At 40.3% G+C, this 57,671-nt stretch carries 45 protein-coding genes (1 of these 45 running past the window's edge); 5 read left to right on the top strand and 40 right to left on the bottom strand.

Annotated features, from left to right (window positions below):
• From AAEY80_RS06360 to galE, 16 genes are all read right to left on the bottom strand, one after another.
• A protein-coding gene (locus AAEY80_RS06360; RefSeq protein WP_350588068.1) for a glycosyltransferase crosses the window boundary here: on the bottom strand, window positions 1-2,569 show its 5' portion. The gene continues 218 nt to the left of window position 1, outside the view; the window shows 2,569 of its 2,787 coding nt (coding positions 1-2,569); the start codon lies at window positions 2,567-2,569; the stop codon falls past the left edge of the window.
• A 282-nt stretch (window positions 2,570-2,851) separates the two neighbouring features.
• Complete coding sequence (locus tag AAEY80_RS06355) at window positions 2,852-3,517, bottom strand: HAD family hydrolase (RefSeq protein ID WP_350588067.1); 666 nt, start codon at window positions 3,515-3,517, stop codon at window positions 2,852-2,854.
• The gene (locus tag AAEY80_RS06350; protein ID WP_350588066.1) at window positions 3,504-4,253 is read right to left on the bottom strand and encodes a 3-deoxy-manno-octulosonate cytidylyltransferase; all 750 of its coding nucleotides are present in this window, start codon (window positions 4,251-4,253) and stop codon (window positions 3,504-3,506) included. The genes AAEY80_RS06355 and AAEY80_RS06350 overlap by 14 nt, the downstream gene beginning before the upstream one ends.
• A gap of 5 nt (window positions 4,254-4,258) precedes the next feature.
• Window positions 4,259-5,866 carry an aldolase catalytic domain-containing protein gene (locus AAEY80_RS06345; RefSeq protein WP_350588065.1) on the bottom strand — a complete coding sequence of 536 codons (1,608 nt, stop codon included), beginning with the start codon at window positions 5,864-5,866 and terminating at the stop codon, window positions 4,259-4,261.
• A gap of 51 nt (window positions 5,867-5,917) precedes the next feature.
• Complete coding sequence (locus AAEY80_RS06340) at window positions 5,918-6,877, bottom strand: hypothetical protein (protein WP_350588064.1); 960 nt, start codon at window positions 6,875-6,877, stop codon at window positions 5,918-5,920.
• A 153-nt stretch (window positions 6,878-7,030) separates the two neighbouring features.
• Window positions 7,031-8,425, bottom strand: coding sequence for a hypothetical protein (locus tag AAEY80_RS06335; RefSeq protein ID WP_350588063.1), 1,395 nt, complete (start codon window positions 8,423-8,425; stop codon window positions 7,031-7,033).
• 116 nt (window positions 8,426-8,541) lie between these two features.
• Window positions 8,542-10,995, bottom strand: coding sequence for a glycosyltransferase family 2 protein (locus AAEY80_RS06330; RefSeq protein ID WP_350588062.1), 2,454 nt, complete (start codon window positions 10,993-10,995; stop codon window positions 8,542-8,544).
• A gap of 21 nt (window positions 10,996-11,016) precedes the next feature.
• Window positions 11,017-12,825 (bottom strand): glycosyltransferase, encoded by a 1,809-nt coding sequence (locus tag AAEY80_RS06325; RefSeq protein ID WP_350588061.1) that lies wholly within the window; start codon window positions 12,823-12,825, stop codon window positions 11,017-11,019.
• 50 nt (window positions 12,826-12,875) lie between these two features.
• On the bottom strand, window positions 12,876-13,418 hold the full coding sequence (gene rfbC / locus AAEY80_RS06320; protein ID WP_201616712.1) for a dTDP-4-dehydrorhamnose 3,5-epimerase: 543 nt from the start codon (window positions 13,416-13,418) through the stop codon (window positions 12,876-12,878).
• Window positions 13,419-13,482: 64 nt separating this feature from the next.
• The gene (locus tag AAEY80_RS06315; RefSeq protein WP_201616710.1) at window positions 13,483-14,127 is read right to left on the bottom strand and encodes a DUF8374 domain-containing protein; all 645 of its coding nucleotides are present in this window, start codon (window positions 14,125-14,127) and stop codon (window positions 13,483-13,485) included.
• Window positions 14,128-14,181: 54 nt separating this feature from the next.
• Window positions 14,182-15,051 (bottom strand): glucose-1-phosphate thymidylyltransferase RfbA, encoded by an 870-nt coding sequence (gene rfbA, locus AAEY80_RS06310; protein WP_201616708.1) that lies wholly within the window; start codon window positions 15,049-15,051, stop codon window positions 14,182-14,184.
• Between the two features lie 85 nt (window positions 15,052-15,136).
• Window positions 15,137-16,045: a dTDP-4-dehydrorhamnose reductase gene (gene rfbD / locus AAEY80_RS06305; RefSeq protein ID WP_201616706.1), complete on the bottom strand. Its 909-nt coding sequence runs from the start codon at window positions 16,043-16,045 to the stop codon at window positions 15,137-15,139.
• Window positions 16,045-17,118 carry a dTDP-glucose 4,6-dehydratase gene (rfbB, locus tag AAEY80_RS06300; protein ID WP_350588060.1) on the bottom strand — a complete coding sequence of 358 codons (1,074 nt, stop codon included), beginning with the start codon at window positions 17,116-17,118 and terminating at the stop codon, window positions 16,045-16,047. The genes rfbD and rfbB overlap by 1 nt, the downstream gene beginning before the upstream one ends.
• 115 nt (window positions 17,119-17,233) lie before the next feature.
• On the bottom strand, window positions 17,234-18,484 hold the full coding sequence (gene sat / locus AAEY80_RS06295; protein WP_350588059.1) for a sulfate adenylyltransferase: 1,251 nt from the start codon (window positions 18,482-18,484) through the stop codon (window positions 17,234-17,236).
• A gap of 210 nt (window positions 18,485-18,694) precedes the next feature.
• Window positions 18,695-19,860 (bottom strand): IS3 family transposase gene (locus AAEY80_RS06290; protein WP_160021669.1). Its coding sequence is split into 2 segments (ribosomal slippage): window positions 18,695-19,602 and window positions 19,602-19,860, totalling 1,167 coding nucleotides; the frame shifts between segments, so codons are not numbered across the junction.
• 68 nt (window positions 19,861-19,928) lie between these two features.
• The gene (gene galE, locus AAEY80_RS06285) at window positions 19,929-20,987 is read right to left on the bottom strand and encodes a UDP-glucose 4-epimerase GalE (RefSeq protein ID WP_350588058.1); all 1,059 of its coding nucleotides are present in this window, start codon (window positions 20,985-20,987) and stop codon (window positions 19,929-19,931) included.
• Between the two features lie 185 nt (window positions 20,988-21,172).
• Here galE and AAEY80_RS06280 point away from each other — a divergent pair, with 185 nt between their 5' ends.
• Entirely contained in the window at window positions 21,173-22,123 is a 951-nt protein-coding gene (locus AAEY80_RS06280; protein WP_350588057.1) for a capsular polysaccharide export protein, LipB/KpsS family, read from the top strand.
• Window positions 22,124-22,171: 48 nt separating this feature from the next.
• Here the strand turns inward: AAEY80_RS06280 and AAEY80_RS06275 are convergent, their stop codons facing one another.
• The 15 genes from AAEY80_RS06275 to sdhC all read right to left on the bottom strand — a co-directional run bounded on the left by AAEY80_RS06275 (window position 22,172) and on the right by sdhC (window position 42,228).
• Entirely contained in the window at window positions 22,172-23,458 is a 1,287-nt protein-coding gene (locus AAEY80_RS06275) for an alpha-2,8-polysialyltransferase family protein (protein WP_350588056.1), read from the bottom strand.
• Window positions 23,459-23,508: 50 nt separating this feature from the next.
• The gene (locus AAEY80_RS06270; protein ID WP_350588055.1) at window positions 23,509-24,906 is read right to left on the bottom strand and encodes a tetratricopeptide repeat protein; all 1,398 of its coding nucleotides are present in this window, start codon (window positions 24,904-24,906) and stop codon (window positions 23,509-23,511) included.
• Between the two features lie 22 nt (window positions 24,907-24,928).
• Window positions 24,929-26,023: a DUF6716 putative glycosyltransferase gene (locus tag AAEY80_RS06265; protein WP_350588054.1), complete on the bottom strand. Its 1,095-nt coding sequence runs from the start codon at window positions 26,021-26,023 to the stop codon at window positions 24,929-24,931.
• Window positions 26,024-26,026: 3 nt separating this feature from the next.
• The gene (locus tag AAEY80_RS06260) at window positions 26,027-27,067 is read right to left on the bottom strand and encodes an N-acetylneuraminate synthase family protein (RefSeq protein WP_350588053.1); all 1,041 of its coding nucleotides are present in this window, start codon (window positions 27,065-27,067) and stop codon (window positions 26,027-26,029) included.
• Complete coding sequence (locus tag AAEY80_RS06255) at window positions 27,064-27,747, bottom strand: acylneuraminate cytidylyltransferase family protein (RefSeq protein ID WP_350588052.1); 684 nt, start codon at window positions 27,745-27,747, stop codon at window positions 27,064-27,066. Before AAEY80_RS06255 ends, AAEY80_RS06260 begins: the two co-directional genes overlap by 4 nt.
• A gap of 14 nt (window positions 27,748-27,761) precedes the next feature.
• The gene (neuC, locus tag AAEY80_RS06250; RefSeq protein WP_350588051.1) at window positions 27,762-28,880 is read right to left on the bottom strand and encodes a UDP-N-acetylglucosamine 2-epimerase; all 1,119 of its coding nucleotides are present in this window, start codon (window positions 28,878-28,880) and stop codon (window positions 27,762-27,764) included.
• Window positions 28,881-28,985: 105 nt separating this feature from the next.
• Window positions 28,986-29,861: a succinate--CoA ligase subunit alpha gene (gene sucD / locus AAEY80_RS06245; RefSeq protein ID WP_350588050.1), complete on the bottom strand. Its 876-nt coding sequence runs from the start codon at window positions 29,859-29,861 to the stop codon at window positions 28,986-28,988.
• 153 nt (window positions 29,862-30,014) lie between these two features.
• Complete coding sequence (gene sucC, locus AAEY80_RS06240) at window positions 30,015-31,181, bottom strand: ADP-forming succinate--CoA ligase subunit beta (RefSeq protein ID WP_350588049.1); 1,167 nt, start codon at window positions 31,179-31,181, stop codon at window positions 30,015-30,017.
• A gap of 186 nt (window positions 31,182-31,367) precedes the next feature.
• Complete coding sequence (gene lpdA / locus AAEY80_RS06235) at window positions 31,368-32,819, bottom strand: dihydrolipoyl dehydrogenase (RefSeq protein ID WP_173240238.1); 1,452 nt, start codon at window positions 32,817-32,819, stop codon at window positions 31,368-31,370.
• Between the two features lie 203 nt (window positions 32,820-33,022).
• Window positions 33,023-34,282 (bottom strand): 2-oxoglutarate dehydrogenase complex dihydrolipoyllysine-residue succinyltransferase, encoded by a 1,260-nt coding sequence (odhB, locus tag AAEY80_RS06230; protein ID WP_025652972.1) that lies wholly within the window; start codon window positions 34,280-34,282, stop codon window positions 33,023-33,025.
• 156 nt (window positions 34,283-34,438) lie between these two features.
• A complete protein-coding gene (locus AAEY80_RS06225) occupies window positions 34,439-37,318 on the bottom strand; it encodes a 2-oxoglutarate dehydrogenase E1 component (protein ID WP_350588048.1) in 2,880 nt (959 codons plus the stop codon).
• Window positions 37,319-38,255: 937 nt separating this feature from the next.
• Window positions 38,256-38,966 carry a succinate dehydrogenase iron-sulfur subunit gene (locus AAEY80_RS06220; protein WP_025652539.1) on the bottom strand — a complete coding sequence of 237 codons (711 nt, stop codon included), beginning with the start codon at window positions 38,964-38,966 and terminating at the stop codon, window positions 38,256-38,258.
• Window positions 38,967-39,155: 189 nt separating this feature from the next.
• Window positions 39,156-41,006 carry a succinate dehydrogenase flavoprotein subunit gene (sdhA, locus tag AAEY80_RS06215; RefSeq protein WP_025652540.1) on the bottom strand — a complete coding sequence of 617 codons (1,851 nt, stop codon included), beginning with the start codon at window positions 41,004-41,006 and terminating at the stop codon, window positions 39,156-39,158.
• Between the two features lie 428 nt (window positions 41,007-41,434).
• A complete protein-coding gene (sdhD, locus tag AAEY80_RS06210) occupies window positions 41,435-41,839 on the bottom strand; it encodes a succinate dehydrogenase, hydrophobic membrane anchor protein (RefSeq protein ID WP_173240263.1) in 405 nt (134 codons plus the stop codon).
• Between the two features lie 2 nt (window positions 41,840-41,841).
• Entirely contained in the window at window positions 41,842-42,228 is a 387-nt protein-coding gene (gene sdhC, locus AAEY80_RS06205) for a succinate dehydrogenase, cytochrome b556 subunit (protein WP_084212321.1), read from the bottom strand.
• 1,061 nt (window positions 42,229-43,289) lie between these two features.
• Here sdhC and gltA point away from each other — a divergent pair.
• Window positions 43,290-44,570 (top strand): citrate synthase, encoded by a 1,281-nt coding sequence (gltA, locus tag AAEY80_RS06200; RefSeq protein WP_350588047.1) that lies wholly within the window; start codon window positions 43,290-43,292, stop codon window positions 44,568-44,570.
• Window positions 44,571-44,658: 88 nt separating this feature from the next.
• Here gltA and AAEY80_RS06195 read toward each other — a convergent pair whose 3' ends face one another.
• On the bottom strand, window positions 44,659-45,636 hold the full coding sequence (locus AAEY80_RS06195; protein WP_350588046.1) for a hypothetical protein: 978 nt from the start codon (window positions 45,634-45,636) through the stop codon (window positions 44,659-44,661).
• A 257-nt stretch (window positions 45,637-45,893) separates the two neighbouring features.
• Window positions 45,894-46,394, bottom strand: coding sequence for a type IV secretion protein Rhs (locus AAEY80_RS06190; RefSeq protein WP_350588091.1), 501 nt, complete (start codon window positions 46,392-46,394; stop codon window positions 45,894-45,896).
• Between the two features lie 324 nt (window positions 46,395-46,718).
• Here AAEY80_RS06190 and AAEY80_RS06185 point away from each other — a divergent pair, with 324 nt between their 5' ends.
• Complete coding sequence (locus tag AAEY80_RS06185) at window positions 46,719-48,011, top strand: replication-associated recombination protein A (protein ID WP_350588045.1); 1,293 nt, start codon at window positions 46,719-46,721, stop codon at window positions 48,009-48,011.
• A 285-nt stretch (window positions 48,012-48,296) separates the two neighbouring features.
• Window positions 48,297-49,409, top strand: coding sequence for a bifunctional 3,4-dihydroxy-2-butanone-4-phosphate synthase/GTP cyclohydrolase II (gene ribBA, locus AAEY80_RS06180; protein ID WP_025652548.1), 1,113 nt, complete (start codon window positions 48,297-48,299; stop codon window positions 49,407-49,409).
• Window positions 49,410-49,503: 94 nt separating this feature from the next.
• On the opposite strand, the gene AAEY80_RS06175 is transcribed toward ribBA, so the two are convergent.
• The 6 genes from AAEY80_RS06175 to AAEY80_RS06150 all read right to left on the bottom strand — a co-directional run bounded on the left by AAEY80_RS06175 (window position 49,504) and on the right by AAEY80_RS06150 (window position 55,211).
• Window positions 49,504-49,995 (bottom strand): acyl-CoA thioesterase, encoded by a 492-nt coding sequence (locus tag AAEY80_RS06175; RefSeq protein ID WP_101211193.1) that lies wholly within the window; start codon window positions 49,993-49,995, stop codon window positions 49,504-49,506.
• Between the two features lie 64 nt (window positions 49,996-50,059).
• Entirely contained in the window at window positions 50,060-51,076 is a 1,017-nt protein-coding gene (locus AAEY80_RS06170) for a hypothetical protein (protein ID WP_350588043.1), read from the bottom strand.
• Window positions 51,077-51,173: 97 nt separating this feature from the next.
• Window positions 51,174-52,160, bottom strand: a complete 987-nt coding sequence (locus tag AAEY80_RS06165; RefSeq protein ID WP_201566248.1) for a uroporphyrinogen-III synthase — start codon at window positions 52,158-52,160, stop codon at window positions 51,174-51,176.
• 151 nt (window positions 52,161-52,311) lie between these two features.
• Window positions 52,312-53,346, bottom strand: a complete 1,035-nt coding sequence (gene hemC / locus AAEY80_RS06160) for a hydroxymethylbilane synthase (RefSeq protein ID WP_101211190.1) — start codon at window positions 53,344-53,346, stop codon at window positions 52,312-52,314.
• A gap of 195 nt (window positions 53,347-53,541) precedes the next feature.
• On the bottom strand, window positions 53,542-54,279 hold the full coding sequence (locus AAEY80_RS06155) for a LytR/AlgR family response regulator transcription factor (RefSeq protein ID WP_350588042.1): 738 nt from the start codon (window positions 54,277-54,279) through the stop codon (window positions 53,542-53,544).
• 176 nt (window positions 54,280-54,455) lie between these two features.
• Complete coding sequence (locus tag AAEY80_RS06150) at window positions 54,456-55,211, bottom strand: histidine kinase (protein ID WP_350588041.1); 756 nt, start codon at window positions 55,209-55,211, stop codon at window positions 54,456-54,458.
• Window positions 55,212-55,708: 497 nt separating this feature from the next.
• Between AAEY80_RS06150 and argH the strand changes: the two genes are divergently transcribed.
• Window positions 55,709-57,082: an argininosuccinate lyase gene (argH, locus tag AAEY80_RS06145; protein WP_101211188.1), complete on the top strand. Its 1,374-nt coding sequence runs from the start codon at window positions 55,709-55,711 to the stop codon at window positions 57,080-57,082.
• A gap of 145 nt (window positions 57,083-57,227) precedes the next feature.
• Here argH and AAEY80_RS06140 read toward each other — a convergent pair.
• Window positions 57,228-57,671, bottom strand: a 444-nt coding sequence (locus AAEY80_RS06140) for an IS256 family transposase, variant Zn-binding type (RefSeq protein WP_350588040.1), incomplete at its 5' end; no start/stop codon positions are given.

The following is a 57,671-nucleotide window of genomic DNA, read 5'->3' as shown; positions in this document are numbered from 1 at the left end:
ATTCAGAGAAAACATATTCTGAAATAAGTTGGCGCTCATAAAAATACTCTTTAGTACCTTCGATTTTCTTTACTTGTGATGCACTATGTCTTCTAAAATAATTTATTGCACCAACATCGTAGGCAAGCTTACCTTCTTTCAAGCACTCCAAATATATCAACCAGTCGCCACACATTTTAAAAGACTGTGCTCTAGCTAAAGTGCTACCAAACGATGATTTTCTTATTAGTAAACCACTTGCATTAATAAGTGTACATACTGCTCCTAGTTGTTCGTTAACTTCTTGAATCCCTTGAATTATATAAGAGTTCTCAAACTTGTTAGAGTGTGCTTGCTCAAAATATGAATCAAAAGCGTGTTTCTTTAACTCGCTCTTTTCATCTATCATTTCTGTTTTGGCAGAGGCTATATTTACTAATTCATTCTCAAAATAAGGTATTAAAGATTCTAGAAAATTCTTGCTACAGCTATCATCTCCTTCAGCGATCCAAACTATATCAGATTTTGCAAGCTTAATACCTTTTTCCCATTGTACAAATGGAGAACCAGAGTTTTTTCCATTACCAATCAACGTGAGACGAGGGTCATTCAAGTATTTTTCAGCTATTATTAATGAACCATCTGTAGAGCAGTCATCTAACGCTATGATTTCTATATCCTTCAAGGACTGATTTAAGATTGATTGAAATCGCTCATCTAGAAATTTTTCATGATTATAGAAAGGAATTATGACACTTACTGAAGGCTTATAGTCCGTATTTCCTCTAACAGCCTCAAAAACTTCGATCATCTTTATTTCAGTAGTATATGAAGATAACAGCCTATGCTGAGCATTTTTCCCCAAAATATTTATTAAGTCTCTATCTTTCATTAATTCATGTATTTTCTGTGCAGTTAGTGCAGCATTTTGATCATCCAAACAGATCCCAGCATCCGTTTTTATAAAATCATCTATTCCAGTATTGTTTTTAAAGCATATTGTAGGCACACAATGCTGTGCAGAAAGCAATACTACTAGTGGGAAAGGGTCTTCACGTGAAGATAGGAAAAAGATATCAGCTGCAGCAAGTAACAAGTCTGCGTTTTCCCGGTGCCCAACGAAACTAATATACTCCCTCTCTCTAGGTGTTAAACTTAGTTCTAACTCTTGCTTATCTTCGCCATCACCAATCCAAACAAAGTGAAAGCTTTCATTCGTTATTTGTCTCAGCTCTCTAGCTGTCTGCAGAAATATATCCGGTCCTTTTCGCCAATAAGCAGTTCCGCAGCCCATTACGACAAAATTACTACCCTCAATATTTAACTGCTTTCTTGCATATTTTTTTAATGAATTGCTACCATATTCATAATCAGCGACTGGAGTGATAAATGCTGGTATTGTTGTTATATCAGACTTATCAATATGATAAGTCTGATATAATGCATTAGTAACGTGTTTCGACCCTGATATCCAATGAGTTGTATGTTTTTTTAATTCACTCATCTCATCAGGAAAAATACTGAGAACTTTCTCCATCTCATGAATATTTGAAATTATTCGACTATTCACTGGTAAGTTATATTGTTTAAGCAACTGAATATATCTGCCTGAGACAACGGTACTTAAATATACAAATTCAAACTCATCTTCTATAAATGCAGAGAAGCTATCGAAGTCATCAACCTGTTTGTTATACAGTGTGTATACTTCACCGTATAAAGCGTAATCACGGACCATAGGACCCATGTTCAGTAGCAGGATTTTTACTACTCTATCTGTATGCTCAGAGAACCATCTTACAACATCTAATAGAACCTTTTGAGCTCCAGCAGTTATTCCATCATGACCAACAAATAGTAAGCTTTTTTTAAGTTTAGACTTGTTAATTCCCTCTGCTTTTCTCAAAGGCCTATATGCACGCCCTTCGTTGAAGCCAAACTCTCGATAATGCTTAAATGCTGATAACTTAGCCCCTCTTACATCAGCATTTAATTTATAATATAATTTCGGATCAAAATACTCATTAGGCATTCGACCTTCACTCTCACCAAATTCATAATAATGTTTTTCAGGATCCATATTTGCATCACTGACATCTGGATTTTCTTTAAAATAAAAATCTACATCAAAATCTATACTTGTCATTGATGAAGACACTTCAGATTCCTGCTCATCCACACCTTCAACTGACTCAATAAGGATGTCTTTTGCAGATTCTTTATTATTATGGGTCTGACATTCTATAAAACAGTTTAATTTATCTTCTAAACTTGTGGCACTAACTACCTTGTCTATTTCTGGTGTCGTAATAGATCCATTTGGTCTACGCTTCTCATGGATACCTCTTTTCAAATAATGAAAAAAAGGATTCACTCCTGCTGCTTTCACATCTTTATGCTCTTCTAAGTAAAAGTTGGTATCGAACCATACACAAGGATTTTTACCTTTAGACCAACCAGATGCAAAATAGTGCTCAATTAAATCCCCCTCGGGTGTATCACTCTCATCAAACTGAGAAAGATAATATCCATCATCAAAAGCATTTAGCGGTTTAATAAACTCAATTTGAATTTTTAGTTGTTTGTTCAAAACCTTCCACCTTAGTTATAAATTGATTTATATATCGAGCAGGCTCTGCAAAAGACGTGCTTGTTTCTACTTCTATTCATGTAAGTTAATTATCATACAAATAAGTAACATCGACCAATTATTCGAATATAAGGGAGCTTATATATTGTAACATTATTATATTGAAATGTTATTCGAAATACTACTCAACATTATAGTTTGCCAAGTTTACCTCTACGGTTTCTTCAGCATAGCTCATACCTTCCTTTTTACAGTATAATGTAAAGTTAAATTCAATAATTTTTACTGTAAATCGCTCAAGCTGTTAATAATCAGCAAGTCTTCTTTCTCTTCGAAGAACTGCTCATATTCATCAAACTCACTCCAATCAGTAACAAAGATAAAGTCAATCTCTCCAACGCTCTCGACAGCTGTATAGTCATACTGACTGTCTCCAATAAAGACAGCAGGTGACTTAATGTTACCCTGCTCGCGCTCACGACTCATAATGACTTCCTTGCTATCAGGACTACCGAATATACCACCGTCAAAAAACTGAGCGATATCACGCTCAGCAAATAGCTCACGAAGCTCAGCTTGATCCCCGCCAGATACAATTAGCCATATACTGTCTTTGGTTTTTTCTCGCAATTCAGTTAAGCCTTCTGCTATCTGACAGCTTCGCAGACCCTTATGTACTTCTGCTGCATAGCTTGACAATAGATTATCTAAATTTGGTTGATCCTTTGATTGCGCTAAATCCTCTTCATTGAGGTTATCGATAAACCACTGAAACTTCTTATAACGAGAGATACCACCACGCTCTACGTGATACTTGACCAAACGCTCTGCGGCAGCTGGGCCAAATGCTAAAGCCGTATTATAGAAAGCTTGAGTCTTGACTTTATTAGAGTTAAGCACCACCCCATCACAGTCGAAGATGATGGTTTTATAGTTATTGAGCTCCATAACCATCCTTTCTCATTGCGCTTTCTACTGCTAAAACATCTTCTACTTTATCAACGGCCAAACTACCAGGGTGTGTTTCATACATAAGAATCGACTTATCTGCTTCTAGAAAACGTAAAATCTCGATATCTTCACAGGCTTCTAACGTACTTTTTCGATCAAAATTAGAAAACCATAAAAGCTCTTCTTTAGTAAAGGCATAAATACAAACCTGTTTCTTGTAACCGGTAGGTGCGTCCTTAGCTGCTTTAAAGCCTGGGATAGCACTTCTTGACATATACACTAGCTGATCATTTTCTGTGGTAATTACCTTTGGAATATCGACACTGTTAGGGTCTTCCGTTTGGCTTAACCAGCAATAACCGTTAATAATAGAATCCATATTCTGTTTTTTTAACTCAACTGCTCGAATGATATCTTTAGGATTAATGATGGGCTCATCACCTTGCACATTAATATAGATATCTGCATCAACCTGTTGAGCGGCTTCTGCTAAACGGTCCGTACCTGTCAAGCAGCTATCTGATGTCATTACAGCCTGATAACCCGCGCTAATTACCACATCAGCGATACGATCATCATCTGTTGCAATATACACGTTATCATGACCTACTGCGTTTTCGGATAACTCTGCGACCCACAGAATCATAGGCTTACCCAAGATAGCGGTTAGCGGCTTCCCTGGAAAGCGACTTGAAGCGTATCTAGCAGGGATAATTACAACAGCTTTTGTCATTTCATTTACATCGCATAGATGGATTGAGTAGATAGATTGTAAGTAGTGGGCGTAATTGCAGTGATTGGTAAGTCTGAAGACTCTTTGTATAAACGTAATACTTTCTTCATCTCAATAGCTCTTGGATCATCAGCATTATAGCCATCAAAACCTGCAATCCAGATACGATTAGCTTGTCCCGAAGTGATCGCTGCTAAGGCATAGCAAACTACTAAAGAAGATGGAACCGTACAATAATCTTTCTGAAAAGCAAACTTGTCTTGTTCAACATGAATACCAAAATCTTTAATCTCTTTTTTAGAGAGTTGAGACTGTAAATCTTCCGGTAACATTGAAAATGGTGTGATAAGAGGCTGCGGCAATGATACATGCTCCTCTACATCTGCTAGAAGTCTAACTGGATGACAAGCGATACGATAGTCGATTAGCTCAGCATCAATACCTGTTTGAGTATTCATAGCGATCACAACAGGCTTATTCGCTTTAATATAGTTCTCTAAGGAATTTCTATGGCGTAAAACACCAGGACCCGCGCCTAATAGCAGCACATCACGATTAGCAAAAGCTTCTTGGGGAGACCAACTACCTTGTGGTTCGGTTGAATAGAACTCTCTTGCATTATTCAAAGTAGCAGTACTAAACTTCTTACCACCTTCATTACGCAAGTAATCAATAACGGCTAATAAGTCCTCTTCATCATAGCGACTATCTGCCATCATAGACTGGATATAAGAGGGATGAATGCCGTACTTTCCTGCTAAGAAATAGTATGGATTAGAGCCCCAACCATACTGGATTTGCATCGGCTTAAAGTACTTACGAATGATGGTCATCAATGGAACTAGGTTGGTTGGTTTACCACGTAGCTCTGCTACTTCTATAGCGAGCTCTTCAGTTCTTGCGTTACCTGGACCACGACCCATACCGGTCACAGTAGCATCGACCCAAGTGACACCTTCTGATATGGCACATAATGTATTCGATAGGGCTAGGTTTAAGTTATCATGGGTATGAATGCCAAGTGCTCCATCCCAATGCGTACGTAACCAACCAATAATCTTAGAGACATCATCAGGTTTCATGCTGCCCATGCTATCAGCAAAATAAAGCGCGTCTAGGGGATACTCTTTAGCAAGCTGTGCAAGCTTAATCACTTCTTCTTCGGTACGGTCAGCGATTTGCATGAGGTTAAAACCAACGCGGTAGCCCCTGTCTGTTAGCCAGCTCACAGCCTGCAATGCCCCCTCAAATTCATAGACATGACTGGCAATACGTACTAAATCTACTGGTGACTCGTCCGCTGATACAGGAAAAAGGGCTTCTAGAACTTCCAGCTGGGGGATGTCACCTACTAATTCAGAAGCATTAACCATAACACCAACCGTTAAGCTATCAGGAATAGGTAAGCTATTAATGAAGTCGTCTGTGGTAAAGGCTGAGGCTCCTTTAAAGCCACTATTTTTTAATGAACGCAGACCAAGCTCAACTATATTGACCCCTGCTGCTGCCATGGCCTCTAAATACTCTTCGATGACCTCCTGAGAGAAGTCCCATGAGTTATAATAACCACCATCTCGTAGCGTGCAGTCTAATAATTTAATTTTCTTTTCCATGAGATTATCCTTATTACTACATTATAAAAGAGTCGCTATGTAGTCCTTAGTCTATAATCCTAGAGATTTAAAATAGCTCTTATAGTATTTAAACGCTTTGTTAAAATGCTCGCTATTTTCAATATTCATATTAGCTATTGATTCCTTAGCGCAGATAGCGTTTAAAATAATCACACCAAATGTTTTTTTTAAAATAGGGGAATACTCTAATATTTCAATATTACGCGTCATAAACACATCATAAGCATCATCTGCTAATAAACGGTTAGATAACATACTCCCCCAATATGGAATTTGTTTACTCTCTTTTTTTTCTTTCAAAGGTACAAGTTTATATATAGCACGCACTGTTTGTGCAAAACGTTCTTGAAACATATAATTCGATATCGCAAGAGCACAGGTCTTTTCTAAAGGGTCACCAAAATCAGCAAAAGTATCCACAACTGACCATAAACTACGAACTGCTAAAACCTTACTTAGTTCTATAAAGTTTTTAGTATAAAATTCCTGAAAAAACACCCAGTCTTTATCCATAAAGGAATATTCATGCCCTTTGAAAACACCCCGCGAACTATAAGCACGTTTTCCGCGTCTTAGTCTGATCATCAGTATTTTAAATGCTATCAGGTCAGAATTGACTCTGAAGACATCTAATACGTCTTTATCTTGACAACTAAAGTCCCTTCTATCTGGAATTTGAAAGCTTTCAAATTTATTTCTCCAAATAATCGCATCGCCACAAAACTTAATAGTAGTCATCACTTTAGTGCTATTAGAGATAGTTATTAGATAAAAATTACCTTCTATATTCTTTGGTAGTATCTTCTCAAACGAGAAACCACAATAAAGGTTACTACAAATGCCTTTATCAACCACGCTTTTTCTATGCTTTCCTAATGTCGTAACATATTCTTTTCCCACACTATCCGTAATCTTTATCTGTGTACTGACATCATCAGTTGCCACCCAACCTGTTAGGTTGCCTTGGTGATAGTCTATACTGTATTTCATATTCAAACCTCGACCTCTTCTATTCTTCAATTTTTTAAATAATGCAGATTATCAGCTTTAAGTAAATATTTGCTAGTACAAATCATCTCCAAATCTTTACGCGAAGAAATACTACAACTCTTAAAGAAGTGGAGCAGTTTTTAAAAAAATATTTCATAAGTAATTATTAACAAGTTTATTTAATAGATTTTCTCTCTCACCTTTACACTCTACGTTTTCAAAATTACTCATCAAATACTTTATTTGCTTCCAGCCAATTTCTTCCAGTTGCTCAGCTGAGCTAACAATATTTTCATTATCTTCAGATAACAATATTAATTTTTGAATATTTATATTAGCTCTATGAGAAACCCATTTAACATCCTGAATATTTCTCTCTATTACTTCTCTAGTCAAATCCTTTGATATCTCAAACTTATTTTTAGCCAGTGGTTTTATTAAATTTATCAGATTTAGCAACTTATCATTTATATCCTGACTCATGACTTGATTTCTTATATAATAGTTATTAAATACATAACAAACAGATAGCTCCTCTAAAGACAATGATTGATTTGACGAAAGAGACTGTACACTTTCTTTTAACCCTATAGCACTTACGAAGTCTGTTACAATATCCCTACCTATCAAACTTTCCTTATCAAACAGCCTAACCATAACTTCAGACTGACCAAAAACCCGATCGAACTTGCCAATAATATTTTGGTAGTTTGGATATAGGTTTCCTGAACTTAGATTATCAAATTTATTACCACTGGCTCCATTTTTAATTATTTCTTGAAAGTGGCTAGATATGTATGAATGCGGAGGACGTATGTAAATTATAACTTTAATAACATCAAAGTAACCATTTAGAAAAATTTTTAGCTTTTCTAAACTATTATTCGGAAGTACTGAAATATCCTCACCTGATATTATTACATCGTTTGATGAACTACTAATAAAATCGTCTATGATAGTAATTGCCTCGTAATTAAATGCGAGACAATCATAATAGTTTCTACTACTTCTACGATGAATATGATAGTCAGTAGGGTTTTCAGTAAAAATTGAGTAAAAAGGAATACTATGGTTTTCAGAAACAGCTTTTAAATAGGACTTGCTACTATTAAACTGGTGGCGGCTAAGTGATGCTTGAATACTAGTGGAGCCTGTTTTATGCATACCTACGTGTAGATAGCACTTTTTAGACGAGTGCTTTGAGGATTTTTCTTGATTTACATAAGAATCAAGTAACAGCTTATTTAAAGATGCCTTTACTACTGGAGTAGGTTCAATAACTGTCGATGTCGATAGTTGTTCTACTCTCAAGTTAAATATATCTATACTTTCATCTATATTAAAATTTTCAAATACAAAACCACATTCCCCAGTAGGATGCAATCCTTTCTCTTTCAAATCTGGTCTTAGTAAATCAGCTACAGTTTTGGCTATTACTTTATCATTATGTTTAAGAACTAATTCAACACTTTCTTCATTACCTTTCTCAAATACCCAACCACTAATTCTATTAGATCTAAATACATCTACTTTTCCTAAAACCTGCATCTCTATCTCCTAATAAAATATAGTTCGTTTTCTTAGTATTTTTTTATATATCTTTGGCAAATAAAGACCTAAATAATATAAAATTCATATAATTAAAGCTGATTAATATTAAATATTTATATATTAATAGAAAAATCTTCTCTAGCTTTAGTTAAATTCGGGCTGTAGTGAGGATCTCTATTTAACAAACTTGGCCAAGTTGACTTCATATAATTCATTTCTTTGTTGAACCTAGCTACTTTTTCTGGATTGTCCTCCGCACCACGACTGATAGACTCATGGTGATAGAGCTCCGCATAAGGCGTCCATAAATTACGATAACCTGCGCTGTATACCCTCAAGCAAAAATCTACATCGTTAAAGGCTACAGTGAGGTCATTCTCATTTAGACCGCCTACTTCATTGTAAATACTTCGTTTTACTAATAGACAAGCTGCTGTCACCGCTGTCAAATCTTGTACTAATACCAATCGATGAAAGTAACCTACTGACTCTTTTGGGAAGTACTTATGAGAATGGCCCGCAACGCCACCAAGGCTGGTAATAATTCCAGCGTGCTGTATTTGGCCGTTAGCATAATATAGTTTTGCTCCTACACATCCAATTTCAGGGCGTATGGCATGCATGACCATTTCAGTAAGCCATTCAGGGTTAATGACTTCCACATCGTTATTGACTAAAGCAATGATTTCACCGTCTGTATGCTTTACGCCAAAGTTATTGATCGCCGAGTAGTTGAAAGGTTGGTCATAACGTATCACGGATATCCTGTCATCTTCCGCCTGAATCTGCTCAAAAAAGTCAAACGTTTCTTGCTTCTCGCTACCATTATCTATGATTAAAATATCATAGTTAGTATAGGTTGTTTTTTCTAATATGCTACGTACAGCTTGTTCTGTAATGTCTTTGCCATCTCGGGTAGGTATTAACATGCTAACTTTAGGAGAAGGGTCAGGTATAGGCCAATCTACTTTATAAGTGTTTGGAACTTTGCCAATATCTACTTTAACGCCCTCAGGGCCATTGGTGTCAAAGTAATCCTGTAATGCTTTAATGCCAGCATCTGTTGTGTATGTTTTCTCACCTGCATCAGAAGCGGTAGAGCCCTCAATAGCACGCCAATGGTAGAGCACTTTGGGAATATGAATGATTCGTGACGCATCTACATGTGGTAAGCAGCGTAATAAAAGGTCATAATCTTGGCTACCCTCTACTCCGACCCTAAACCCACCAATGGCGTTAATCAGTTTGGAATCATAGACGCCTAAATGAGAAACATAGTTTTGAGAGAATAGTAAGTCTAGATTCCAGTCACTCTTAAAGTGTGGATTTGATCTTACTCCATTTTTGTCAATCTTATCTTCATCAGAGTAAATAATTTTAGTATTGGGATTTTCAAATATGGCTTTTGCACAATGATATAAAGCATGTGGAGACAACTTATCATCATGATCTACCAATACGATAAAACGACCAGTAGCTATCTCAATTGCAGAGTTTGTCGCCTTGGAAATATGGCCATTCTTCTCTCGATATACTATCTTAATACGCTCATCTTGGCTCTCATAGCTTTGTAAGACCTCCCTTACTCGCGTATCAGGGGAGCAGTCATCTGCAATGCATATCTCAAAGTTAGAGAAGCTCTGGTTAAGAATTGAATCAATGCACTCTCTTAAGTACTTTTCTTCTGTGTTATAAGTTGGCATTACAATTGAAAACAGAGTCGAAACTGTAAAGTGATTCTCTAAAGCCTGTATCTCTTCATAAAAGAGTGCTTCATCCACCTCATTAGTAGCGATCCACTGCTCATAACTACCAATCTGCTCATTACTTTCTGTAATGAACTGATCATACTGCTGATATAATTTTAATAAAGGTTGATCGACATCACTTAGCATCTGCCTAGCTTGTAGTAATACCTTTTTGAAGTAATCAGCAATCGTATGCTCATTAATCGTCGTAATTTCAAAGTCAAACAAGCTAAATTCAGTTTGGGCTTCTAATGGATCAAAACGAAGAGAGACAGGTGGCATTTGTAAAAAAATAACACGTTCGTTAAGGCCTGTATTTAATGGAATACGTACCGTATGCTCTTCGGAATAACCTTCGCCATAATCAATATAAATCTTTCCTAGCTGACCTACCAAGTTGGTATTAGCAAAAATGTAAAATGACAAACCATAAAAACCAGGATGGAACCCTTCTATACTCTTATTAAGCGTAAAATACGGGTCATTATTCTTTGCTATGAATATATTATTTTTTTGTTCTAGCTCTTTTGCTACAAAATCATTTTCAGTCAATAACACATTATCTTTATAACTATTCAGCAGGCTACTTTTATTTTGTTTTTTTGCAAGAAGTTGTTCTAATTTATCTGTAGATACGTTACCGTCTTGCTGTAGAAGTGCCTGTTTTAAATTGAATCTTACCATATCCTCAATGAATGGATACTTATGAAAAGCTTGGACATATAGCTGAATTGATAATTTGTAATAGCCAAGTCTTAGAGCAGCATTGGCTTGATAGAAACAATTATATTCATTCGTATTATCGGCGAGAGTTTGCATGATTCTTTTTAATACCTTTTATTATTTTGGTGCTCCACTTTGGAGTACAGAGGACTGATTGTGCCACTTAGCTTTAAAAATCTCTCGGTTTTGATTTATATGGCTTTTACGGCCTTTGGTCTTTGATCTATGATGATAAACAGTACTTTTTGCTTCGTACCATAAATATTTTTCAGGGTATTTTTGGCGAATTCTGAGACATAAGTCCATGTCCTCTTGGCCATTAATATACCAAGCATCAAACCCCTCTAAAGCAGCAAAATCATGTGATTTTATCATTAAGCAAGCAGCTGTTAACGCCTCACAAACAGTAGAAGTATTTGCTTCACTGCTGTCTTTATTATCCCCTTCGAAGCGACACCTTCCAAAGCCGTCCTCCCCGAAGTACACACCTGCACACTGAACCTTATCATCAAAATACAAAAGCTTAGGTTGGACTGCAATAACTTCTGGATTAATCATTGCTTCTTGAAGATATCTTAGCCAGTTAGCCGTAACTTGAGTGTCATTGTTTAAGAATACAACTTTATCTCCTTGGCTTTTGCTAAAGCCACAGTTGCATGCTATAGAAAAATTTAAGTTGCGAGGTAAATGTACAATATGCACCTTACTGCTCAAACTAGCATACATATCTAAAATAAAGCCGTTAAATTTTTTGCTACCATTATCAATTATGATCACTTCATAATTGATATTCTGAGTATATTTTCGAATTGACTCCAAACAAGCTAAAGTCAATTTAATGTTATTAAGAACTGGAATTATAATTGAAACCAGTTCTTTCTGGCGCGGTTGTTGACGCAGCGTAGGCCAGTTCATCATCTTATACTCTAACTGTTTAAGCTCAAGTGGTCTAACTCTATTAGCAAAACCATTGAATTGTCCTATTAGTAAAAAATGTAGATAAGCGTGGCTATTACACTCAAAATTGACACCGACATCTTTAGAGTACGCTAATACATCTAATAGGGAAACACGTTGTAATATTCTAAAATTATCAATTAAATGTTGATAGCTATGCATCAGCTGCTGAGTAGAAACTTTATTGATGGCAAAAGGATGTTTACTACTATATACCAAAAAACTATGGTTTGATTTTAACTGTGATGGTAGAAACAAACCAATATCACCTGACTTTTGAGCAACTTTAGTCACTAATCTCTCTATCGCGTGTGCTATTTGACCATCTTTTGCAAAGGGCTGTTCAAACCATTCCTCTTTTTCAATCAAGTCATGCGCTGCGTCGGCGAAATGGCGAGGCTTGATCCAGTATAGACTCCCAGCAAAAAAGCCCCAGTCATCATCTATATCAACCTGCCAAAGCTTAGCTACCTTTTCAGCATTACTCTGGTTATTGAGCATTAAATGCTGGGCTGACATGAAAAAAGGCATTATGCCAGCCATAGTCCAACTTGGGTTAGCACGAATACACTCAAGTGTTTTAAAGAACACTTCTGGAGTACCTATCAATCCTTCATATAAACTCTCAAACCAAATACAGCTAGCCTGATTATCGCAACTTTTAGTATGCAACTTAAGTACCCAGTCATATGCTTGTAGACTAGGTACTAATCGAAAAAAGGGTAGCAAGTCCATTCCATAATTAGGCTGGTAATGAACCTTCGCTTGGCTCAAATCAGTAGCAATAATTGTATGAATTTCTGGCTCAGAGCTGTCATTTAAGGTGATATGTACGTCAACTTCTATATCCGCTATATCTATATCGCATACTGCATTTATGCGGTCAGCCATAACCTGAAATTGTTCTGCATAAAAAGCATGAATAACGATAGCAACTTTGAATGTATTTAATTCCAATTCTTTATCCACCTGCCAGTTATTACCTATCGATTTAGAGTTCCGTTATAGGGTTTGATAAATTAAAACTTAGGTGCTTCAGAGAAGCTTAAACCAGCTTTATCTTTATCGGAAAGTGAGACCTTATCACTTTCAATAGGCCAATCTATGCCTATACTTTTATCATTCCAAAGTAACGAATACTCATCACCAGGGTTATAGGAATCAGTGCACTTGTAAACAAACTCTGCTTGTTTACTTAGCACAATAAACCCATGAGCAAATCCAGGTGGCACCCAAAGCATTTTTTTATTTTCTTCGCTAAGATGTTCTCCAACCCACTTACCAAAAGTTGGGGACTCAGCGCGCATATCTACAGCAACATCAAACACTTCTCCTCGCACTACCCTAACCAGTTTTCCTTGAGGCTTCTCATATTGATAATGCAGACCTCTTAGTATGCCATACCCTGAACTACTATGATTATCTTGTACAAAACGATAATCACCACAATGCTTTTCAAACTCAGTTTGGCGAAAGGTTTCCATAAAAAAACCACGTTCATCACCAAATACGCTTGGTGTCATTAAAACAACATCAGGTATCTTTAATTTCGTATATTCCATAATACATAACCCCCAGTAACAATAATTCTATTCAAATGTCATAAAATAAAATAAAAAATTAATATTATTTCTTATCTCTATGTTTAAAGAAATAAACTTCCTTAGTTAATTCGAAAGGTAGCTTTAAAAGCTCTCTAGGAGAATTAATACTTTCAATTGCAGCTAATCCAACTCTATAGGTAAGATGCTGTTTCGCTTTTTCTGCTTCTGCAGCATCTATGTAGCTCTCCAAGGGTGGTAAGTCGTGTTCTTCGGTTTCTTTAAAACTATTATATTCTTTCAATAACAGCTTAGGAAGTTTAGCCACACCTTTGGGCGTTTTAGTACTTTGTATAATGAGACGACCCAATCTATATGGAAGATCATCTTCAACTCTCTGACGAGCACCATAATAGAACTTATCTGGCTTCTTAAGTAAATCTGTTTCCTCTTTAGTAAAATGCGCCCTTAAAAACAGAAGTTCTTCCTGACTTTTATGAAGTGCTTCAAGAAAAAAGGATATTTTTTCGTTACTTTGTTCTTTAAAAGTTTCTAGGCGAGAGCTCATTTCGTCTATTTGGGCAGTTAGCTTTTCATTCTCGGCATTTTTATCTGAAATTACCTGTATTAAACTCTCACACTTTTCTTTCAGATCTCTTTCAACGTTGAGATCAGTTTCTGTTATATTAGGGTATCTTTCTTTAAAGCGAACCTTTCTTTTGTGAGCCATCACTCTTTCCTGTCATTTCCGAATTATTTTTCATTCAGCACTTTAGACAGCTACTTATCTGTTAAGCAGTCTTAAAAGATACTGGCCATATTGAGTCTTTCGAAACTTAGTACCTTCCGTTTCTAACTGTTCATCATTAATCCAGCCGTTACGCCAAGCGATTTCCTCAAGACTAGCTACTTTCAACCCTTGGCGATGTTCGATGGTCTGTACATAACTACTTGCTTCTAGTAATGAATCATGAGTACCAGTGTCTAACCAAGCAAAGCCACGACCAAGTTTTTCAACATGTAAATCGCCACGTTCTAAGTAGGCATTGTTCACTGAAGTAATTTCAAGCTCACCACGATCTGAAGGCTTCACTGATTTAGCAATAGAGATCACATCATTGTCATAGAAATATAAACCTGTGACAGCATAGTTTGATTTAGGAGACTCAGGCTTTTCCTCGATAGAAATGGCTTTACCAGACTCATCAAATTCAACCACACCAAAACGTTCAGGATCATTGACTAAATAGCCAAAGACAGTTGCCCCCTTTGTTCTCTGCACTGCTTGTTCCAACTGAACTGAAAAGTGTTGGCCATGAAAGATATTATCTCCCAGCACTAAGCACACTGAATCGTCGCCAATAAACTCTTCACCTATAATAAACGCTTGCGCTAAACCATCAGGCTTAGGTTGTATAGCATAGCTAAACCTAACACCAAACTGTTTCCCACTTCCTAATAGTTTTTGATAAGCAGGCATATCATCTGGTGTAGAGATGATAAGAATCTCAGAAACTCCAGCCAACATAAGCACTGAAATCGGATAATAAATCATAGGCTTATCATAGACCGGCAACAGCTGTTTCGAGATGCCCATAGTAATGGGGTGCAGTCGGGTACCTGATCCACCAGCCAGTACAATACCTTTTGTCATAATAGTGTCAGCCTTATTGGTCGTGTGTTATTTTTAGAAGTAGTCAATTTACTTATTGAACGTTTAAGCATCACCTCTTGAATGTTTAGCTTTGATTCATCTCTAACCACTCATCAAGCGTCAAAGCAAGCTGGCTCTGCCATGTTGGCATTGATAAACCGAATGCAGACTCAATTTTATCAAGACTCAAGCGCGAGTTTAGAGGACGCGTCGCTGGTGTTGGGTACTCTGAAGACTCTATTTGACCCAGTCCCTCTTCTTTTAATGCTAACTCTATCCCTTTTGAGCGAGCACCCTCAAATATCGTCTTAGCGAAACCATACCAACTGGTATAACCACTAGGAGCTAAGTGATAAACACCACTTAGCTCTTGCGCCTTATTAGATACTAATATTCTTTGTATACACAGTAAAGTGACTGTCGCAATCAAGCGAGCAGGTGTCGGTGCCCCTATTTGATCATTAACAATATTGAGTCCCTCACGCTCTTGACCCAACCTCAACATACTCCGCAAAAAGTTATTACCACGTGCGGCATACACCCAACTGGTTCTAAAAATTAGAAACTTCGTTGCGGTTCTTTCAATGGCTAAGTCACCCTCAAGCTTAGACTGACCATATAGATTTTGAGGACTGGTTGGATCGTCTTCACGCCAAGGCGTCTCTCCATTACCAGGATAAACGTAATCAGAAGAGTAATGAACCAATAGAGCATCATGTGCAACACTTAACTTAGCTAGGGTCTGCGGTAAATCTCTATTTAAAGCAAAGGCATTGTTCTCATCTGTTTCTGCCTTATCAACTGCCGTATATGCAGCAGCGTTGACAATAATGTCAGGCGCTAGCTCATCAATATGCTTATACACAGCATCAGAGTCTAAAAAGTCCACGTCACCACGACTGACTGTGATAATAGAACCCAAAGACTGTAACTGACGATGTAACTCAAAGCCAACCTGCCCTGTATGTGCAAGTAGTACTATCTTCTTAGCCATTATTTTTTCGCCAATTTGTTGTTGATGTCTTGGTAAGAGCCATCTTGGATAGACTGCCACCAAGTGGGATTATCCAAATACCACTGCACTGTTTTCTTGAGACCTGTGTCAAAGGTCTCATTTGGTGTCCAGCCAAGCTCTTTTTCTATCTTCGATGCATCAATCGCATATCGAACATCATGCCCTGGTCTATCAGTAACATAAGTAATCAAATCTTCGTAATTTGAAACACCTTCAGGCTTATTAGGTGCTAATACCTCAAGATGTTTACAAATCGTTTTGACAACTTCGATGTTCTGCTTCTCATTGTGACCACCGATATTGTAGGTTTCACCAATATCACCTGTCGTTGCCACTAAAACTAAAGCGCGTGCGTGATCTTCAACAAACAGCCAATCTCTAATTTGTTTGCCATCTCCATAAATCGGTAAAGGCTTTCCTGCTAAAGCATTTAATATCGTTAGTGGAATCAACTTTTCAGGAAAATGATAAGGACCATAGTTGTTTGAACAGTTCGTTATCAACGTCGGCAGTCCAAATGTACGCTGCCAAGCTCTGACAAGGTGATCTGAAGAAGCTTTACTTGCTGAATATGGACTGCTAGGTGCATAAGAAGTCGTTTCAGTAAATAAATCATCAGTCCCTTCTAAATCACCATACACCTCATCTGTTGAGATATGGTGGAATCGAAACCCAGCTTGCTTATCATCACTCAAACCTTGATAGTAAGCTCTAGATATCTCCAACAGGTTATAGGTACCTATAACATTGGTTTCAATAAATTCTTTTGGACCGTCAATAGATCTATCCACATGACTTTCAGCCGCTAAATGCATAATAATATCAGGCTGAAATTCATCAATAATAGACTGACATTTCTCAAAGTCACAAATATCTGCTTGTACAAATTGATAGCGCTCAGAAGCCTCTATATCACTCAAAGAAGCCAAGCAGCCTGCATAAGTCAACTTATCAAGATTTAACACAGTGTGGTCTGTATCGTTTATTAAGTATCTAACTACTGCCGAACCAATAAAACCTGCACCACCGGTGACTATAATTTTCTTTTTCATAATATATCTAATTTATAATTTAGCTATTGTATAAAAAAACCGCATTCTAATAACTGATATTCATCGCTATCTATTATTGTCATGTGGTTTATTGTCCATTTACACTATCATTAAGTTACTTAGCTGAAGCACCTTTTAACTCAACCTTAGCACGATCTTCTTTTGCAATCGTTGCATAGTAATCACGAAGAATTTGTAAAACTTCTGGGCGGCTGAAGTTTTCAGGAACGTCTTGATCTTCAGACAAGGCCTTACGCAGCTTAGTACCCGACACTTTAACATGTTGGTCAGCATCATGTGGGCAAGTCTTGGTTGATGCCATTGACTGGCATGCATTACACCAGAAAGTCCAATCGATTTTAATTGGTTTGGTTTTTAAAGCATTTTCTGGGATTTGATCAAAGATATCTTGAGCATCAAAAGCACCATAGTAGTCACCAACGCCTGCATGGTCGCGGCCCACAATCAGCTCAGAACAACCATAGTTTTGTCTAAATAATGCGTGTAATAGCGCTTCTCGAGGGCCTGCATAACGCATGTCTAGCGGATAACCCGACTGAATAACTGTATCTTTTCTAAAGTAGTTATCAATTAATGTGCCAATCGCTTCTTGGCGTACTTCTGCAGGAATATCACCTGGCTTTAAAGCACCTAATAGAGAGTGAATCATCACACCATCACAGATCTCGACCGCGATTTTAGCTAAGTATTCGTGTGAACGGTGCATTGGATTACGTGTTTGGAAAGCAGCAACTTTCTTCCAACCTTTTTTCGCAAACTCTTCACGTGTTTGAGTTGGTGTCATATAGATACCAGCATACTCCGTTGGGAACTCGCCTTGGCTGAACACTTCAACACGACCTGCCAAATTTACATCAGCTTGTTCCATGACTTTTTTAACGCCTGGGTGGTCAGTATCTGTTGTACCAAACACTGTTCTGCATTCATGCTCTTTATCAATGGTGTACTTCTCTTCAAGCGTTAAGATACCCATGATTTCGCCATCTTCGGCTTTCAGGGCAATTTCATCACCAATCTCAAAGCCTTCCGCTTGCTCTGAACTGGCTGATAATGTGATAGGAATTGGCCAGAATAGACCTTCATTCTCCCCTGATTTCAGCTCCATGTCATCACAGACACCTTGCCAATCCGCTTTGTTCATAAAGCCGTCTAGAGGAGTGAAGCCACCAATACCAAACATGATTAAATCACCACGCTCACGTGAACTCATTGTAACACTTGGTAATGTCTCTGCTTTTCTCAGAGCATTTTCTAGCATTTCGCCTTCTAGCAAAAGAATATTTAGGGCTGGGCTACCATGTGGCGTTACTAAGTTATCAAGAGCTTGTTCGATATCGTTCGACATAGATTACTTCCTTTTTTGAGGTTAGATATATGATTTGAAAAACTTATAGACTATAACTTATAGCAATTAAAAAACCACGAAATCTATTATAAATGACTTAATTTCAATTAGAAAATACTTGTTGAGTTGCTTCGGACATTCCTTAAACATGACTCTAGTAAAAATGACCTATGCTATCAAATCCGTAGACCTAAACTTGGGAGATTTTAATCAAGCGGCCTGACGATAATGATCAAACCACACCTGTCTTGGCGACTTCATGCCTAAACCCTTTTGAATCCTAGTCTGGTTATACTCAAGCTCAATATATTTAACAATATCGCTAATGGCTTCCATCCTTGTTTGATACTCTTGGTGATACACTAGCTCATTCTTTAACACGCCCCAGAAGCTCTCTATAGGGGCATTATCGTAACAATTGCCCTTACGGCTCATTGAACCTTTAAACTTATGATGTTCGATCAAATTGCGATAGTCATGACTGCAATACTGACTGCCTCTATCTGAATGCACGATTAAGCCTTTATTGGGCTTCTTATTCCTAATCGCCATATTTAGCGCGTTACAGACTAAATCTGCTGTCATTCGCTTATTAATGGCATAGCCGACCAGCTCTTTGGTATAAATATCTTTTACCCCTGCTAAGTACAGCCAACCCTCAGAGGTCCAGATATAAGTGATATCACTGACCCAAGCTTGGTTGGGCCGTTTGGCTTCAAAGCTTTGCTCTAATAGGTTTGGATAAATTGGTTTATTGTGATCTGAGTTAGTGGTCACTTTAAACTTCTTATGACGCTTGCATTTGATAGCATACTCTTCTTTAATACTTCTGATCATGTACTTGCTAATCTTATACCCTTGAGCCGTTATATGGGCTTGTAGACGCTCATAACCATAGCGCTCTTTTGTCTCAGTATGAGCGGCTTTAACCAGCAATAGGCAATGGTTACGATGTATTTGCTGATCACTGATACCACGAATTATCCAGTCATAGTAGCTGGATGGTTGAACCTCTAAAACAGCACACATCCGAGTAATACTAAAGAGTCGCTGATTGGCTTTGATAAAGGCGTACTTCACTAACCGTTTTTCGCAAAGTACGCCGTGGCCTTTTTTAGTATCTCACGCTCCTCTTCAGCTATCTTGAGCTTACGCTTGAGTTGTTTATTCTCTTCTATCAGCGCCATAAGCTCAGGATCATATTGTTTGGTGCCCTTAAGCTTGCCCTGATTGGCTTTATTCTGCCAGTTGGTTAGGGTCTGCATCGGTATGCCAAGCTTTCTTGCTGCGGCGCTGATATTGCCATTATGCTCAGCTATGCTTTTGACGGCTTCGGCTTTAAATTCTTCGCTGTATCGTGCTGTTTTTTTAGTCATGGTAAACTCCTTATCGAGTTGTTAGTTTACCAAGTTTTATTCTACGGTTTCTTCAGCATACCTCAAAACTATGATATATAATAACCATTGGGATTCATGCTCTGCCAACGCCACGTATCTTGACACATCTCAGCAATCGATAATTCAGCTTGCCATTCTAACAACGTTTTCGCTTTATCGGCACTGGCATAACAACTGGCAATATCACCTGCTCGACGACCTGTAAACTGATAAGGAATAGCCTGTCCAGATACATTAGAAAATGCAGATACTAGCTCTAATACAGATGTACCTTTGCCAGTACCTAAGTTAATAGGTAAAAAGCCTACTGAGTTTTGCGCCGTACCATCTTCATTTGGTCTGGTTTGTTTATCTAAATAATTTAACGCAGCCACGTGACCTTGCGCCAAATCAATAACATGAATAAAGTCACGGACACCTGTTCCATCGACAGTAAGATAATCATTACCAAAGATACTGAGCTTATCAAGTTTGCCCACGGCCACTTGAGAAATATAAGGCATCAAGTTGTTAGGAATATCATTGGGGTCTTCACCAATCTGTCCTGATGGATGTGCCCCTACTGGATTAAAATATCTAAGAGCAATCAGGTTCCAGCTGTCATCGGACACAGCTAGGTCTTCTAATATGTATTCGACAGCAAGTTTACTTTGTCCATAAGGATTGGTACAAGCGCGCTTCGAGCTCTCATCGATAGGCAGAACTTCAGGGTCACCATAGACAGTGGCAGATGATGAAAAAACTAAATTTTTAATATTATATTCTGCCATAACTTCTAATAAGTTTATGGTACCACTGACATTATTATTATAATACATGAGCGGCTTAGCAACTGACTCACCAACGGCTTTTAAACCCGCGAAATGAATGACGCCAAAAAAATGGTGTGCAGCAAATACCTGTTTGAGTGATTCAGCATCTCGTATATCACCTTCGATAAACTCAATAGGCTGACCAATCAGCGTAGAGACTCGCTTGATCGCTTCAGGGCTACTATTAGATAAATTATCGTACACGACAATATCATAGCCCGCTTCATGCAAAGCAATACAAGTGTGAGAACCAATATATCCAGCGCCGCCTGTGACTAATATTTTTTTACTCATGAAATAATCCAATAGTTTTTTGAACTCTTTTTTCCAAAATAGGTATTCATCTTTATTTGTACATGCAACTATACTGGGAACGATAAACTATTGCCAACTTAAATATCCCTATAATGTATATATACTTCCCTATTATTAATCTAAGCCAATCATTTAAACAATCAACATAAGCCATTAACCATATTATGAAATTCAACACCTACATTCAGCCACTTTTATCGGGCTATTATAAACAGTATCGGCAGCCAAACCAGCGTTTAGCGTTAGTCGTCGGTATGCTGCCATGGCAGGATTTGGTCGGTTGCTGGGTATTAGAGTCGTCACATATCCAAATACAACGGCACTTCGATCAACGCTACTTTGAGCTGTGGCTAAAGCCATTTATCAATCGCGTTAATCCAGTTATTTATATCTGGGGTTATAAAGCACCTGATTATTTTATTGAGTATATACGCGAGCAAGGTCTAGATATCTTCTTTGTAGAAGATGGATTTATTCGTTCTGGCCCTGATGATGAAAGTGGTGCGCCGCCATTATCAATCGTGATGGACAGTCAAGCGCCCTACTTTGATACCACTCGTCCAAACGACTTGACTGATCTTATCGCCAGTTTTGATTTTGAACAGGATGGTTATGATGAGGCGTTGGCACAAGAACTATTGGATTATTATATATCGCATCGGGTGAGTAAATATAATCATCAGCCTTATGTCGATGTCGTACCCATCTATGGTGTTAAAAATAAAAAACGTATATTGGTATTAGGTCAAGTGCCACATGATGATTCATTAAAATACGGTGGCGGTATTGGTATTACCCTACTTGATGTGGTTAATCGAGCTATTAACGAGAACCCTAATGCACAAATCATCGTCAAACCGCATCCGATGACCCTCAATGATTCTTCTATCGTTAACACCCTAACTGAGTTAGACTGTATTATTCTCACTCAGTCTATTCATTTGGTCGATGCTTTAGAGACTGTCGATCATGTCTATACCATTACTTCATTAGGTGGGTTTGAGGCGTTGCTTAGAGGCAAAAAGGTCACCGTATTAGGGCGACCTTTTTATTATCAAATTTATTTAAATCCAACGATGCTCTTTTATATAATATCTATTTATATAAAGTATTAGTAAAAATCTACTCTATAATCAATATTGAAATAATTTAATAGCCACACGTTATATAAAATATATATTCTCAAATTGTTTGAGTATTTTAGTATGAGCTTCAATCATATCAATCCCTTTAGTATTTCTTGTATGATTAATGAGGTTACTTACTAGTGTATCTGCAATAGAATAAGACTTACATCCTGGAGAAAGAAGAGGTGAGTAAACGAGAGCAGAGGAAGTTATACCAATAACACCTTGTACTTTAGATACTTTAACAACCTCTTCTATTAAGAATCTAGATTCTTGAATAACTTTAATTCTACCTCCTGTCTCCTTTTCCATTTCTATAAAACCTGCTAATACAAGTTCATGCTCTTGCTTAGGATGCAGCTTTATAAAAACAGTTGAATCATTGCCTTCTAACAATTTAAGAAGACAACCTTTTACAATAGCTAAATATTCAACTCTATTAATACTAAATTTTTGGCTTAAGTACAAATAATCCTTACTTTTAATATCATATTTTCTTATGATGGATAAAGCATGATCGCTTTCATCTTTAGTAGGTTCTTCAAAAGATAAGTAGTAATTATTTTTCTTAACATTAAACTTCTGGTCAGTTAATTCTGGAAAACTAGTGTAAGACTCATCAAAATCTATAAAAGGTTTAGAAAAACTATCAAAACTTGAATTAGGATAAAATCCTACTAGTTTAGATTGCATTTCAGGACTAAGGTATATTTTCTTAGCAAGTCTTTTTGATTGAATAGTAAAATCTTTTATTAATTTATATTTTTTATACGTTCTTTTAAAAATCTCTGTCTTACTAACAGTATCTTTAGAAAGCCTCTTAACCAAACTAAAATCCAACTTTCCTGAATTTAAGTCGTGTTCATCAAGGCCAAGTCGATAAGTTCCTAATCCTTCTTCAATCAAAATAACTTTTGATCCTGATTTTTTCGCAATACTAGCTAAGATAGAGTAATGATATTGAAAGCTATTTAAATAAAGATTATTTGGATTTATTTTACATATTAACTCTTTATAATCACTTTCCATCTTTTTTATATTTTTTAGTTGCAAGCTATTAGGATTATTAGGTAGTTTAAGAAATAGAACGCTATTAAAAATAGATACTTCATAATTATCATGTATAGCTTGGGGAACAGCCAGATTAACATCTGTATATACAACTACTAGGAAGCAATTTTTTATACTTTTCTTTTTAATAAAACCCGTTATATGCTTAAGCTGACCTAGATTCGAAATAACGAAAAGATTATCATGCTTCCCAGCATATACTGTATTAGCATAATATTTTAGAGAACTCTCTTTGCTAAGGTTTAAACTCATGATAATTCCAGTAAATTTTTATGTGAAAAATTCAGTTAATATGAAAGCATTTAAAGTAAACTATTAAGATCAATTTCAGGATTATTATACAAATCCCATATTTGATCAATTATATCAACAGTTTGACCGCCACCCAATGCTTGAAAATCTTCATCTTTAGTCTTGTCTAAACTAGAATAAGTTGTTTTTAAATCTTGATAACTTCTACCATAAGGAATAGTAAAAGGAATGATAGTAGCATGGCCTGAATAATGAATTTCCTTCTTGTGTATACCTGATTCGTTAGATATTAACTCGACCTCTAGTTTATCCATTTCATATCCATCACCATACACAATAGTTACAGTATCAATATCTCTTTTTATAATATTTTCAATTTTAGGCGCTTTGACTAGAAACATTTCAGCAATTGGATTTATTTCACATATACTTAGAAAACGCCTATAACTAGGAATTACTAAATTAGTATTAAATGGATATAGTTTTACCTGAGGGGAAAATGCTAAACATTTAATAGGAATAGACAGAATACTACTTAGCTCTTGATAAAACATTAAAGCTCCAGTACCTCCTTTAGATGCACCTACTAAAGATAACTCAGTATAAACTTTGTCTTTAATTATATTATTAATTAGTTTAACTATATCTTTATATATATATGTGTAATATGAAGATGTATTATCACCTATATACAATATATCAAATGAAGAATCGAATTTATATCCTTTTAATGCAAATTTTGAATGAGGAGACACTACAACTACAAGCTTTTTATTACCTTTATCTACAAGCTCATAACCGAAAAAATCTTTGTTACATCCTTCAGTTAATTTTTCCCATGAATTTTTGGTATTATCTAAGCCTTTAAGGGAAAAAGTCAATTGATCAACTAAATCTAAATCGCCATTTAACTCTACAATAATCTCTAAGCATTTATTAGATTTTTTATAGCTGCCTATAGAATAATACAAGTATGATAATTCTCTGATCCATAAAACTTTTCTATTTTTAATAGCTAACTGTAGGACATCATCTATCTCCTTCTCATTCACTATCTTATTCAGACGTTTCTTAAGCACTAAGTGTTTATGCTTAGCCGATTTTAAAGTAGGCTTTATACTTAAAGCTTCATTATAATAATAAAATGCTTTCAGGATATTATTTTCTTGATAGTATGACTCACCTAAAACCTCATTTAAAAGATAGTCTGTTTTAAAATAATTTTTACTAATTTTTCTAGAAACATTAATTGCATCGATGAATTTCTTTTCTCTGAAAAAAGATATAGCCAAAACAGCAAAGATATCATCTATGTCTTTATCTAAAAACTCAAAATTCGTATCTATATTCCTAAAAAAATATATAACATCTTTATACATATTTTTTTTGAAAAGATCGACAATCTCTTTTTTTTCTGAAAGCAACAACTCAGTCTGATTCATCTTCATGATAAAACCTTAAAAATAATGTTTATAAGTACTCTAGCGCTTTTTGAAATTCTTTAATTTTTTCTTTTTTAAATATCAAAACAAGTAAATGAGGATGCTTTATACAAATTTTAAGAATAAAAAATCTAATATTCAGAAAATCTCTATTATTTATATTTAAGTATTCAATCCTCTTATTGATACAAATTAATTCTATATTTATTTTTGGCTTCTTAACTCTTTGGCTATACCACTGTTGGTCTTTATTATCTAAACATTTTTTTAAATTAATATTTGCTAATTTTAAATTACTTTTTTCATAAAACTCTTTAGCATCATCATCCATTAACTTACAATCAATTAAATAACTTTTCTTATTATTAATTAAGCCTTCTACAATAGCCGAAGATGAAATACTAAGGAAATAGGACGCTCTATTAATACTTTCTAACTCTAATTTATCGATTACTTCAACATTAGCATAGAGATTTATTTTTTTTCTTAGCTCAATAAAAAAAGAGTCAGTCGAATTATTTCTCACCTTGTATTTGAAAGCTATTTCTGGGTTAAATTTAATGATAGTATCTAAACGCTCTAAAAATACTCTTCTGCTTTTCTTACTATTAAGTATTTCCGTTTGTTCAAAGAATATAGCTTCTTCATAATTATCTTTAGCATCATTATAGCTATGATATGAATCAATCCAACTCATACCATATAATATGCCATTATTGGAACACCTAAATAATCTACAAATATTATTGTATAGCTCAAAGTCAGCCTTCGAATTCAGCCATACTTGATCTGCATTTAGACGACTTATAAAAGCATCAAGTTGATAATGACTCACTATACCTGGAAAGATCGATATCACTTTAGTATCTGTGTCTTTCAACATAGCAATTGTGCAATTTAATAAGTATCCTCCTAAACAGGCAATTACATAGTCATATTCAACTAAGATACCTAAGTCTTCTTTAGTAATATAGATTATAGAACAAGATTCGTGACTACATTGAACTTCTGCATCTATCCCTATGAAAGTAGCTTCACATTTGTATTGTGCACATACTCTTAAGGCTGTTGATTTAACAGCCTTAAAGTGAGAATCTCTTTTGAATAAAAAAGCAATTTTCAATGTTTAGCTCACTTGATTATTCTTCAACTGCTCACCTTTACTGATACTAGTCTGAGCTACTTTACCAATTAATGAATCATATTGGTCAACCAAAAAATCCCCTGTTCCAGGACGACGTACCCAAAGATTTTCTTCAGTTAATATTTCACCTGCTTCAATATCTTTGTACGCAACTACAGAGGCAAAAGCAAAATCAATGGTTGACTGCTCTTCAGCAACAGCTCCTTTAGAGCCACCACGAGCTTTGGCAATAGCTTTACTTCCTTTAATGAGATCAGCCATACCATCTGAATCCATAGAACAATTAATGTCTGGACCAGCTCTATCAAAACTATCGGTGAAGTGACGTTCTAGTATGTTAGCTCCTAGCGCTACTGCACCTAAGCACGCATAATTGTCTACACAGTGGTCAGACAAGCCAATAACAGCATTTGGAAAAGCCTCTTCTAGTTCAGTCAGTGCACCTAAACGCACTAACTCGTATGGTGTTGGATATACATTAGTGCAATGCAAAAGCGAGTATGGAACTTTCGCAGCTTCTAAGATATCCACAGACTTACGAATACTTTCAATACTATTCATACCAGTCGATAAGATAATAGGCTTACCAAACGAAGCAACAAGCTTAATTAGCGGATAGTTATTACATTCACCCGATCCTATCTTGTAAGCTTCCACACCCATACGTTCAAGTCGATAAGCAGCTTCTCTAGAAAAAGGCGTACTGATAAACAGCATTCCTTTAGACTCAATGTACTCTTTAAGAGCAGTTTCATCTTCTTCATTTAACGCACAGCGTTCCATGATCTCATAAATAGAAACATCAGCATTTCCGGGAATGACAGATTTAGCTTCATCCGACATCTCATCTTCTACTACATGCGTTTGATGTTTCACCATTTCCGCACCTGCGCGATGTGCAGCATCAACCATTTCTTTAGCTACTTCCAAAGAGCCTTCGTGATTGATACCAATTTCCGCAATAACTAACGGTTCGAAATCATAACCTATATTGCGATTTCCTATTTTAAAACTTGGTTTCATAGTAATTTACCTTCAGTAATTAAATTTGCTTTTTCTAGATCTGCGTAGTTATCAATATCAATAGACTCATTCTCACCCATTTCAAAAAAACTTGTAGGGTGACTAAAAAACGAATTATTTTTAATTAACTCCTTAAAGGAGCTAATATAAACCGCACCATTGACACGTAAAGCTTTTGGTAACTTCTGTCTAGGGGCTTCTAAATCTGACATTTTACGTATAGGTGCCATTTCGCCTTCACTATTTTGAACAAGAACTTTATAAGGGTGGTGATCGCATAGTGTTACAGATACTACAGAACCTAAAAAAGAATTCTTTTTATATTCATCTATACAAGCTTGTATGTCACTAACTTGGCGCAACGGACTAGTAGGTTGTAAAAGTACACATATTTCATCAGCCAACTGCATATCACAGTATATATCTTTTATAACATCAATAGTTTTGGCACTATCGGATGAAGTAAGATTTCGTCTTCTATGCACTTCGACATCATATGACATAGCTTCTTCTACAATACTCTCGGAATCTGTAGAAACAACTACCCTACTAATACCATTTATCTGCTGTGCAGATTTTATAGCCCGAGCTAATAATGAAACACCACCTACCAATTGTAAGTTTTTATCTTTAATACCTTTTGAGCCACCACGAGCGGGGATCACTGCTACATACTTCATATATATTCCTACCTTTAAAGATCTACAAAAACTTTTTGAACAGGAATATCCCACATTCTTTCGCTATCTATATGAGACTGAAATAGCTCTGTACTGTTTCCTTTACCAAACCAAGTAGACTTTTCGACATTGAGCTTATCTATTTGAGTAAGTACTCGCTCTATGTCTTTCTCTGAATAGCCACAATCCAATACAGAAGGTCCTCTAAAGCGAGAATTTTGTCGAGTACCTATGTTTACGCTCGGCAAACCGTAAAAAGGAGCTTCTCTCACACCAGCACTGGAATTCCCTATAATAAAGTCCGAGTTTTTCAAAAGAACTAAAAAAGACTCAAAATTAATTGATGGGAAAACTCTAAAATTTTCACGATCTTTATAGTTATCAATCACATCAAGTATTTTTAAACTACCGGGATCATTATTAGGATAAATAACTACATAATTCTTACCAGATCTATCGAGTACTTCGAATAGGTTTTCGGTATACTTTTCAATATCTTTTTCCTCACTCGTAACAGGATGAAACATTACGATGCTATAGCGAGAAAAATTAATCCCATAATGACTTTTTGCTGTTTCTAAACTAGGTAAACTGCCTGATTCCATTATGTCTAAGTCAGGAGAGCCTATAATAAATATAGACTTTTTGTTCTCTCCCATCTGTATCAGTCTTTGCTTAGCTTCATCATTAGCAACCATATGAATATGAGAAAGCTTAGTAATTGAGTGCCTTATAGAATCGTCGATAGTTCCTGAAAGCTCTCCACCCTCTATATGACATACACGAATATGATTGAGAGCTCCTACAGTAGCACCAGCTAATGCCTCTATTCTATCTCCGTGTACAACAATCATGTTAGGATCTATAGAATTAACCAACCGTGAAATAATACTTATTGTGTTGGATAATACTGAACACATAGGTTCATCAGTATGCTGATTTGATATTAAGTAGCTATTCTTATAGTTCTGCTTTTTCACTTCATTAAACGTCGAGCCATATAGTTTCATCATATGCATACCTGTCACTAGGACGTGAAGCTCAAACCCTTCCATGCTTTCGACTTTATCCATTAAGCTTTTAATCTTGCCAAAATCTGCTCTTGTACCAGTTACGAATAGAATTTTTTTCATTATTATATTTTCACTTAAGTAAAATAAAAAGACACCCCATTGTAGGGGTGTCTTTATCATATTTCAATATAGATTTAGTAGTTTAACTGTAGACTAATGCCTATCTTACCAACCAGTAACTTCTTTCAGCTTGTCGCCAAGCTTAGATGGGTCACGTGTATACGCGATGCCAGCATCTTCAAACGCTTTGAATTTCTCTTCAGCAGTACCTTGACCACCAGAGATGATAGCGCCAGCATGACCCATACGTTTGCCTTCTGGAGCAGTAACACCAGCGATATAACCAACAACTGGCTTAGTTACATGGTCTTTGATGTAAGCAGCAGCTTCTTCTTCAGCAGTACCACCGATTTCACCGATTAAGATGATAGCTTCAGTTTGTGGATCCGCTTCAAATAGCTTCAGTGCGTCAATCTGGTTCATACCAGGGATAGGATCACCACCAATACCGATACAGGTTGACTGACCAAAACCAAGCTTAGTAGTTTGAGCTACAGCTTCGTAAGTCAATGTACCAGAGCGTGAGATGATGCCCACTTTACCTGGCAGATGGATATGGCCTGGCATGATACCGATTTTGCACTGACCTGGAGTGATAACGCCTGGGCAGTTAGGACCAACCATACGCACGCCGTCTGCTTCTTCGATATAGCGCTTCGCTTTTAACATATCGATCGTTGGTACGCCTTCCGTGATCACGACGATCAGCTTCACGCCTGCATCTACCGCTTCAACGATTGAGTCTAGGACGAATGGCGCTGGTACATAGATAACTGAAGCATCGGCTTGAGTGGCTTCCATGGCTTCCGCCATCGTGTTAAATACTGGTAGGCCTAGATGCGTTTGACCGCCTTTACCTGGGGTGACGCCACCGACGACTTTAGTGCCGTATTCGATCGCTTGTTCAGAATGGAACGTACCATTTTTACCAGTGAAACCTTGTACCAATACTTTGGTATCTTTATCGATTAATACACTCATTATTTATTCCTTGTATTCGGTTGTCTTGTAATAGCAATTTGATGAAGTATTGATCGTTAAATATTAACCATCAGTTTTATAACAACAAACTGCTATTACGCTTTGACTACTATGCTTAATCACTTACATTTAAAGGACTATGCCTCAAATATATTAAGCTTTTACAGCATCGACAATTTTTTGAGCCGCATCTGCTAGGCCCTGAGCTGAGATCAATTTCAGACCAGACTCTTCTAGGATTTGCGCGCCTTTTTCAGCATTGTTACCTTCTAGGCGTACAACAACAGGTACTTTTACGTCAACTTCTTTAACGGCAGCGATAATCGCTTCTGCAATCATGTCACAACGTACGATACCGCCAAAGATGTTGATTAGAACACCTTCAACACTGCTGTCTTCTAGAATGATTTTGAACGCTTCAACCACGCGATCTTTGGTTGCACCGCCGCCAACGTCCAAGAAGTTAGCAGGCTTGCCGCCATACAGTTTGATGATGTCCATGGTAGCCATTGCAAGACCAGCACCGTTGACCATACAACCGATGTTGCCTTCTAGAGCAACGTAGTTTAGGTCGAATTCAGCGGCTTTTAGCTCACGCTCGTTTTCTTGCGTTTTGTCTTGTAGCGCTGCGATTTTAGGTAGACGATATAATGCGTTTGAGTCGATACCGATTTTGCCATCAACACAGACGATTTCGCCATTTTCGCGAACGGCTAACGGGTTGACTTCAAGTAATGCAAAGTCGTTTTCGACAAAAGCATGATAAGCACCAGTCATAATTTTTACAAACTGGTTGATCTGCTTGCCTTCAAGACCTAGCTTGAATGCAACATCACGCGCTTGGTAAGGCATAAGACCTACTAATGGGTCTACGCTTACTTTAAAGATTTTTTCTGGCGTCTCGTTAGCGACTTCTTCGATATCAACACCACCTTCGGTTGATGCCATGAAGGTTACGCGACGCGTAGAACGATCTACAACGGCACCAAGATACAGTTCAGTCTGTACTGGGTACATATCTTCTGCAACCAATACGAAGTTAACTGGTTGACCATCAGCGTCAGTTTGGAACGTGACTAGATTGGTACCGATAAGCTCTTCAGCCACTTGCTTAGCTTCTTCACGAGTCTTAACCAGCTTAACACCACCCGCTTTACCGCGACCACCAGCATGTACTTGCGCTTTGATAACCGCAATGTCTGTTGGTGTTTTATCAAAAGCAGCTGCAGCTTCTTCGCCGTTATACGCGATGATGCCTTCTTGAATGGGCAGTCCGTAGCTTTTTAATAGCTCTTTTGCTTGATACTCATGTAAATTCATTGATTGTATCCTTTATTTTTTACAATTAATAAAAAGTGAAAACAAGTACACAGCAGCGATTTTCTGCTGCGGCACTTGTAACCCCAACGCTGACACCGCAAATAATAAAAACGGTACTGCGTTCAGGCTATAGCTTGTTACTTAAACTTCTAAAAGCGCTGTAAACACTATTGAACGCTATCAAAATTACTTACGTTTTTTACGCTGAATCGCGTGAATAGCACGGCCATCTGCAGATAGAGCCGCTTCATGTACCGCTTCTGAAATCGTTGGATGGGCAAACGTCATCAACTGTAAATCTTCGATACTAGAGACGAATTCCATCGCAATCATACCCTGATGGACGATATCACCGGCGCCAGCTGAGATAGCGTGCATACCTAATAGACGGTCTGTTTTGGCATCAGCGACGACTTTAATAGAGCCTTGTGCTTCGCTTTGCGCAAGGGCACGACCATTAGCCGCTAGGTTGAATGAACCGGTCTTAACTTCATAACCCGCTTCAGTCGCTTCTTGCTCGGTCAAACCAACCCATGCGATTTCTGGATGGGTATAGATAACATTGATAATCGTGTCATAATTAACCTGAGCTTTTTCACCGTGAATACGCTCCACGGCCATCATGCCCTCTTCCATTGCTTTATGCGCAAGCATTGGACCACGGACTAAATCACCAATAGCATAAACGCCATCAAGATTGGTTTTGCACTGGTCATCGACATCGATCAAACCGCGTTCAGTCAAGGTCACACCGCTGTCATCACCAAGTAACTTCTCAGAATATGCACGGCGACCAACACAAACGATGAGCTTGTCAAAGCTCTCTTCAGATGACTCGCCTTTATTTTCGCTAGTAACGACGACTTGATCGCCCTTCACTTCAGCATTGGTGACTTTGGTATCAACACGGATATCAAGACCCTGCTTCTTCAGCATTTTGCCTGCTTCTTTTGCGATGTCTTTGTCAGCGGCTGCTAAGAAACTTGGAAGCGCTTCATAAACAACAACTTCGCTACCTAAACGACGCCATACAGAACCGAGCTCAAGACCGATAACGCCAGCACCGATAACGCCTAGACGCTTAGGAACTGAGGTAAAATCAAGGGCACCAGTAGAGTCAACGATACGATCACCGTCAGTTTTGGCAACTGGGATATCAATAGGTACTGAGCCGGCCGCTAGAATCACGTTTTTAGCGGTAATAGTGCTTTCTGCTTCGTCTTCTAAAGCGACAAACTTAACTTGCTTATCAGCGCCTTTGCCATCAACCAATGTGCCCCAGCCTTGTAGCCAGTCAACGCCGTTACCTTTTAATAACGCTGCCACACCGCCAGTCAATTGCTTAACGATACCTTCTTTGCGAGCAATCATTTGCTCGATATCGATAGCGACGTCGCCAGTGCTAATACCATGTTCTTCAAGATCATGCTTGGTCGCTTCATAACGATGCGAACTATCAAGTAGGGCTTTTGATGGGATACAACCAACATTTAAGCAAGTACCACCAAGGGCTGGCTCACCTTTATAAACACGTTTTTCGATACAAGCAACGCTCATACCAAGCTGACCTGCACGAATCGCTGCTTCGTAACCACCAGGACCGCCGCCGATAACGACTAGATCATAATTATCTTTCATAGTACGTTCCTATTTTTAATGTCTTTCTAGTTTTATTTAGGATTTAAGTGATTGATTGTATTTTTAATAAACTGATGAAGACCTCACTCCATAACCAATACGTTATTTGAGTGAAACCCTTTATTTATTTATCGACAAATAATAATCACTTACACCAAAGTTAAAAAGCTTGTATCGGCGGTTGCCAATACAAGCTTAGAAGCTTACAGGTCTAATAGCAGCATGGTTGGGTCTTCGACCAAATCTTTTAAGGTAACTAAGAACTGTACCGCTTCTTTACCATCAATCATACGATGGTCATAAGATAACGCGAGATACATCATTGGTAGGATTTTAACCTCACCATTAACCGCCATCGGGCGATCATTGATAGCATGCATACCCAAGATAGCAGTTTGTGGTGGGTTCAAGATAGGCGTTGACATCAATGAGCCAAAGACACCACCGTTAGAGATGGTGAAGGTACCACCAGTCATTTCATCTAACCCAAGCTTACCTTCTTGTGCTTTACCGCCAAGCTCACGGATTTTGGCTTCGACATCTGCCATGCTCATGCGATCGGTATCACGTAGTACTGGAACCACTAGACCACGATCAGACGATACCGCAACACCGATATCATAGAAACCATGATAAACAATATCATCACCGTCTAGTGACGCGTTCACTGCTGGGTAGCGTTTAAGAGCCTCAGTCGCTGCTTTGACAAACAATGACATAAAGCCTAGACGCACACCATGACGTTTTTCGAATTGGTCTTTATATTTGGTACGCATGTCCATCAATGGCTTCATGTTGACTTCGTTAAACGTCGTCAGCATTGCAGTCTCTTGCGTCGCTGATAATAGACGCTCAGCCACACGCTTACGTAGACGCGTCATCGGAACACGTTTTTCAGTACGTTCACCCGTCGATTCAGCGACTGGACGACCACTATCAGACTTGATAGAGCTGTCTGCTTTAAGCGTTGGATTTGACATGTCAGTTTTGGTCACACGACCGCCGCGACCACTACCTTCAACGTTTTTAGGATCTACGCCGCTTTCTTTTGCCGCTTTACGCACTGCTGGGCTTTGATCTTTATGGTCAGCTTCGTCTTTTTTGTCAGTCGCTTGTACTGGCTCACCGCCGTCAGTACTTTGCTTGGCTTGTACTGGCGCAGCTGGCTGATTTGGGTTGACAGCTGGAGCGTCATTTGAGCTAGAACCGGCATCTGCACTACCGCTTGCACCCGCTTCGAACTCTGCAATTAACTCATCAGATAACACAGTGTCGTCAACTTGCTTAACGATTTTAGTCACCACACCATCATCAGGCGCTACGACTTCGAGGACAACTTTATCGGTTTCAATTTCAGCCAATAGGTCATCACGATTAACTTGTTGACCTTCAGTGACATGCCATTCAACGATTGTGCCATCGGCAACCGATTCTGGAAAAACGGGGGCTTTAATATCAGCCATCGATATACTCCTTAGATTTGGATATTCATATTTATTATTAAGTCGTGATGGGCAGTCAATACCGTTTTCAATCGCGTTACTCATATGGTATTGCTAGGTACCGACTGTCATCGCCTGATTCATGTGTCTTTTATAAACTGTTACTGATATAAGCTATTACTTTGACAACTCATCGACACTGATGCCAAGACCACCAGCGATCAATGCTTGTTGCTGCTGAGCATGTAATTTGGGTGAGCCCGTCGCAGGTGCGGCACTAGGAGGTCGTGCCACCGGCTCCATGACTTTTGCCTTGGTTGGATGCGGTACGACAATACGGAACATATGCGGTGCCAAATAATACCAAGCGCCTTGGTTCAACGGCTCTTCTTGCGTCCAAACGATCTCTTGTAGGTTGCTATATTTTTCAATCTCAGCAATCAAACGCTCTTCTGGCAACGGATAAAGCTGCTCAAGACGTACAATAGCCACATGCTCTAGACCCAATGCACGGCGCTGCTCTAACAAGTCATAATAAACCTTGCCGCCACATAGCACCATACGAGTTACTTTATCTGCATTGTGATCATCCATCTCTGAGATAACCGTCTCAAACTTACCAACGGCCAACTCTTCTAGATTTGACGTGGCAAGCTTATGACGTAGCAAGCTCTTCGGTGACATGACGATCAATGGTTTGCGAATTGGACGTATGGCTTGACGACGTAGCGCATGATAAATCTGTGCCGGCGTCGTTGGCGTAATCACTTGCATGTTGTCTTCGGCACATAACTGTAAGAAGCGCTCAAGACGGGCAGATGAATGCTCTGGGCCTTGACCTTCATAGCCATGCGGTAACAGCATGGTTAGACCACAAACACGCTGCCATTTGGTCTCGCCACTTGAGATAAACTGGTCAATCACTACTTGCGCACCGTTGACGAAGTCACCAAACTGCGCTTCCCAAACGATCAATGCGTTTGGTACAGTCGTGGCATAGCCATACTCAAAGGCCAATACTGCTTCTTCTGATAATAGTGAGTTATAAGTGGCAAAACGCGCTTGTTTTTCACTCATATGCGCAAGTGGCACATACATGCTACCGTCATTGACGTTATAAATCTCACTATGACGATGCGAGAAAGTACCACGGCCGACATCTTCGCCAGTAATGCGTACTAATACACCATCATTATCAACCAGTGAGGCATAAGCCAACGTTTCAGCAGCGCCCCAGTTCAGCGGCTCTTCGCCAGTCTGCATCGCTAGACGCTGATCGACCATCTTTTGAACTTGGCGCTGTAACTTGTAGCCTTCAGGCATTTCAGCCATACGGCGACCGTAGCCTTTAAGAGTTTCGATATCGACACTGGTATCCCAGTCATCGACGAGGTCATGACCTAGATAGGGTTTCCAATCGACAAAAAGCGCTTCATCAGGATCACTGACCAAAGAATTCACCACATAATCGCCACGATCTAACGATTCGCGGTAAGAATCTTCGTAACTTTTCGCTTCTTCTTCACTAATAATACCCGCTTCAATTAACTGCTGGGCATAGAGAGTGCGGGTCGTTGGTAGCTGTTTGATGACTGCATACATCAATGGCTGAGTCGCTGACGGCTCATCCGCTTCATTGTGGCCATTACGACGATAGCAGAACAGATCAATGATAATGTCTTTATCAAACTCATGACGGTAATCTAATGCTAATTGAGCGGCAAATACGACAGACTCAGGGTCATCACCATTCACATGTAGAATGGGCGCATGTACCATTTTCGCCACATCAGTACAGTACTCTGTCGAACGCAAATCTTCTTGACGACTGGTCGTAAAGCCGACTTGGTTATTAATGACGATATGTACCGTACCACCAGTAGTGTAAGCACGAGTTTGTGACATCTGGAAGGTCTCTTGCACCACACCTTGACCTGCAAATGCTGCATCACCATGGATAACGATTGGCAGTACTGAATTACCATCTTTACCTTCATGGCGAGCTTGGTCGTTACGACGCACTTGACGAGCACGGACTGAGCCTTGTAATACGGGTGCCACAATCTCAAGATGCGATGGGTTAAAGGCCAGTGCTAAATGCGCTTCGCCACCTGGCGTCATCACGTTAGATGAATAACCATTATGGTACTTAACGTCGCCTGAACCTTTTTCTGGCTGTACTTTGCCATCGAATTCGTCAAACAAATCAGCGGGGTTTTTACCTAAGATATTTACGAGTAAGTTCAGGCGTCCACGATGCGCCATACCAATAACCATCTCTTTGGTACCATAGCCACCAGCACGCTGTATAATTTCGTTAACGGCAGGAATAAAGCTCTCACCGCCTTCTAAACCAAAACGCTTAACACCTGTATACTTACGCGCTAGATATTTTTCTAGGCCTTCGGCTGCCGTCAAACGTTCAAGAATAGACAAACGCTTTTCTTTGTCAAACTCGATATGACCTAAGTTGGTCTCTAGATATTGTTCCATCCAGCGCTTTTCGGTACTGGTGGTGACGTGCATATATTCGACACCGATGTAGCGGCAATAAACACGCTCCATAATTTCAATAATTTCTCGTAACGGTGCTTCGTCCTTACCGATATTCAAATCATTGGTAGGATAAATGGTGTCTAAATCAGCTTCTGAGAGATTGTGGTACTCAAGGGTCAAATCTTCGACTTCAGCGCGCGGATGTAGATCCAACGGATCTAATTTTGCACGGCGATGACCACGGCGACGATAAGCAGAAATCAGCTGCTGTACGCCCATTTGCTTAGGGTCGGCACAGTCAGCGGCATTGCTAGTCGTTGTGGTTGCGGGGGTAATCTTGTTGGCCGTCTGATTGCGAGCAAGCAATAAAAACTGATCTTTGATGGCGTTATGCTGAGCATCATTTGGCGACTGATACTGGGCAAAATACGCTTGCCAATCGGTATCAACACTCGTAGGGTCAGTTAAGTACTGCTCATAAAGTGCTTCGATATAATTGGCATTATCAGCAGCCAGTTCAGTATGTTCTACGTCTGCAGCTTCTTTAGTTATACTATTCATAATAATCGTCTATTTGATAGATAAATGAATGGAATCGTGCTTATTATTGTGTCGTTCATTGTACGTTCGGTATTTTGACTCTTAAAATTCACCATTAAGTAAGAATGGCGATGGCTAATATTTAGTATATAAAAGCTCTATTCGTATTAAATGTTATTTGTGCTATAGAAAGAAGCCGTTATCACTATTGATAAAACATATATCAAGCAACGACAACGAGTGCTACTACAATACTTATCTCAGATAATAGTCATTCAATCAAATTATTTGTGAACGTCCGGTTTTCTTATCAGACTCGTTTCACAACATTAATTTATATATACTGCTATCAGCTATAACCAATTCATTAATGGTAATATCTTTGGTAAACATCCTATCGTTCAGCTAGCCTATAAACTGGCTATTTTCGCTGAAATGTTTTTGTATAAGAGATATTTACCGTCTTTTTTGACAAACATACATTGCTGTATAGCTTAGCATGCGTACCCCGCATGACATAGTTTGTTTGCTCAATAGTAGGTATTTACATAATGAATATCTATTATAAACCTCCCACTTCGTACATTTCTATTGGTAATTATATAGAGAGTTTGCTCATATAACTCATCTTCTTACATACCACCAACGTATTGTTAATACTGCCTTACTTTTGACCAGTTATTTCCTGCTTTTTTGATGAAAAACTCTACTATCTATAATATTTTTTGGTCTTACAACGGTAAGAAGCAACGTTTTTTCGCGCCTTGTATCGTCCTTTAAAATATATGATGGCTGTCTTCTTAAATAGCAAGTTAGATAGCAATCAGAAAAACCTCGCTTGCATTCGATCACGACACATTCTATCACTATGCAAATTTGTTCAATAAAAAACACCGCCTAATAATGAGACGGTGTTTCGTGATGATGTGTGCATACAACCATGCAACAATGAACCCGTTTAACCTGCTTGATCAATCAGCATGTTACGTAGATGACCGATTGCCTTGGTAGGGTTTAAGCCTTTTGGACAAACTGAAACACAGTTCATGATACCACGGCAGCGGAATAGGCTGAATGGATCGTCCAAACGTGCCAAACGTGCTTGCGTATCACCATCACGGCTATCAGCAACAAAGCGATAAGCGTGTAATAGTGCTGATGGGCCTAAGAACTTATCAGGATTCCACCAGAATGATGGGCAGCTGGTTGAGCAGCACGCACATAGGATACATTCATACAGACCGTTTAGCTTTTCACGTTGTTCAGGTGACTGTAAACGCTCCGTTGGCGGTGCAGGCTGATCATTAATTAAGTACGGGTGTACTTTTTCGTACTGCTCGTAGAATTGGTTCATATCGACAACCAAATCACGCACAACAGGCAAACCTGGTAACGGACGAATAGTAATTTTTTCGGGTAGCGTGTTCATGTTTAACAAACAGGCTAAACCGTTTTTACCATTAATATTCATGCCGTCAGAGCCACAAATGCCTTCACGGCAAGAGCGACGGAAGGTGATGGTTTCATCTTCCTTTTTTAGGCGTAATAACACGTCAAGCAACATACGATCTGAGTCTAGTAGCTCAATCGTATAAGTTTGCATGCGCGGCGCTGCGTCCAAGTCAGGATCGTAGCGATAGATTTCGATGGTGCGAGTACCTCGGCTCATAATGCTAAACTCCACACGTAGGTGATGGCGGGCATACAAAGGTTGCCGCATGTCAGCGCTAGAGGGTCTCTCTTTATTACAGCGCTGGCATGAGCATGTAGCTGGCGGTCACCTTTTTAATAAATTAATAAGGGATAGAACGTTTGCGCGGCTTTTATATAACAGATATAAAAGCCGCGCAGTCTAGACTTAATAGACGCGAACTTTTGGCTCGATATAGTCAACAGTCAGCGGTACTTTACGAACAGGCTTATAAACAATGCGATTGCCTTCAGAGTACCAAAGTGTATGCTTCATCCAGTCATGATCGTTACGACCGTTTGGTGCATAGTCATCATCTTCTGGGCGGTCATAATCTGACACACTGTGGGCACCGCGACTTTCGTGACGGTTAGCCGCTGAGATCATGGTTGCTTTAGCCACTTCGTAAAGGTTTGCGACTTCAAATGCTTCAATACGAGCGGTGTTGAACACTTGTGATTTATCAGCTAAATGGATTTGGTCAATTTTGTCACCCAGCGCTAAGATTTTCTCAACACCTTCGTCCATCATGGCTTGGGTACGGAATACGCTAGCATGCTTTTGCATCACGGCACGAATCTCGTCTGCAACGTCTTGAGCATTATAGCCTTCAGTAGACTGTTGTAACTTGTCTAAACGCTTCACGGTAAAATCAAGAACGCGTGGATCAAGCGGCTTGTAGTTGTGATCGGCATGATGGAATTCATCAACGATATGCTTACCTGCTGCCCGACCGAATACCAACAAATCGAGCAGTGAATTGGTTCCTAAACGGTTGGCACCATGGACACTGACACAAGCACATTCGCCAATAGCATATAGACCTTTAACGACATTGCCTTTGGTATATAGGCCGTCTTCATCCGTCTCCGCATCTAAATCCGGCGTGATAACTTGACCATGAATCGTCGTCGGAATACCGCCCATCATATAGTGAATGGTTGGAATAACAGGGATAGGCTCTTTGGTGATATCGACGTTCGCAAAGTTTTTACCGATCTCAAAGACTGATGGCAAACGCTTCATGATGGTTTCAACACCCAAATGCGTCATATCCATAACGATATAGTCTGCATTCGGACCACAACCACGGCCTTCTTTGATTTCTTGATCCATAGAGCGCGAAACCAAATCACGTGGTGCCAAGTCTTTTACGGTTGGCGCATAACGCTCCATAAAGGCTTCGCCATCTTTATTACGCAAGATAGCACCTTCACCGCGGCAACCTTCCGTCAATAGAACGCCCGCACCAGCCACACCCGTTGGGTGGAACTGCCAGAATTCCATATCCTGAAGTGGCACGCCAGCACGAACTGCCATACCGATACCGTCACCAGTATTGATATAAGCGTTGGTAGAGGCTTCAAAGATACGACCAGCGCCGCCAGTTGCCAAAACAGTAATTGGTGACTGGAATACCGCAACCGTCCCTGTTTCTTGCTCAAGCGCGACCACACCGTTGATATTACCGGCTTCATCTTTGATTAAATCAAGGGCAATCCACTCAATAAAGAATTGAGTACCTTGCTCTAAGTTTTTTTGATAAAGGGTATGCAATAGTGCGTGACCCGTACGGTCAGCCGCAGCACAAGCACGTTGTACAGCTTTTTCACCATAGTTAGAAGTATGACCACCGAATGGGCGCTGATAAATCGTGCCATCCTCATTACGGTCAAACGGCATGCCCATGTGCTCAAGCTCATACACCACTTTTGGCGCTTCACGGCACATATATTCGATAGCGTCTTGGTCACCCAACCAATCTGACCCTTTAACGGTGTCATAAAAGTGAAAGTGCCAGTTGTCATTGCTCATGTTACCCAAACTTGCACCGATACCACCTTGAGCGGCAACCGTGTGCGAACGGGTCGGGAATACTTTGGTAATGACCGCCACATTCATGCCCGCTTCGGCCAAATGTAGTGACGCACGCATACCTGAGCCACCACCACCAACGATGACGGCATCGTAGTTTAGAGTCTTAATATTACTAATGGTATTATCTTGTCTAGTTGCCATTACGGTTTTCCTAATGCCTGTTAATGCTTGCGAAGTAAATACAAGGGTTACTTATTACGTCACGGTAGTTGGCTGATTGAACGTCTATTCTGTCTAATCAAGCAAACCACTTAAAATTGACGAGGTAAACCACCTCAAACCACTTACTAAAATGTGCATAGTCATCGTCGTGTCTGGCAAAGTTGACTTATATTCACCCTCATATAAGCGACTGTCTCAGCCAAAAACAATTGAAACTCGTGACTATTATATGGCTACTGAAAGACTGCTCTTAAAGACTTTAACCGTCTATAAAACTGACCAAGCAGTCCATCCTTATTTTTAAAGCCTAGCTTATTTTGTAGAATCTAGCTTCGTTTGTAAAACCTGAATTATTGATAGCGTTATTGATAAAACCTACCGATAAATAAGGCTTAGATATTGAGTCTTTAGACAGCAACGACAGCGAAGCCATTACCCCAAAAAATCATAATACCCCAAAATAAGAATACTAAAATGGCAATGATCATAAGTGTCTGCAACACCAGACGTAGACCTGCTGCGCTTGAGCCTAATTTGCCCGTGGTAATATAATCCGTAAAGACGGTCCACATTCCCACCCAAGCATGACCTGCTAACGCAAGGATAGCCACCAAGCTAAATAAGCGCATCGGCAAGCTCATCATAAACTGTGACCATTCAACAAAGGTCACATCGCCATGCGTTAAGAAAAAGCCTAGAAGTACTACACTATAAACGGCTAAGACGACAGCACTAATGCGCTGAACAATCCAATCACGTGAGCCTGATCCGGTGAGACCAGTCGCGCTTTTGACTCCTGAATTATTTTTTATCATTAGAACATCACCCATACAAATGACGCGACAATTAGAATCGCTGCAATCACAAAACTGACCATAGAGGCAGTGCGGCCAGATTTTAGTTCTTCGTTCATGCCCATATCAGCGAATAAGTGCTTGATACCCATCACAAAGTGATAAGCAATCGCGGCCACGAATATCCATGCCAAAAAGCGCACGAGTACGTTGTCAAACACGGTTTCAAAACTCTCAGGCGAGGCCAATGAGTTCTGTAGTAACCACAGCATGACAGGAATCAGTAAAAATAAGATAATACCAGTGATACGATGCAAGATTGAGGCAATTGCGATCGGTGAGCGATTAACGCTAATCACTTGGCTTAAAGGCAGATCAATAGGTCGGTTGCTTTTCACAGCGGGCATCCTTTTTGCGGTTATACTCCTGTATCTGCTAGCAACGCTTGACATTAATGGCGTCAATTAGGCATTGAGCAACACACGAGACTAATAAAGTAAGGAAGAGCTAGCTGACTTCGTTTAGTTTGTGCTAAATATGAAGAAAGGGTCGTATGATAAAAGGTATTGATAAACGGTTTAGCAAGACTTGTGAGATAGATAAGCGCTTAACGTCAGCCCATCGACTATCCCACAAGTAAACACAACCATTCATTAGATCGATTAACTATTCTATTTTTACTGATACTTTTCATACTGATACTTTTCATATAGAAAAACACGTCATATAGAAAAACACGACTGTATGTTCTATATCAATACGAACCATGAGCGGATTAATTAAAATAAGCTGATTACTTAAAAATAGGACAGTTAACGAGATCTATCGGACCATCACCTACGGTTTTGATCGAAACAGTCACCGTTTGGTCATCTATAGATATCATCAGCTTTAAACGACACTATATCACGACCACTTATCAATTCGCACAAAGCGAGTGCCAGTTAAGTAACGCTAATTATAAAATGACTGAGCGACAATTACAAATTTATCCCTAAAGTAATGAAATAAGAAGGCTTATTTAACAAACAAACGAATTTGTGCAATACTAAATCCCCTCCGACATCTCAGCCTAACGAATTTGTTGACCTATTCTGTTCGCCTACTACTCATACGCACTCTGTTTTTAGCATAAATAACCAGAATGCCAACGGCTCTATTTTGGCAAATCGATACAGATCTTATGCAAATAATGAGATTTGGTTTAGCACGATAAAAGGGTGTGTTTTGAGCAAAATAACCAAGCAGACATATTTTGATACAAAAATTACAGTGGATAGATACTGTGAAACCACACCAGTTGGCGCTGCTGCTGCTAAAAGTTTTTTCAAATCATAGAGAATTGCTGCTAATATAGCCTGCATATTAAATGGGTCAAAAACATTTTGACCGTTTGACTACTAATGGCGCGAGGCTGTGCGTCGGTATATTTTTATTCTAACAAGTTACAACCAATGGAGAGGAATTTATGGCTGACACTAACGCCAAACTAACCGTAGATGGTAAAGAATACGAACTTCCTATTATTACAGGCACTTTAGGGCGCCCAGTTATCGATGTTGCAGCTCTACAAGAGTCAGGCTTTTGGTCTTATGACCCTGGTTTTAAAGTAACCGCACCTGTCGAATCAAAAATCACTTTCATTGATGGTGGTAAAGGTGAATTATTACATCGCGGCTACCCTATCGATCAATTAGCAAACAATGCTGAATATTTAGAAGTGGCCTATGCCCTCGTTCATGGCGAGTTACCTAACGCCGAGCAAAAAGCCGACTTCTTTGAAAAAATCCGTAAGCATGCAGGCGTTCATGATCAATTACGCAAATTCTTTGAAGGCTTCCGCCGTGACGCGCATCCAATGGCCATTATGGTTGGTGTCGTTGGTGCCTTATCAGCGTTCTATCATGAAAACCTAGATGTCAGCAATGAAGATCATCGCGAAATCACTGCTATCCGTCTAATTGCTAAAATGCCAACGCTTGCTGCGATGAGTTATAAATACTCACAAGGCGAACCGTTCATGTATCCACGCAATGACTTTAGCTATGCAGAAAACTTCTTATATATGATGTTTGCCACCCCTGCTGACGTTGACTATAAAGTAAACCCAGTCATCGCTAAAGCCATGGACAAAATCTTTACCTTACACGCTGATCATGAGCAAAATGCATCGACGTCTACCGTGCGTTTGGCAGGCTCTACTGGTGCCAATCCTTATGCGTGTATCGCTGCTGGTATCGCGGCTCTTTGGGGCCCATCACATGGCGGTGCCAACGAAGCCGTTCTTGAGATGCTAGATGAAATCGGTTCGGTAGAAAACGTGCCTGAATTCATGGAAAAAGTGAAAAGCCGTGAAGTGAAGCTTATGGGCTTTGGTCATCGCGTCTACAAAAACTTTGACCCACGCGCACAAGTCATGAAAGAGACTTGTGATGAAGTATTAGCCGCGCTTGGTATCAACGATCCTAAGCTTGAGCTTGCTATGGCACTTGAGAAAATCGCTTTAGAAGACCCGTTCTTCATCGAGCGTAACTTGTATCCAAACGTTGATTTTTACTCTGGCATCATTCTAAAAGCCATTGGTATCCCAACGTCAATGTTTACGGTTATCTTCTCTCTAGCCCGTACCTCTGGTTGGATCAGCCATTGGTTAGAGATGCACAGTGCACCGTTCAAAATCGGTCGCCCGCGTCAGTTATATACTGGTGAGACAAAACGCGATTTTGTTAAAGTTGAAGATCGCAAATAGTAAGCCCTTATCAGCAACATAAAAAATCCCGCTCTCGTAGCGGGATTTTTTATGGTCTAAATTTAATAACGTGATGACAAATCACACTTTACTGAAACTCTTTTAACGTCTGCTCATATTTGGCAATTTGCTCATCGTAGTCTTTGATGGTTTCATTGAACTTAGTCATCAGTGTTTCAAACTCTTGCTGCTGATTGATTTTCATCTGCTGCATATCTAATACTTGCTGAGCTTCTATCTGCTCCCAGACTTGATGTTGAATTATCAAACGCGCCAGCGCTGGGCTTTTTGCACTGACTCTGCCAGCGATTTCTGCATGCTCGAACAGTTGCGGGGTCAAGGTTGCTATATTAATTAAGGTATTGATATCTTCAGCACTAAGTGGTGTCGTTACCGGTTGATATAGTGCTTCCATCGCTTGCTGATAGCTTTCTATTATCTGTGCTTCCGACAACATCACCGGCTTACGTGGCTCAAGACTGATACGCTTAAGCACGGTCAAATCGCGCTCACCAACCTCAGTACTGGTGTTAATGTCAGCATCCGTAACATCGCTCTCGGTAGCGGCTGGTACTGATGCTTGCTCAGACACATTATTGTCGCTTGCCTCTGTAGCTGGCAAGCCGCTATCATCGAGTGTATTACTAGCAGTCACTTGATTGCCAAGATTGCCATCATCATTAGCCGTAGTGTCAGGCGCTCCTTCAAGCAATAAAGCATCGCCACCTGACGCATCAGCAGCTTGTAATGAATCATACTCTGCTTGCAAGCGCTGCTGCAACCCTTGCGCTTGAGCGACGTACAAGGGCTGGAACTGCTCTATGCGGGCAGCAGCTGAATCACTTTGCGGCATAGGCTCGCTGTCTTCTACGCTTGTTTTTTCAGTGGTTTGGTCATAATCTATCACAGGCTCTTCTGCTGGCTTTTGCTGACAGCCCGTCAAGAATAGCAGCCCTGTCATTGTCGCCGCCAGCAACATTGACGATGGGCGCAGACAAAGGCGACCTTGGTTGATACTATCGTTGTGCGAATCGATATCAGACTCAGCTGACAAAAATTTAAACATCAGAGTACATATCCTTTGTTAAAAGCTAACGTTAGAAGCTAACCTATTAAAAGCTCAGATTGTCGCGACATTTCATGGCTTCAGTGCATTGTTTCAGTGTATGGCTTCAGTATAGTGCTAATGCGTTCGGTTTTTGCGCAGCCATACTGGTGTTTGTAGTATTTAGCCTGCTTTATCATCATCGCTATTTATAATATTGGGTATTCAGAAAAATAGCTATTTATCACAATATAGAGCTTAACCGCTGAATGAGCTATCTATTTTTTAGTATTGTCCACAGAGTGTCTGGTCAAAAATGGAATACAGGCTTCTAAATCGTGACAGTCTTTCCCAAGCTGCTGACGTACGAAATAATCCTGTACCATGCGCGCCTGTTGCTCGATACCATAGTTAAAAAAGGACTTGCCTGTTTCTAATACATAATCATAGCGGCGATTGATAAGCGCACCGCGTACCACCTTGAGGCCCTGTTGTAGCTGCCAAACATGGGTTAGCTCGTGTATCAGCCAACTTTGCTTACCAATAGAGGCATGGCTAAAATCTGCTATCCAATCTGCAGGATGAAAGTAAATGTTGCCATTGGGACTAACCGCATAGTTTTTTAGTACCCAACGCGCCGTTTTAAGATGAACATCATCAAGTTTAATATTGCTACCGAACACTGAACGAGCCAGCACAATTTCGCCAGCAGTCAGCTTGCGTGATTGTTTTTTGGAAAATTTTGCCCGTAAAAACTGTTTGAAAGTCTGCTGAGACATCATCAATGGATTGCCTTATGCTAGCGAATGGTGCTGAGCCCTTAATAGGGATACAGACATTAAAAACCAAACATTAAAAACCAATTGTCTAGGACATAAGCTGTACACTTAGCCAGTTTTTCTTAACGCCAATCTGCGTTAGCCTAGCAGCTCAACCATAATAGTAATAAAGAGCTGTTTGTATAAAAATGAAGTACTGTCTGTCTAAATTAGCTTATTTTTACTACCAATGTCTAGGGCGTGTCTTCAATTCAATCAATAGTCGTTTTGATGAAATAATCATTATCAGACCCTGTAACAGCCGATCCTATAATAGAGAGTCCTATGCCGCCTAACTTTCATGCCGATACCCCACTTGCTCAGCGTATGCGCCCCACGACTCTTGATGCCATCATTGGTCAAGAACATTTATTATCAGAGGGTGCGCCATTGAGACGCTTGGTGGAGCAAGGACACCTGCCGTCCATTATCTTGCATGGCGAAGCTGGCATTGGTAAAACCACGATTGCGATGCTGTTGGCTGACGCGGTTGGCAGGCCTTTTCATGCGCTATCAGCCTTGAATACTGGCGTCAAACAACTGCGTGAAGTGCTAGATACCAAAGATTCTTTAAACTTTGAATCGCCAGTGGTTTTTATCGACGAGATTCATCGTTTTAACAAAGCCCAACAAGATGCGCTACTGGGCGCGGTAGAATCTGGTGATATTACTTTGATTGGCGCGACCACCGAGAACCCCTCTTTTAGTGTCAATAATGCGCTGCTATCTCGTTGCCAAGTTTATCGTCTAGAGCCACTAACGCCTGAACAAATCAGTGCGGTCTTAAAACGAGCCATGCAAGAAGATAACATTCTGCAAAATTTGTCTATCGACCTGCAAGCACAAAATACCATCAGTCAATTGGCACATGGTGATGCCAGAAAGGCGCTAAATGTATTAGAGCTAGCAATTCAAACGGCTGACGCTAAGCAGTCGCCAATGATTATTGATGACGAACTGGTTAGCCGAGTGGCGCAAACCGCCTTAGTACGGTATGACAAGGATGGTGAGCAGCATTACGATATTATATCGGCAATGATAAAATCCGTACGCGGCTCCGATCCTGATGCGGCACTTTATTGGATGGCGCGCATGCTCGTTGGCGGCGAGCCTGCCGATTTTATTGCGCGGCGCTTAGTGATTTTGGCCAGTGAAGATATCGGCAATGCCAATCCTAATGCCCTACTCCTCGCCGATGCAGCATTACGTAGTGTACAGTCGATTGGTATGCCAGAAGCACGTATTATCTTAGGACAAGTGGTGGTTTATCTGGCGACCAGTGCCAAAAGCAATAGCACGTATAAAGCCATCAATGCTGCAATGGCGTTGGCAGAAAAGGTTGCATCTCCTGTGCCGCTACATCTACGTAATGGCGTGACCAAGCTGATGCGTAATCAAGGCTATGGTCAAGATTACATCTACCCACACGATTATCCCAACCACTATTATCCGCAGTCATATTTGCCAGACAATTTAATCGGGACCAACTTTTATGAGTTTGCGGACAATCAGCGTGAACAACACAGCAAGCAGTTTATGGATTGGCTAAAAAGCCAAGCGGCGAGTAATGACCAATAAAGATTATCTGCCTGCATCATTGATATTACTTATCACTATTTTTAAGCTATTAATGGACAGATTGTCAAGATGATGCAGCATGCTGGGGTGAAAAGCGTTAAAATGACCTCATAACGATATACACCAGCCAAGTGAGTAGGTCATTTTTATAGCATATTGCGCCAACTAAGGCAGGTTTTACCTTAGCACAGCAGCGCGTGGTGCTATCTACTGCTACAATAGCCGGATAAACATTTATATCCCACATCACACTGATTTATACATAATAAAATATTGAGACTTCCTATGAGTTTAGATACGATTCCTGAGATTATCGAAGACATTCGTGCCGGAAAAATGGTTATTTTGATGGACGATGAAGACCGCGAAAACGAAGGCGATATCATTATGGCGGCGACCCATGTGCGCCCTGAAGATATTAACTTTATGATTACCCATGCACGTGGCTTGGTTTGTTTGACTTTATCACAAGCACGTTGCCAACAGTTGGCACTACCGCTGATGTCAGATCGCAATGAGGCAAAATTTAGCACCAACTTTACCGTGTCAATTGAAGCAGCTGAAGGTGTCACCACGGGTATCTCTGCGGCCGATCGCGCGCGCACTATTCAAGCAGCGGTCTCATCTGCAGCAAAACCTGAAGACATCGTACAACCTGGGCATATCTTCCCGATCATGGCACAAAACGGCGGCGTATTGCACCGTGCCGGACATACCGAAGCAGGGTGCGACTTAGCACGATTGGCAGGTCTTGAGCCCGCAGCAGTGATTGTAGAGATCATCAATGCTGATGGTACAATGGCACGCCGTGATGATCTCGAGATATTTGCAAAAGAGCACGGCATCAAAATGGGCACCATCGCTGATCTTATCAACTACCGCATTGCCAATGAGCAAACGGTAGAAGAGATTGAGTCGCGTCCCTTTGAGACTGAACACGGCACCTTTACCCTACATCGCTTCCGCGAATTTGGGGCGGATGAAACGCATTTAGCCTTGGTAAAAGGTGATGTCAGCGAAGGCGTCAGTACGGTACGTGTACACGGCTTCCACCCTTTGCGTGATTTATTTGCTGCTAAAAATGATACCACAGGCCGTAGTGGCTGGAGCGTACAGTCGGCGTTAGAAGAAATCAGTGCCTCAGATCGCGGCGTGTTGGTTTGGATTGGCAGTCATCAACCGATTGATTTGGGCGACGCCTTGGATAAAGCCGCTGATAATGAGTCGCTATCTACCATTACCCAACAGCCTTATCGTAGTATCGGGGTTGGCGCACAGATTTTGCGCCATTTAGGCGTGCGTGATATGCGCCTATTGTCCTCACCAATGAAGTTTTATGCCCTTTCAGGCTTTGATCTGAACGTGGTTGATTTTGTGCATGCGCCAAAGCAAGTTTAGGATTTGATTGGCTGGATGATTCAATATTAGTCACACATAAAAAGGCACGCTACTTTACCGTTAGCGTGCTTTTTTATTTATTAGGGGTTAATTTTTAAAATTTAGGCGTGTGTCCGACTGCTGTTTCTAATGCGAGCAGTCGCTTGCGCTCCTCGGTTGTCCAAGGCAACTTAGTTTTGCCATCACTCTCTAAGCGCACCACGACTGCCTCAGCAGTAGCGACCAGCGCTTGCTGCGAAGCGCTATAATAACTATATTCTATAACAATACTGGTTGTGCCCAAGCGTTGACAGCGTACGCCCAATAATAAAGTGTCAGGATATACGACTGGTCGTAAATACTGACAGCTAGACTGAGCGAGGACTGTCACCATACTGCCATCAAACATCCCTAACGTCTGCAAATACGCAATACGCGCTGACTCAGCATAACGATAATAGACGACATTGTTTAAGTGGTTAAACGCATCCATCTCGCCCCAGTGAATCGGCTGATGATGAATAACCGGATAATGTGCCAATTCCTCAGGGCGGCTAGCGCTTGATACATCAGCGGCACGATTGGCTGTCTTATTTTTCTTATCCATGTTTTAACCTTATCTTTCAATCTTGATATAGACGACTATTTTAAACAAGATTTGCTCATTGACGTTAACGTGGCGGTTTTTCTAGAATTTGCGTGGTCAATAGTGGCGTTGGTTTCGGTGCGTTGGCAATAAGTTGATCGAGCCAATTAATCACTTCTGCAATATCGCTTGGCGCTTTCATTGTTTCTAAATTCTTGGCCAAATCGTTTGTATTTTTAGTAGCGCTCGTCATACTTTTTGCTGCTGATTGCGCAGGTTGTTTGCTAGCAGTCATAGAAGATGGTGGTACTAAGGTTTTTAATTGCTTACGAGCTTGCGTCAGATAGCTGATAAGCTGATCCTGTTCACGCATATTGCTGGCTTGACTCGCTAAATTCAATGTCATGATAACTTCATGAATGGTTAATTGGCGGCGGTTCAGGGTAAGATTATTATTGCCTACTGCTCTACTTTGCTGAGTATTTTTTTGAGTGCTCTCATTGCCATTATTATTGTTAGTGCCATTACTATTGCTGTTCGCTGCCCGCTCATGACTGTGCAAAAAATCTTGAATATTCTGAATCGCTAGATTTTGGATTTGCCATGGGCTTGGTTGTGCACTTTGTGCTTGCAGACGTTCGATATCTTTGAGCAAGCTTTGCTTAATGACGACGCTCAACGCCGGGGCAATCTCATTGCTGCTTTGGGCTAATTGCCAGTGCAGACCCCGTAGTAAGTCTATCGCTGCGCTATCGTTATTGTCAGCCAGTAATCTATTGGCTGCCTGTATTTGGATACGCAGTAAATCCAGCTGGTTCTGAGCTTGGTTACTGGCTGCCACGCTCGGCTCTGGTAAGGTCTGCTGACTCATGGCGAATATGCGATCATCCATCTCATTTAGACGACTGATCACCTGCTCATTGCTTTGTAAGCGCTCATTGACGCTGTGTTGAAAACGTTGATGGCTAATATATAGGCCTAATAACGCCGCGATAAGTAGCAATATCACCAACCATTGCAGACGCAACAATAAGGTGTTTGCTTGGCGGCGCTGCTGGATAGCAGAAGGATCCCTAGATAATGATTCAGAATTCGTTGACATAAGACAGTACCGTTATTGGTAAGGTTAACCATGTTTAAAGCGAGCGAAAAAATGTATCAAGCACTAAGGCATGTCATCAATTAGCACAGTTATATGTTTATAAAGTTTTAGAGTTAATGGCTGCCAGAATAGTTTCTGGTGCCAAATCTTCCACACGCCAATAGCTCAGCTGCTGTTGTGCGACCATGTTTGCCAAACGTTCGCCCAATACGACATAAGCGAAGTCTGATAATTTAAGCGCCGCGTTATCGGTCTTGCTTTGATTTGCAATTGCTTCTAAATTCTTCTCGTCTAAAACCTTAACTACCGCGGCTTCAACAATACTGGCCCAATGCTCAAAGGCCGTGCCACTACTGATCACGACGATTGGCTTTACTCTATCTACAGTGGCATTAGCTTGCAAAGCATTTTGTGCATAAAAATCCTGCAACCATTGCTCATACTGGCTCTGCGCATCCTCTGGCATGATGCGCTCGTACCAAGCAATACTATCGATATGCACACCGCGCGCCTGTAAGGTATCGACTAGCAGACGACGTCCGCCAAGCCCGCGCCATATCAATAGCTTATCGCCTGCTTGTAGACTTTCTATCTCAGGCATCGCTAGCATACCTTCATTATTGGCAATGCTAGGCTGTCGTACTTGATAACTGGCCACGGGTAGCTGGACATTATTGAGGACAGCAGCAGTCGCATCACCAACCGCAATTAAATGACTTGGCGTTTCTAACGCCATCAATGCGGACTCTACCAGCTCAGTAGTCTTATTTGGTTTTTGACGCTCAACCTCAAGTGCTTGCCACATGGCTAACCCAGAGGCCGCAGCGGTCGGACTAACAATAACCAATGCTTGATAATCACCTGCCAGCCACTGCCGCATCATTTGTCTGTCTTTATCGGTCGTGGCACGCGCTTGTAATGTCAACATCGGCATCTCAATGACCGACAGTCCTGCCGCTTGTAGACACTGGGTCAGTGGCGCTGCACGCTCTATCGGGCGCGTATTGATGACCACTTGTTGCGGCGCTGATAAATTCTCAGTGGACCGATTGGAATCAGTAGACTGCGATGTTGAGTAAGACATAAACCTACCATGATAATCACAATGACAATGACAATGACAAAATGCTAATGAAATTAAAGTTAGCGTAATCAAAGGGCGTATAAGTGATTACCACTATATGCCCAAGCCAGTCGCCGTACTTATTTACTGTTTAAGCACTAGCACTGAGGTATTATTCAGGATGATAAATCGCTGATAAGATAGCACCAGCACCATCAGCGAGCAGCAGATCGGCGACATCGATACCGAGCTGATTGGCTTGCGCTTCTTGCTCATCTTGTGTGCCGCTTAATGTTAATCGTTTGTCCGCTTTTAGCAGCTCACTACCATCAGCCTGACCCACACGACCACGTAGCCACAATACATTGCCGTTATCATTGTTGCCATTATTACCATTGTCATCGTTGTTAGCAGCGGTTTCATCAGCCATTTGTAAAACAGCATAAGCCGCAATTGGCACTTGGCAACCACCTTCTAAATGACGGTTTAGCGCGCGCTCAGCGATAAGGCGAATACGGGCTTTGTCGTCATTAAGCGGCGCGAGTAGTTTCAGTACTTCAGCATCACCCTCACGGCATTCAATCGCTAAAGCGCCTTGTCCAACTGCTGGCAAGCAAGCATCGATATCAAGCTCACCGCGGATACGCTCATCCAGCTCAATGCGCTGTAGCCCACTGGTCGCTAGGATAATCGCATCATACTCGCCCGCATCCAGCTTACCCAAACGGGTACCAACGTTGCCGCGCAAGGTTTTGATTTGCAGATCGGGGCGGTAGGCTTTGATTTGACACTGACGACGCAAGCTTGACGTGCCGACTACCGCGCCTTGTGGCAACTCATCAATACTATTATAAGTATTGGAAACAAAGGCATCCGTGGGCGAGGCGCGTTTGCAATAAACACCGAGCGTCAAGCCTTCTGGTAACTGCATGGGTACGTCTTTTAGTGAATGCACGGCGATATCCGCTTGTTTAGCATACAATGCCTGCTCAAGCTCTTTGACAAACAAGCCTTTACCACCGATTTTAGCCAAGGGTGTATCCAAAATTTTGTCACCTTTAGTGACAATTTTTAGCAAATTAATGGTCAAGCTAGGATACATCTCTAACAGGCGATCACGAATATGCTCAGCTTGCCATAACGCCAATGGGCTCTGACGCGTGGCGATATTTAAGGTAGTCAAAGCAGGTTGCTGCGGATTGCTCATAAAGGGCCTCAATAAGTTCGGTACGATAATGCGCTGTCAATGCCAAATGGACGCTAAACCCTCACGCAAATCCACCCTATCAAATAGGTGATAAAAACCATATGTCATGACTGCTGACGCAAAAAAATACCCCTATTTAAGCATAAATAAGGGTTTGATGATATGGGCTGATTATTTCGCTATCGCAACGGTCTGTTACATACTTTGGATTTTGTCACGTAACGCTGGTAGGTGACGGCGGCTAACCGCTAGCGTCTCATCAATCCCTTTAAAGCGTATCTGATACTGTCCAGCATCTAGGGTCTCTAAAAAGTCCAAAAAGCTGAGGTTGATGATAGCGTTCCGGTGTACCCGAAAGAGGCGGTCTTCAAACTCTTGCTCAAGCTCTTTTAGGGTCTCGTCAATCAATACAATACCGTCTTTATGACGAACTTTGACGTACTTTTGATCCGCGGTAAAATAATAAATATCTTTGAGCTTAATCAACTCGACACCGCGATGGGTACGCGCCGCGATATGTTCTCGCATGGGACGTGCCGTTGGGTCTTCGAGCTTACGAATCTCATTTAGCTGGGCCGCATTTAGATTTTTAGCCTTATTAAGCGCTTCTAACAATTCATCTTTGTTAGCCGGTTTTAATAAGTAACCAATAGCATTGGCTTTCAACGCCGCAATCGCGTAATGATCGTAAGCGGTGACAAAAATAATCGCTGGTGGATGCTCCAGCTTGGATAGCTCTTGCGCACAGCGTACACCGTCCATTTCAGGCATGCGAATGTCTAGTAAAATGATGTCTGGCTGTTGAGTTTTTACCGCAACAATGGCCTCTGCGCCTGTCGTTGCTTGCGCAACCACTTGATGACCTGACTCCTGCACAATCCTACCCAAACGCTCACGTGCCAATGGCTCATCATCACAAACTACAATCCGCATGGAAACTCCTCTCTTACGGCATACTTAGTAGATTTTTTAATAGTATCAATAACATAATAGCATTTATTCCTAAACTTTTATCGCCATCATCTAAAACTAACGACGATAGTAGTATAATAAATGCTGCAATAAATATGCCACGGTCAGTTACCGATAGGAATAAAACCAGAAAAGTATTATAAACTGACGTCTTGCAGAGGATAGTCAATAACAGTGACAATTTGTTTACTGGTCACCGTACTTTGAATGTCCGCGCTTTCGCCAAAATAAGCCCGTAAGCGCTCAGCTTGAATATAAAAATTCATATGCTGGCGCAAATCGTAATTAATCATCAAGGTTTTTTGGGGCAGCTGCACATGGATTGTGATGGTCACGCGGTGCTGTTGCCACGTTACCTCGATATCCATATAAATAGTCTCTGTCGTCATCTCAACCACATTCAGCAGCATTTTTTCAATCACACTCTGTAGCGTCAACGCGGTGATGACCATATCATACATCACATCCTCATCGGGAAGCTGCCAACTCATGATCAGCTTATCTGCTAAGCGGATAGACTCAATGGCAAGATAATGCTCACAAAGGGCGATTTCTTCTTCAAAGCTAATCTCGCGTGCGCCTTCAAAACTGGCACGAAATAATGCTGACACGTGCTGTAATAAGTCGGCGGCTCGTGATGGGTTAGACTCGATAAGGGACACCAAAGTATTAATGGTATTAAAGAAAAAATGCGGGGCAAGGCGCGCTTTAATCACATCGTTTTGCGCTGTCAATTTATATTCAAACGATTGCTTGAGCGCATTCAACTCACGATAGCGATGTAAAAAGAACAGCAACGCCGCAATGGTAAAACCTGCTGTAATCAGCGTATAAAGTAAAACAGCTGAAATAAGAAAATCAAAACTTTGATTAAACCAGCCAAAGTTCATCATAATCAGCAAGACTAACGTGATAGTGACGGCTGTAGTGGTCGTTAAAATTAGTAAAACATAGATACTAACTGTCCTTATGGACAGGCGCTTAAAAACGGGGCGTAAATAATCAATTAAATAAAATGAAGATATAAGTGCAAACGAGTTTTGAAAAAACCTTGCTATAAACTTGATAATAAACTGGGTTCCACTCGGTACGCTATGACGATCAACAATCGCCACAAATAGCGACCAAAAAAAGATTGCCAGCAGCCATTGCCAAGGTCTCATGACATCCATGAGCTTGGGAATAAAAAACTCTAAGCGCGCAGCTAGTAAGGCAACCTCATCATTTGCTATACTTGAGCTCTTATTCTCTTGACTTGTCTTAGACCGATATGAACGCCAATTCTTCAAATCCTAGTAATCCCGATTCAAATAAAAATTCATCTGCCACTGATTTTAGCACAGATGCCCCTATAACAAACGCAGCGCCACAAAACAGCCAAGGCCAACAGATGTGGGGCGGACGCTTTAGTGAAGCGACTGATAGCTTCGTTGCCGCCTTCACCGCTTCGGTTGGTTTTGACCAACGTTTTGCCCGTCATGATATTCAAGGCTCGATTGCGCATGCCACCATGCTTAAAGAGTGCGATATCTTGAGCGCCGAGGACGTTGCGACTATTATTGACGGTCTACAACAAGTACTACGTGAGATTGAAGCCGGTGAGTTTAACTGGTCGATTGCGCTTGAAGACGTGCATATGAACGTTGAATCACGCCTGACAGATATCGTCGGTGCGGTAGGCAAAAAGCTACATACAGGTCGTAGCCGTAACGATCAGGTTGCCACCGATATCCGCCTGTGGCTACGTGAAGAGACCGACAATATCATCGCTCTATTGGTACGTTTACAAAGCGGCTTGCTAGATTTGGCTGAGCAGCATACTGATACTATCATGCCAGGCTTTACCCATTTGCAAACCGCGCAGCCCGTCAGCTTTGGTCATCACGTAATGGCTTGGTTTGAGATGTTATACCGCGATACCGAACGCCTCGTTGACGCGCGTCGCCGTATCAATCAAATGCCGCTCGGTAGCGCCGCCCTTGCGGGTACGACCTTCCCCATCGACCGTACGATTACGGCCAAACTGCTAGGTTTTGAAGGTATTTGTCAAAACTCACTCGATGCGGTTTCGGACCGAGATTTTGCCATTGAGTTCACCTCAGCAGCTTCTATTCTAATGATGCACATGTCACGCATGAGCGAAGAGATTATTCTTTGGATGTCCGCGCAATTTAACTTTGTGCAAATTCCAGATCGCTTTTGTACCGGCTCCTCTATCATGCCGCAAAAGAAAAACCCTGATGTACCTGAGTTGGTTCGCGGTAAAGCCGCCCGTGTCTTCGGGCAGTTAATGACGCTATTAAGTCTAATGAAAAGTCAGCCGCTTGCCTATAACAAAGACAACCAAGAAGACAAAGAGCCGCTCTTTGATTGCGTCGATACCTTAACGGGTTCGCTATTAGCGTTCGCTGATATGCTACCAAATATCACGCCAAATAAAGAAAACATGCGCGCTGCTACGATGAAAGGCTATGCGACAGCGACTGATTTGGCTGATTATTTGGTGCGTAACGGTGTCGCTTTCCGTGATGCTCACGAAGTGGTTGGTCATGCCGTCGCTTTAGGGATCAAAGAAGGGGTCGATTTGAGCGATTTATCTTTGGCACAGCTACAGCAATTTAGCGATGCCATCGGTGACGATGTCTTTGAGTATCTAACGCTAGAAGGCTCATTGGCCGCTCGCGATCATTTAGGTGGTACCGCACCCAATCAGGTCAAGCAAGCCGTCGTTAATGGTCGCGCGCGTTTAAAAGTGTTTGCATAAAACATTTGATAAAAATATAAGCCTACTAGTAAACACACCCGCTCTCTAGGCGGGTTTTTTATTAGGTTGAAAAAAATGAATGGGGTGTAATGGACAAAATTCATGCTAAAAAGTAGAAGGTAGTCGCTAATGGACATAATTCATGCTATTTAAGTGACTTTAACCCTAAAAAGTCTTTAATAAACCGCAACTTACGCTGCTCATTTAGACCATGATGACTGTGTAATTGTCGCTTTAACTCACTGAATAATCCTTCAAGAGAATTGGTGGTATTTGGTATGTCTAAATGCTTATATTCTTGATAAATGAATAACCAATCACTATTGGTTCTGAGGCTACGATAAGCACTTCTAAGGCGCTTATGCGTGTACCACGTTCTACTGTTATCGTCATTGGTACTACGTTCATTGAGATAGGCTTCATGAGTCACATACCAGTGATCTAAGCGCTGTATGAACGCCTCTTTATCAAGCAGTTTTATTTCTAAAGTAAGTCGTCTAAGCTCGATACTGGCACTGTTCTTAGGTCGACGAGTGAGGTAGCGGGTCACTATTTGCACCTGATGAAACTGGCACATCTGGCAAGGGGT

This window comes from Psychrobacter sp. 78a-MNA-CIBAN-0178 (genome assembly GCF_040309625.1).
GTDB classification, from domain to species: Bacteria; Pseudomonadota; Gammaproteobacteria; order Pseudomonadales; family Moraxellaceae; genus Psychrobacter; species Psychrobacter okhotskensis.
The sequence above is the reverse complement of the archived record's forward strand: the minus strand, read 5'-3'. Positions and strand labels throughout refer to the sequence as shown.

Coding starts and splice junctions, on each gene's coding strand:
- AAEY80_RS06195 (WP_350588046.1), bottom strand. CDS start 45,636: ATGTTTAAATTTTTGTCAGCTGAGTCTGATATCGATTCGCACAACGAT.
- AAEY80_RS06165 (WP_201566248.1), bottom strand. CDS start 52,160: ATGTCTTACTCAACATCGCAGTCTACTGATTCCAATCGGTCCACTGAG.
- rfbA (WP_201616708.1), bottom strand. CDS start 15,051: ATGACAAAAGGTATTGTACTGGCTGGTGGATCAGGTACCCGACTGCAC.
- sat (WP_350588059.1), bottom strand. CDS start 18,484: ATGTCGAACGATATCGAACAAGCTCTTGATAACTTAGTAACGCCACAT.
- AAEY80_RS06340 (WP_350588064.1), bottom strand. CDS start 6,877: ATGAAATACAGTATAGACTATCACCAAGGCAACCTAACAGGTTGGGTG.
- AAEY80_RS06225 (WP_350588048.1), bottom strand. CDS start 37,318: ATGAATAGTATAACTAAAGAAGCTGCAGACGTAGAACATACTGAACTG.
- AAEY80_RS06170 (WP_350588043.1), bottom strand. CDS start 51,076: ATGTCAACGAATTCTGAATCATTATCTAGGGATCCTTCTGCTATCCAG.
- rfbC (WP_201616712.1), bottom strand. CDS start 13,418: ATGGAATATACGAAATTAAAGATACCTGATGTTGTTTTAATGACACCA.
- AAEY80_RS06260 (WP_350588053.1), bottom strand. CDS start 27,067: ATGAAACCAAGTTTTAAAATAGGAAATCGCAATATAGGTTATGATTTC.
- AAEY80_RS06175 (WP_101211193.1), bottom strand. CDS start 49,995: ATGGATAAGAAAAATAAGACAGCCAATCGTGCCGCTGATGTATCAAGC.
- AAEY80_RS06355 (WP_350588067.1), bottom strand. CDS start 3,517: ATGGAGCTCAATAACTATAAAACCATCATCTTCGACTGTGATGGGGTG.
- sdhA (WP_025652540.1), bottom strand. CDS start 41,006: ATGGCAACTAGACAAGATAATACCATTAGTAATATTAAGACTCTAAAC.
- AAEY80_RS06275 (WP_350588056.1), bottom strand. CDS start 23,458: ATGAGTTTAAACCTTAGCAAAGAGAGTTCTCTAAAATATTATGCTAAT.
- sucC (WP_350588049.1), bottom strand. CDS start 31,181: ATGAATTTACATGAGTATCAAGCAAAAGAGCTATTAAAAAGCTACGGA.
- rfbB (WP_350588060.1), bottom strand. CDS start 17,118: ATGAAAAAGAAAATTATAGTCACCGGTGGTGCAGGTTTTATTGGTTCG.
- AAEY80_RS06155 (WP_350588042.1), bottom strand. CDS start 54,279: ATGCGGATTGTAGTTTGTGATGATGAGCCATTGGCACGTGAGCGTTTG.
- AAEY80_RS06315 (WP_201616710.1), bottom strand. CDS start 14,127: ATGGCTCACAAAAGAAAGGTTCGCTTTAAAGAAAGATACCCTAATATA.
- AAEY80_RS06350 (WP_350588066.1), bottom strand. CDS start 4,253: ATGACAAAAGCTGTTGTAATTATCCCTGCTAGATACGCTTCAAGTCGC.
- AAEY80_RS06345 (WP_350588065.1), bottom strand. CDS start 5,866: ATGGAAAAGAAAATTAAATTATTAGACTGCACGCTACGAGATGGTGGT.
- AAEY80_RS06150 (WP_350588041.1), bottom strand. CDS start 55,211: ATGATGAACTTTGGCTGGTTTAATCAAAGTTTTGATTTTCTTATTTCA.
- AAEY80_RS06335 (WP_350588063.1), bottom strand. CDS start 8,425: ATGCAGGTTTTAGGAAAAGTAGATGTATTTAGATCTAATAGAATTAGT.
- ribBA (WP_025652548.1), top strand. CDS start 48,297: ATGAGTTTAGATACGATTCCTGAGATTATCGAAGACATTCGTGCCGGA.
- AAEY80_RS06255 (WP_350588052.1), bottom strand. CDS start 27,747: ATGAAGTATGTAGCAGTGATCCCCGCTCGTGGTGGCTCAAAAGGTATT.
- AAEY80_RS06185 (WP_350588045.1), top strand. CDS start 46,719: ATGCCGCCTAACTTTCATGCCGATACCCCACTTGCTCAGCGTATGCGC.
- galE (WP_350588058.1), bottom strand. CDS start 20,987: ATGAGTAAAAAAATATTAGTCACAGGCGGCGCTGGATATATTGGTTCT.
- odhB (WP_025652972.1), bottom strand. CDS start 34,282: ATGGCTGATATTAAAGCCCCCGTTTTTCCAGAATCGGTTGCCGATGGC.
- argH (WP_101211188.1), top strand. CDS start 55,709: ATGTGGGGCGGACGCTTTAGTGAAGCGACTGATAGCTTCGTTGCCGCC.
- sdhC (WP_084212321.1), bottom strand. CDS start 42,228: ATGCCCGCTGTGAAAAGCAACCGACCTATTGATCTGCCTTTAAGCCAA.
- AAEY80_RS06270 (WP_350588055.1), bottom strand. CDS start 24,906: ATGAAGATGAATCAGACTGAGTTGTTGCTTTCAGAAAAAAAAGAGATT.
- sucD (WP_350588050.1), bottom strand. CDS start 29,861: ATGAGTGTATTAATCGATAAAGATACCAAAGTATTGGTACAAGGTTTC.
- rfbD (WP_201616706.1), bottom strand. CDS start 16,045: ATGGCTAAGAAGATAGTACTACTTGCACATACAGGGCAGGTTGGCTTT.
- AAEY80_RS06330 (WP_350588062.1), bottom strand. CDS start 10,995: ATGCAAACTCTCGCCGATAATACGAATGAATATAATTGTTTCTATCAA.
- AAEY80_RS06220 (WP_025652539.1), bottom strand. CDS start 38,966: ATGAGCCGAGGTACTCGCACCATCGAAATCTATCGCTACGATCCTGAC.
- AAEY80_RS06280 (WP_350588057.1), top strand. CDS start 21,173: ATGAAATTCAACACCTACATTCAGCCACTTTTATCGGGCTATTATAAA.
- gltA (WP_350588047.1), top strand. CDS start 43,290: ATGGCTGACACTAACGCCAAACTAACCGTAGATGGTAAAGAATACGAA.
- hemC (WP_101211190.1), bottom strand. CDS start 53,346: ATGAGCAATCCGCAGCAACCTGCTTTGACTACCTTAAATATCGCCACG.
- neuC (WP_350588051.1), bottom strand. CDS start 28,880: ATGAAAAAAATTCTATTCGTAACTGGTACAAGAGCAGATTTTGGCAAG.
- lpdA (WP_173240238.1), bottom strand. CDS start 32,819: ATGAAAGATAATTATGATCTAGTCGTTATCGGCGGCGGTCCTGGTGGT.
- AAEY80_RS06190 (WP_350588091.1), bottom strand. CDS start 46,394: ATGTCTCAGCAGACTTTCAAACAGTTTTTACGGGCAAAATTTTCCAAA.